Origin of the sequence: Sphingomonas sanguinis (assembly GCF_019297835.1) — a bacterium.
Classification (GTDB): domain Bacteria; phylum Pseudomonadota; class Alphaproteobacteria; order Sphingomonadales; family Sphingomonadaceae; genus Sphingomonas; species Sphingomonas sanguinis_D.
Genome location: NZ_CP079203.1, coordinates 1,589,516 through 1,644,031, shown reverse-complemented (window position 1 = coordinate 1,644,031; position 54,516 = coordinate 1,589,516). Strand labels below are relative to the sequence as shown.

Here is a 54,516-nt window from a genome sequence, read left to right as displayed (position 1 = left end):
AGACCAGCTCTTCCGACATGGTCGGGTGCAGCGCGACGGTCGCGTCGAATTGCGCCTTGGTTAGTCCGGCCTTCACTGCGATGGCGGCGGCCTGGAGGATTTCGGGCACGTCGGGGCCGATCATGTGCAGCCCGACCACCCGGCCGGTGTCGCCGTCGCACACCATCTTGTAGAGTGCGCGCTCCTCGCGGCCCGCCAGGACATTCTTCATCGGGCGGAAGTCGGAGGTATAGACCTGCACCGAGCCCAGCGTCTGCTTCGCCTGCGCCTCGGTCATGCCGACGCCCGCCATCGGCGGATGGCTGAACACGGCGGCCGGGATGCAGTCGTAATCGACGCGGGTCGGCTTGCCGCCGAACACAGTGTCGGCAAAGGCCTGCCCCTCGCGGATCGCCACGGGGGTCAGCTGGACGCGGTTGGTTACGTCGCCGACCGCATAGATGCTGTCGCAGGTCGAGCGATTGTCCTCGTCCACCTTGATCGCACCATGATCGTCCAGCTCGACGCCCGCCGTCTCCAGCCCCAGGCCGTGGGTGTTGGGCAGGCGGCCGGTCGCGAACATGACTAGGTCGACGATGATCGGCTCGTGGTTGGACATGGATACCTTCAGGCAGCCATCATCCATCTTCTCGATCCCCTCGAACGTCGCGTCGAAGCGGAACTCGATCCCCTTCATCATCGAAATCTGGAGCAGCCGGTCGCGGATCGTCAGGTCGTAGCCGCGAAGGATGTCCTTGCTGCGATTGATGAGCGTGACGTGCGCGCCGAACTGGTGGAACACGCCCGCGAACTCGTTGGCGATATAGCCGGCGCCCGCGATCAGGACGCGCTTGGGAATGGCATCGAGATGGAACGCCTCGTTGGAGGTGATGCCGTGCTCGTGACCGGGGCAGGAGGGGACGGCCGGATGCGCGCCGACCGCGATCAGGATACGCTCGGCGGTCTTCTCGGTCCCGTCGGCCAGGCGGACGCTGTGCGGGCCGGTAACGACGGCGCGCTGGTCGATGATCTCGACATTGTGGCTTTCCAGCGTCTTCTTGTACGCGCCGTTCAGCCGGTCGACTTCCGCCAGCACATTGTCGCGCAGGGTCGTCCACGAAAACTCGCAGTCGCTCGGCACCTGCCAGCCGAAGCGGCGGGCGTCCTTCAGATCCTCGGCAAAATGCGCGCCATAGACGAGCAGCTTCTTGGGCACACAGCCGCGAATGACGCAGGTGCCGCCGACGCGATACTCCTCGGCCACCGCCACGCGCGCACCATGTGCCGCCGCGACCCGCGAGGCCCGCGTACCGCCCGAACCAGCCCCGATGATGAACAGGTCATAGTCATAGTCAGCCATGGGATCGGTTTCTCCGGGGAAATGGGGCGTCTGGCCCGCCTAAAAGCACAACGGGGGACGCCGAGCCAAGTTCAGCGTCCCCCTGACAGTGATCGGATATATGATCCTCCCCGGTACGGGGAGGGGGACCGCCGCGAAGCGGTGGTGGAGGGGGCGTTCCACAAAGCATGTCCTATGTGGATGCCCCCCTCCGTCAGGGCTACGCCCTGCCACCTCCCCGTGCCGGGGAGGATTTTTTACGCGCCAAAGGCCCGCTTGATCAGGTCCTCGGTCGACGGATCGAACTCCTGCCCGCCCTGATCGGCCGCCTTGGCCATTTCCTTGCCCAGCTCGACGCCGAACTGGTCGAAGCTGTTGATGCCCAGCAGCACGCCGTTCACGAACACGCGATGCTCGTAAAAGGCGATCAGCGCGCCCAGCGTGCGCGGGTCGAGCGTGTCGAGCAGGATGGTCGAGGACGGACGATCGCCCGAATAGCTGCGCGCGGGGTCATCGACCTTCTTGCCCTTCATCAGCGCGGCACCCTGCGCAAAGGCGTTGAGCAGCAGCTGGCGGTGATGATCGTCGCTCAGCACATCGCCCGGCTCGATGACCGCGATGAACTCGACCGGCACCAGATGCGTGCCCTGGTGGAGCAGCTGGAACACGGCATGCTGCGCGTCGGTGCCGACCCCGCCCCAGGTGATCGCGGCGGTCGGCCGTCCGACCGGCTGGCCGTCGACGGTCACGCCCTTGCCGTTCGACTCCATCTCCAACTGCTGGAGATAGGAGGGGAGCAGGCGCAGGCGCTCGTCATAGGCGAAGGGTGCGCGCGTCTCGGCATGGCGGACCTGGGTGTAATAGAGGTCGGCAAAGGCGGCGAGCGCGGGGGCGTTCTGTGCCAGATCAGTCAGGCGGAAATGGCGGTCCATCTCGGCCGCGCCTTCCAGCAGTTCCTCGAACGCGTCCCAGCCCAGGCCGAGCGCCGCCGGGAAGCCGATCGTCGACCAGAGCGAATAACGGCCGCCGACCGATTCGGCGAACGGCAGGATGCGCGTCTCGTCCACGCCCCATTCCACGGCCTTTTCGGGATTGGCGGTCAGTGCGATGACCTTGCCATAGGGGTCCTCGACGCCGCTCTCGGTCATCCACTGCAGCGCCGAGGTGGCGTTCAGCATCGTCTCGGTGGTGGTGAAGGTCTTCGATGCAACGACCAGCAGCGTGGCGGCGGGGTCGAAGCGCTTGAACACCTCCTCCAGCGCAACGCCGTCGACGTTCGACACGATCGCCACGTCGTAACGGTCGCTGTCGCGGCCCAGCGCATCGACCAGCAGGTCGGGGCCGAGCGCCGAGCCGCCGATGCCGATGTGCAGGACATGGCGGATCGGCCCCAGCGCCTCGGCCTCGATCGCGTCGATCAGCGCGCGCATCCGGGCGTGGGACTGGCGCGCGGTGGCGACGCTTTCGGGATTGCCCTCGCCACGCTCGGCGGTGTGCTCGACCGCGCGGCCCTCGGTGACGTTGACCACCTCGCCGCCGAACAATGCGTCACGCTTGGCGGCCAGCCCCTTGGCCTTGGCGAGGTCGGCGAAGGCGGCAACCGCTTCGCGCGTCAGGTGCGTCTTGGACCAGTCGAAATGGATACCCGCCACGTCCAGGCTGAGCGACGCCAGCCGATTGGGATCATTCGCGAAAAGATCGAGAAGCGGGGTCTGCGGGAGCGATTCGATCGTCGACCAGTCGGCAGCCATGATGCCTGTTCCTTCCTTGACGTGCCCGATGGGGCTTCATGCACGGCGTTAGCCAAAGCGGACGGGCAAAGCCAAGCCTTAGATTGGTATGGTGGGACGGGATGGGGCGATGATAATGGCGGTTGCTTGATCCAGGATGGGCGTGCCACGCTTCGCCCCGGCGGTGGGAGAGCCATCGATTTGGGGAGAGGGATCAATGCGCGGTCGAACGATGGGGGCTGGCGTGGCCATGCTGGCAAGCGTTCTTGCGCCGGAAATGGCCCAGGCAGCCGAGGTACGGCTGGTGGCGCCATCGTCGAAATGGCAGGTCGACTATGCGCCGACCGAATGTCGCCTGATCCGGACCTTCGGCGAGGGCAAGGACCTGACGATCCTGCAGATCAGCCGTTATAGCCTGGTCGACAGCCTGGAGATGCTGCTGGCCGGTCCACATATTCCGGCGACCGACCAGAATGTCCCGGTGCTCGTCGCGACCTCAACCGTGGCCGAGGTGCCGGGCATCCAGGCCCAGGGTTTCGTGAGCACCGGTAAAATCCCCGCGACCCTGCGCTTCCGCCCGGACGTCGACCTGCCCAAGGCATTTCGCAGCGATGTCGCGGCGGGCAAGCCGACGGTCATGCAGGTGCGTTTCCAGCGCGGCTATAACGTTCAATTCGACATGGGATCGATGAAGGGCGCGATGGCGGCGCTCGATCAGTGTTCGGACGACCTCATCAAAAGCTGGGGACTGGACCCCGCCGCACAGCGTCAGGTGAAGCACGGGCCGATCCCGATCGGCAAGATGGCCGACTGGTTCCGGCCCGGAGACTATCCCAGTGGCGCGGCGAATATGGGCTTGGGCGGCATCGTCATCATCCGTCTTCTGGTCGGGGCGGACGGTCGTGTCCAGAATTGTGCTGTGACCAAATCGGGTGGCGACAAGGTGTTTCAAGACGCGACCTGTCAGGCGGCCACCAAGCGCGCCAGCTTCGAGCCTGCGATCGGTGCCGATGGCAAACCGATCGCCTCGGTCTGGATCCAGCGGATCAGATGGGAACCCGGCGCGCCGTTTTTCGTGGTGCGTTGACGCACAGGTGGTCCGGCCCGACTTTCTCGTCGGGCCGGTATCGAATCACCGATGCTTCACCGCCACCGGATCGCGGACAACGCCGACATCGGCGAAGCGCTTCGGTTCAGCGGGGTGGGGGGCGGGTTCGGCGAGTTCGCGCTGCCAGTAGCCGACATCGATCCAGCGGCCATGCTTGTGCCCGACCTCGCGGAAGACGCCCGCGCGGCGGAAGCCGACGGCTTCGTGCAGCTTGATCGAGCCGTCATTGGGCAGCGCGATGACACCCATCGCCTGGGTGAAGCCTTGCGCGGTCAGCGTGTCGACCAACGCCTCGTAGAGTAGTCGCCCGATCCCCGAACGCTGCGACACGTCGGCGACATAGATGGTTGTCTCCACCACCCAGCGATAGGCCTCGCGCTCGCGGAAGCGCGCGGCATAGGCATAGCCGATCACGCCTTCCTCATGGCCCTCTTCGTCGGCCAGCGTCGCGACGATCCAAGGATAGAGGCCGTCCGCCCCCTCCATCCGCGCGCGCATCGTGTCGGCGTCGGGGGCCTGGGTTTCGAAGGAGACGACGCCCGCCAGGACGTGGGGTGCATAGATGGCAGCGATGGCGGCGGCGTCATCGGGGCGGGCGGCGCGGATGGCGATCATGGGTGCAGCGTCTCCTGAAGCGATGGGTCTGGGTAGCGCGGGGATGTGCGGTTCGGAAAGGGCCGATTCCTGCGACTTGGTTCGGCATGTCACAAACCCCACCTCCGTTCGCACTGAGCGAAGTCGAAGTGCACGTCCTGTGCTTTGCGCCGAGGGAATCCCTTGGCCTTCGACTTCGCTCAGGCTGAACGGGGGTGGGGGATCAGGTCGTAGAAGATCAGCTCAGAGCCCCAACCGCGCGATCAGCAGGTCGAGCAGCCGCTCGTCGCTCGCCGTACCCACCGGACCCAGCGCGCCGCATTCCAGGCATTTCGCCTGGACCGACCCGCCCCGCGCCAGCCGCGCGACGTCGCCCAGCGCGCGCGCCGCCACCGCACGGCGCTCGGCTGCCGCGATCGCGAAGACGTCGCCGCCTTGCTGGCTGTCATCGTCGCTGTCGAACCCTTCGGCGAGCAGCGCGGCGAAGCCCGGCTTCTTCTCCAGATATTCGGGATAGACCTTGGCCGGGGCCAACTTGGCGCGGCGGGCGGCCTCGGCGATGGCGTCGGACAGATTGCCGAAGCGATCGACCAGCCCGATCTGGCGCGCGGTGCCGCCGTCCCACACCCGACCCTGTGCGATGGTGTCGACCTTTTCGGGCGTCATGTGGCGCGACTGGGCGACGCGGGTCAGGAACTGGCGATAGCCATTCTCGATCCCCGCCTGCAGGATGGTGTCGAGCATCGGCGTCGTCCCGCCGAGCACGTCGGGCTGGCCGGTCAGCGGCGTGGTCTTCACCCCGTCGGTCGTCACGCCGATCTTGGCGAGCGTATTCTCGAAGGTCGGGATAATGCCGAAAATGCCGATCGACCCGGTGATCGTGCCCGGCTCGGCAAAGATCAGGTCGGCCGGGGTCGAGACCCAGTAACCGCCCGACGCCGCCAGCCCGCCCATCGAGACGATGACGGGCAGCTTCTGCCGCTTGGCCTCCAGGATCGCCTGGCGGATCTGCTCCGAGGCCAGCACCGACCCACCCGGCGAGTCGACGCGCACGACCAGCGCCTTCAGGTTCTTCTTGGCGAGGCCGTCGAGCAGCGCCTTGGACACCGTCTCACCCGCCGCGGTGCCGGGACCGGCCTCGCCATCGACGATATTGCCCGCGATGGTCAGCACGCCGATCGCATCGCCCTTGGTCGGCAACGGATTGGCGCGCACCCAGGAAGCGTAGGAGATGGTGCGGAACGAGCCTGCGGGCTTGTTCGCCTCGGCGCCTGCAATCTGCGCGACGCGCTTGCCGAAGGCCAGCTTGTCGCCCAGCTTGTCGACCAGCCCCGCCTTCAGATTGGCGTCGGCGATGCTGCCGTTGGACGCCAGCACGGCGCGGTCGGGCTGGGTCAGGAAGGCGTCGATCTGCGCCTTGGGACGCGCCTTGGCGACCGCTTCGCGCCACTGGGCGAACAGTGTGCCGTACAGCGCCTGCGACGCGGCGCGGGCATCGGGGCTCTGGTCGCTGCGGATATAGGGCTCGACGAAGGATTTGAACTTGCCGACGCGGTAGACATGGGTGGTGACGCCCAGCTTGTCGATCAGGCCCTTGTAATAGAGCTGGTTGCCGCCCGGTCCGGTGAACAGCGTGCCGCCCAGCGGATTGACCCAGACCTCGCTGGCGTTGGCGGCCAGGCGATAGGCGCCGTCGGTATAGGCGGTGGCATAGGCCAGCACCGGCTTGCCGCCCTTGCGGAAACGCTGGATCGCTTCGCCGACCTCCTGAAGGGTCGCGGGATAGGCCCCACCGAACGCGTCCAGATCGAGGACCAGCACCTTGACCCGGCCATCGTCCTTGGCGGTGTCGATCGCACGGACCAGATCGCGCAGGCGATATTCGTGCGGCACGCTGCGCCCCGACAGCATCGCAAGCGGGGCGACCGTTTCGGGCTGTTCGACGATCGGGCCGTCTAGCTTCAGCAGCAGCGCGCCGTCGGTGATCGCCTTGGTCCCCGGCCGGGCGTTGAGCGCGGCGAAGATCAGGCCGAAGAACAGCAGCATCGCGGCCAGTACCAGGAAATCCTTGATGCCGACCAGCAGTCGCCAGGCGCCGCGTACCAGCCGCCAGCCGCTGCGCCGTCCGGGCTTGCGCCCCGGTCGGCTGAAATCCTGGTCGAGCGGGGAGGCGGGCGGAAGCGCGTCGGCGCGGGCGTCGGTCATCCCCTATCGCTAGCCCAGCCGTGAAAGCTCGGCAATGGTCCGTGTTACCGTGCCAATACGCGCGCCGGGGCGCCCGGATTTTGTTCCCGGCTTTGCCCCGGTCCGTCGAAATTTTTTGGTGGTAGGCGTTGACGCCCTGAATGGCCGTTCACATATCCGGTCGCGTTGGCACTCGCATGGCTCGAGTGCCAGAAAAGTGTAACACGCCAGATTAAAGGGACATGGCAATGAACTTTCGTCCGTTGCACGACCGCGTTCTCGTCCGTCGCGTCGAGGCCGAAGAAAAGACGGCTGGCGGGATCATCATCCCGGATACCGCCAAGGAAAAGCCCCAGGAGGGCGAGGTCGTCGCTGCCGGCACCGGTGCCAAGGCCGAAGACGGCAAGGTCACGCCGCTGGACGTGAAGGCGGGCGACCGCATTCTGTTCGGCAAGTGGTCGGGCACCGAGGTCAAGGTGAACGGTGAAGACCTGCTCATCATGAAGGAATCGGACATCCTCGGCATCATCGGCTGAGACAGATACTTCTCCCGTTTTTCTGACAATTCCAGATTGAAAGGGTAGCCAACATGGCAGCCAAGGAAGTCAAGTTTTCGCGCGACGCGCGTGAGCGCATCATGAAGGGCGTCGACATCCTCGCCGATGCCGTCAAGGTCACGCTGGGGCCGAAGGGCCGCAACGTCGTGATCGACAAGTCGTTCGGTGCCCCGCGCATCACCAAGGACGGCGTTTCGGTCGCCAAGGAAATCGAACTCAAGGACAAGTTCGAGAACATGGGCGCCCAGATGGTGCGCGAAGTGGCGTCGAAGACCAACGACATCGCCGGTGACGGCACCACCACCGCGACCGTCCTGGCCCAGGCGATCGTCCGCGAGGGTATGAAGTCGGTCGCGGCCGGCATGAACCCGATGGACCTGAAGCGCGGCATCGACATCGCCGTCGCCAAGGTGACTGAGGACATCAAGTCGCGCTCGAAGCCCGTGTCGGGTTCGTCGGAAGTGGCGCAGGTCGGCATCATCTCGGCCAATGGCGACCGTGAAGTCGGCGAGAAGATTGCCGAAGCCATGGAGAAGGTCGGCAAGGAAGGCGTGATCACCGTCGAGGAAGCGAAGGGTCTCGATTTCGAGCTCGACGTCGTCGAGGGCATGCAGTTTGACCGCGGCTACCTCTCGCCCTACTTCATCACCAACCCGGAAAAGATGACGGTCGAACTGAACGACCCGTACATCCTGATCCATGAGAAGAAGCTGTCGAACCTGCAGGCGATGCTCCCGATCCTGGAAGCCGTCGTCCAGTCGGGCCGTCCGCTTCTGATCATCGCCGAGGACATCGAGGGCGAGGCTCTGGCCACGCTCGTCGTCAACAAGCTGCGCGGCGGCCTGAAGGTCGCAGCGGTCAAGGCACCGGGCTTCGGCGATCGTCGCAAGGCGATGCTGGAAGACATCGCCATCCTGACCGCAGGCGAGCTGATCTCGGAAGACCTGGGCATCAAGCTCGAGACCGTCACCGTCGGCATGCTGGGCACCGCCAAGCGCGTCACGATCGACAAGGACAACACCACCATCGTCGATGGTGCGGGTGAAGCCGACGCGATCAAGGGCCGCACCGAGGCGATCCGTGCGCAGATCGAGAACACCACCAGCGATTACGACCGCGAGAAGCTCCAGGAGCGTCTGGCCAAGCTCGCTGGCGGCGTGGCCGTCATCAAGGTCGGCGGTGCGACCGAGGTCGAGGTCAAGGAGCGCAAGGACCGCGTCGACGACGCGCTGCACGCGACCCGCGCGGCCGTCGAAGAGGGCATCGTCCCGGGCGGTGGTACGGCGCTGCTGTACGCGACCAAGGCGCTGGACGGCGTCAAGGGCGTCAACGACGACCAGACCCGTGGTATCGACATCGTTCGCAAGTCGCTGACCGCGCTGGTTCGCCAGATCGCTCAGAACGCCGGTCATGACGGTGCGGTCGTGTCGGGCAAGCTGCTCGACCAGGACGACACCTCGTTCGGCTTCAACGCGTCGACCGACACCTATGAGAACCTGGTGGCCGCTGGCGTCATCGACCCGACCAAGGTCGTCCGCACCGCGCTCCAGAACGCGGCGTCGGTCGCGGGCCTGCTGATCACCACGGAAGCCACCGTGGCCGAGCTGCCCGAAGACAAGCCCGCCATGCCCGCCGGTGGCGGCATGGGCGGCATGGGCGGCATGGACTTCTAAGTCGGATCGGGGACCGGCGGGGCTTGCCCGCCGGGAACCGGACCGGCCTGTCCTTGCGGCAATGCCAAAGAGAGGCTCGGGGAGCGATCCCCGGGCCTTTTTTGCGTCTTCGCCTTCTCAACGCCCGTTCAGCCTGAGCGTAGTCGAAGGCTATGGGACTCGCTTGGGGTGAGAGCGGGGCGTGCACTTCGACTTCGCTCAGTGCGAACGGAGGTGGGGTGGGGGGCTATGGAAACTCCCGTACCCCGGCGGAGGCCGGGGGCCAGTTTCGATGCGCCCGAAGGAGCATTGAACATGGCGTGGGAGGCCCAACGACCCGCTTCGTCATTGCTTCCCCCGCATCCGCACTGCGCGCCATCGGCCACATGGAAGCTGGGCCCCGGCCTCCGCCGGGGTGCATAAGCGACCAAGGCATAGAAAAAGGCGGCCGGACCATCGCCCGACCGCCTTTCCCGTAATCCGAAAGTCCGACCCGCTTACGCGCCCGCGTTCTTCAGCGCCGCCTGCACGTCCGGCCAGCTGATCGCGCCCTTCAGCGGCTTTCCATTCAGCAGGAAGGTCGGCGTGCCCGTCACGGTGCCGTCGGCGCCGCGATCCTGGGTCTGCTTGGTCAGACGGTCGATCTCCTTCATGTCGCCCAGGCACTGACGCGCCTTGGCTTCGGGGATGCCGCGCTGCTTGACGAAGTTGATGAGGTCCATCTGGTCGGCCAGCGCCTTGATGACGTCGACCGGCTTGGCGGTCTGCAGCGCCTTCTGCTGATCGGGGCTCATCGCCTGGAGCTTGTCGTTGAAGCCCTGCTGCGACTGGTACATCTGTTCCAGCACCGGGAAGAAGGTCGCCTCGCCCGCGCAGATGCCGAGCAGCGCCGGGGGCAGGTCGGGCGCGCCGTGGATCAGGAATTCGCGGAATTCCCAGCTGACCTTGCCCGACTTCACGAAATTGTTGACCAGCGGCTCATAGCCCTCACGCGCGAAGGCGCCGCAGGCCGGGCACAGGCGCGAACCATATTCGACCAGCTTGATGGGCGCGTTGGGGTTGCCCATCACATAGCCCTCGGCGGTCTTGTTCACCACCTGGGTCCAGTCCTGGCCCGCCGGGGCGGGGACTGCGGGCAGCGGGGAGGCTGCGGGCGCGCTGCTGTTGGCGTCACCATTGCCACCACCGCAGGCGGCCAGCGCGAGCGGAAGGGCGAGGAGGAGAAGACGAGACTTCATCGACATATGCTCCGAAGGAAAAAGAAGAATTTAGCGGGCGCCCGCCGCGCGCAACAGCGGCTGAAGCTTTTCCCAGGTGAAGACGCCCATGGCCTGTTTGCCGTTGATGAAGAAGCCGGGCGTGCCCTCGAACGATTCGGGTGCCGAGCTCGTCATCGCGACGATACGGTCGGTGGCGGCGCGGTCCGCCAGACAGGTAGCGATCTGCGCATCGGTCAGCCCGGCGCTCTTGCCGATCGCGGTCAGCCCGGCCCCGTCGGCGACCGCGCGCATTTGCGCGGCGGGCGGGTACATGCCGATACGCTGACCATTGGCCTGTTCGAACTCCATGGCGCGCGCGGCCCAGCTCTTCTGCTGGGCGAACAGCGTCTCGGTCAGCCCGACGAACTTGCCCGCGCCGCCGCACCGCGCGATGAGCGAGGCGGCCAGGTCGATCCGGTTGAGCAGGTAATGGCGGATTTCGACGCTGGTCGACCCCGACCGGACCATCTGCCTCTTCAGCACGGGCGTCGCGCTGTTGATGAACGCTGCGCAGTGCGGGCAGGTATAGCTGACATATTCGACCAGCTTCACCCGCGCGGCCGGATTGCCGATGACATAGGCCCCGGCCGGGGTCTGGGTGATATGGGTGGTCCAGTCGACCTTGGCTCGCGCCTGGGCGGCATCGGCCGGAACGGCGGACAGCGACAGGCCGAGCGCGGCCAGCGACAGGAAAAGGCGCATCACGAAACCTTGGGTAGGCCGCGCGTCGCAGCGACGCCTGCGGCAAGCGACTCGAGCACGGCGCGAAGCTCCGGGTCCGCGATCTGGCGCAGCCCTTCGCCCATTTCCGGCGGCACCGGCTGGGGCGGGGGGGCGGGCGCGCGACGCGGGGCGGCCATCGGCAGCTCGCCCTGCCGGATCTGGAGCCGGGCGACCGCCGGATAGCCGAAGAAGCGGTTCACCCGCTCGATGATCTCGGGCGCGATATGCTGCATCATCGGTGCGTGGGCGCCGCGCACGACCAGGGTCAGCACGCCGTTCTGCTTCTCGCCCTGCGGAAAGCGAATCGATTCGGGGGCGCTGGCGGTCGACAGGCGCGGGCCGACGATATCGGGCCAGCGGCTGACGATCGCGCTCTGGACGAAACCGAAGCGGCGAAAGGCCGCGCCGCCGATGGCGGGCAGCAATTCGGACACCGCGCGGGGGCGGTTGGAACGGGGGGGCGGCTCCTGGGGGGCGCGGACGCGCTTGCTCATATCCGTCCCCATGCCATAGCGGGCGGGTGGACGCCAAGCATTCATCATCGCCCGATACGCCCGCCACCCGGCTGCTCGCCTGGTACGACCGGCATGCCCGCGACCTGCCTTGGCGCAGCAAACCGGGGGAGGTGCCCGATCCCTACCGCGTCTGGTTGTCCGAGGTGATGCTGCAACAGACGACGGTGGCGGCGGTCACGCCCCGCTTCACCGCCTGGGTGGCGCGCTGGCCTGATGTCGTCAGCTTGGCGGCGGCGTCGGACGAGGACATCATGGCCGCCTGGGCGGGGCTGGGCTATTATGCCCGTGCCCGCAATCTGGTGAAGGCCGCGCGGGCTGTGGTCGCCGAGCATGGCGGGCGCTTTCCGACGACCGAGGCGGGGTTGCGGGCGCTACCGGGGCTGGGGGCCTATACGGCGGCGGCGGTCGCGGCGATCGCGTTCGGCGAGCGCGCGGTGGTGGTCGATGCCAATGTCGAGCGCGTCGTCGCCCGGCTGTTTGCCATCACGACCCCGCTGCCCGCCGCGCGGCCCGCGATCCGCGAGGCCACCGACCGGATTACGCCCGACACGCGCGCGGGTGATTTTGCGCAGGCGATGATGGATTTGGGCTCCTCCATCTGCACGGTGAAGAAGCCGCAATGCCTGCTCTGCCCGATCGCGGTGGATTGCAGGGCGAGGGCGGAGGGGGGCGCCGAGACGCTGCCCGCAAAGGCGCCCAAAAAGGCGCGGCCCTATCGTCACGGCACCGTCTTCTGGATCGAGCAAAAGGGGCGCGTCTGGCTGGTCCGCCGCCCGGACAAGGGGATGCTGGGCGGTATGCGCGCGCTGCCGACCGGACCCTGGGTCGATGAGCGGCCCGGGCTGGCCGATGCGCCGGGGCAGGGGCCGTGGACGATGCTGAACGAGACGGTCGTGCATGGCTTCACCCATTTCGAGCTGGAACTGGCATTGGCGCGGACCGAGGGCGAGCCGGACGATAGGAGCGTGGGGGAGTGGTGGCCGATAGGGGACCTTGGAACCGCAGGGCTGCCCACCTTGTTCGCGCGGGCAGCCGATCTGTTGAAAAGGGCCTGATAGTGATGAAGCGTCGAGTGATGATGACGGGCGGGGCGATGCTGGCCTTGCTGGGTGCCGCCGCCCCCGCGCAGGTGGCGCAGGCCCCGCAGACAAGGGGCGCAAGCGCGCTGCCCGCCACCCAGGCGCTGTTCGACGGCTATGTGAAGTCGGGCAAGATGCCGGGTATCGTCGCCGCGATCGGGCTGCAGGGACGACCGCCGATGTTCGTCGCCGCCGGGCGGACGGGGATCGAGCCGAATGCACCCGCCGCCACCCCCGACAGCCTGTGGCGGGTCTATTCGATGACCAAGCCGATCACCGCCATGGCCGCGATGATCCTGATCGAGGAGGGTAAGCTGAAGCTCGATCAGCCGCTGTCCGACATCTATCCAGCGTACAAGCAGATGCGGGTGCTGACCAATCCGCAGGCGTCGCTCGACAGCCGCCCGGCGACCAACCCGATCACGATCCGCGAGTTGATGACCCACACGGCCGGGCTGGGATACAGCTTCACCGCGAAAGGCCCGCTGCTCAAGGAATATGAGCGGCTGGGGCTGGTGCCCTTCGCCGCCAATGCGCAGGTCGAGGCGAAGGTCCGCCCGACCCGCCCCGCCACGCTCCAGCAATTCGCCGAGCGTGCCGCCCGTGTTCCACTGGTCGCCGAGCCGGGGACGCGGTGGAGCTATTCGATGGGCCTCGACGTGCTGGCGGCGGTGGTCGAAAAGGTATCGGGCATGCCGTTCGAACGCTTCGTCCAGACGCGGCTGTTCACGCCGTTGAAGATGACGTCGAGCTTTTGGCAGGTGCCCGCATCGGCGGCCAAGCGGCTGGTCAGCAACTATACCTTCTTGGGCGACACGTTGATCCCGGTCGATCCGGCGGCCGGGTCGGTCTTTCGCCAAGCGCCCAGCTTTCCCTATGGCGGCGCGGGGCTGGTAATGTCGGCGCGCGATTATGACCGCTTCCTCCAGATGCTCCAGAATGAAGGGCAGGTGGACGGGGTGCGGGTGATGAAGCCGGGGACGGTGAAGCTCGCCATGTCCAACCTGTTACCGCCGGGCGTGACCTTCGGCGGTGTCGGGGGGGCGACCGGCGGCGCGTCGGGCGAGGCGGCGATGGGCTTTGGTGCGGGCGGATCGGTGACACTGGCCGATATGCCGGGCGGGCCGGGCAAGGGCACCTATGGCTGGGGCGGCGCGGCGGGCACCATCGCCTATGTCGATCCGACCCGGCATGTGCGCGGGGTCGTGATGGTCAATTATTTTCCCGCCGACCGCTATCCGCTGCGTCAGGATCTGGCGAAGGCGCTGTATCCGGATCTGGGACGGATGGCGAAGTGACGGTGATCGGTTTTACCGGCGGGCGGCTGGACCGCGCCGATCCGCTGCGACACGATGCGGCGGGGTTCGCGGCGGCGCTGGCCGATCCGGCGGCGCGATTGCTGGTCCTGAACGACTATCAGCCGGTCATGGAGGGCGGGCAGCTGGGCTGGACCGCCGTTGGACCCTCGGCATCTCTGACCGAGCATGTTCTGCTCGGCATCGAGGACGGCGTGCCGCATTTCGCCCGGTTGACCGGCGAACCGGCGGTGGGTCGCTCTGTCGAGATGATCGCTGCGCTTCACGCGCTGGAGGCGGGCGAGGCGGCGACCTATGCGGCGGCGCGCTCGGTGCTCGACTGGCATGCGCGGCACGGTTTCTGCGCGAAGTGTGGTGCCGCGACCGAACCGTTCCGTGCGGGCTGGGGGCGGCATTGCCCCTCTTGCGGCACCGAGCATTTCCCGCGCGTCGATCCGGTAGTCATCATGATCGCCGAGCATCAGGGCCGCGCGCTGCTGGGCCGCCAGCCCGCCTTTCCGCCGGGGCGTTATTCGGCGCTGGCAGGCTTTCTGGAACCGGGCGAATCGATCGAGGAAGCCGTCGCGCGCGAGCTGTTCGAGGAAGCGGGCGTGCGGGTGAACAATGTCCGCTACATCGCCAGCCAGCCCTGGCCCTTCCCGTCGTCGCTGATGATCGCCTGCGTGGCGGAGGCGGTGGACGATCGGCTGACCATCGACACGACCGAGCTGGAGGACGCAATCTGGGTTTCGCGCGACGAGGTACGCGCGGCGCTGGCCGGGGACGGATCGCGTTTCGGCGTGCCGCCGTCCTATGCGATCGCGCATACGCTGCTGGAGGCGTGGGCAAAGTAAATCCTCCCCGGTACGGGGAGGGGGACCAGCGAAGCTGGTGGAGGGGGCGTGCCTCAGGGGACGCCCTTTGTGGAAGCCCCCCTCCGTCAGGCCTGCGGCCTGCCACCCCCCCGTGCCGGGGAGGAATAGGTCATCCCCGTTGCCGCGCCTGGGCGTACGTTCCCAGCATCCGCACCCATTTGCTGTGGAAGCCCAGTTCCTCGATCGCGCGGTCGAACGCCGCTTCGCCCGGCCGCCCGACCACGTCGCAATAGAATTCCGTCGCGGCAAAGCTGCCGCCGCGCTGATAGCTTTCCAGCTTGGTCATGTTGACGCCGTTGGTCGCGAAGCCGCCCATCGCCTTGTAGAGCGCGGCGGGGATGTTCTTCACCTCGAAGATCAGGCTGGTCATCCACGGGCCGTCGCCGACCGGCGGCTGGCCGCCACGCGCCAGCACGACGAAGCGGGTCATGTTGCTGTCGGCGTCCGAAATATCCTCGGCCAGCAGGTTCAGGCCATAGAGTTCGGCGGCGCGCGGCGGGGCGAGCGCGGCGACGCGCGGGTCGGCCATCTCCGCCACCCGCGCCGCCGCGCCTGCCGTATCGGCATAGGCGATCGGGCGGATGCCATGTGCGCGCAGCCAGTGGCGGCACTGGCCCAGCGCCTGCGGATGGCTCATCGCCTCGACCAGCCCGTCGCGCCCGCCCGTAGCCATCAGCGCGTGGCGGATCGACAGGAAATGCTCACCCACGATGACCAGCCCGGATTCGGGCAGCAGGAAATGGATGTCGGCCACCCGCCCGTGCAGAGAATTCTCGATGGGAATGATCGCGCGGTCGGCCTTGCCGCTCTTCACCGCGTCCAGCGCGTCGGCGAAGTCGAAACAGGGGAGCGGCAGGCCGTCCGGAAACACCTCCGTCGCGGCGACATGGCTGTTGGCGCCCGGCGCGCCCTGAAAGGCGACGGCGCGGGCCGGCTCGGCCAGGGCGGCGGCGGTCATGCCCGCGACGATGGGGCGGGCGGGGGCGGCGTAATTCTCCATGGGCCAGCGGCGTAGAGCGGGCACGCGGCACGATCAAGGCAGGCGACAAGGGAAGCAGAACTTGCCGTTCGCGAAAGCCGCACCTAAGGTCCGCGTTCAGGAGAGATATTGGCGGGGCAGCGAAACGCGATGGACCTAAAGACCAATACGATCGCGGGATGGGTGCTGGGTGCGGCAGGCACGGCATTGGGCCTTTCGATCGTCGGCGGCATGATCTTCCACGAAGAACGCCCCGAAAAAATGGGCTATGCGATCGAGGGCGTAGAGGCCGAAGGTGCGGGCGGCGGTGCCGCCGAAGTGCCGATCGCCTCGTTGCTGCCGGCCGCCGACGCGGCCAAGGGCGCCGAAGTCTTCAAGAAATGTGCCGCGTGCCACACCATCAATCAGGGTGGCGCGAACGGCATCGGACCCAATCTCTATGCCACCATGGGCGAAGCGATTGCGCAGGGTAAGGCGGGCTTCGCCTTTTCCGACGCGCTGAAGGCAGTCGGCGGCAAATGGGACTGGGACAAGATGAACGCGTGGCTGACGTCGCCGCGCAAATTCGCCCCTGGCACCAAGATGACCTTTGCCGGGCTTTCCAATCCGCAGGACCGCGCCAACGTGATCCTGTACCTCAACCAGCAGGGATCGAACCTGCCGCTCCCGGCAGCTCCGGCGGCCAAGGCGGAACCGGCGGCGGGCGATGCGCCTGCGAACGGCGCTGACGCGGCGGTCAACAAGGTCGAGGAAGACCCCCGCGCCGACACCGGATCGATCGCCAATACCGGCACGCCCGCCAAGGGCGCGCCCTCGGTCGATCCGCAAGCCGCCGTCGAGGGGGCCAAGGCCCCGCGCTGATGGGCGTGTTGGCGGGTCTGAACCTCGATCTGCCTATCTTGCAAGCGCCGATGGCGGGGGTGTCGACTCCCGCCATGGCGGCGGCGGTGAATGCGGCCGGTGGCCTGGGCGCGATCGCGCTGGGCGCGAGCGACCCGTCCAGCGCCGCGCGGATGATCGCCGAAACGCGTGAGCGAACCGATCGGCCGTTCAACGTCAATCTCTTCGTCCATGCGCCGCCCAAGCCCGATCCGGTGCGGGAAGCGGCGTGGTGCGAGGCGCTTCGCCTCGCTTTCGCTGCGTTCGACGCCGAGCCGCCAGCGACGTTGCGGGCGATCTATCCCAGCTTTGCGCAGGACGATGCGATGCTGGCGCTGCTGGTCGAGGTGAAACCAGCGGTGGTCAGCTTTCACTTCGGCTTGCCGGATCAGGCCCGCATCGCGACCCTGAAACAGGCGGGATGCCTGTTGCTGGCCAGCGTCACCTCGCTGGCCGAGGCGCAGGCCGCCGAGCGTGCCGGGATCGATATGCTGGTCGCACAAGGCTATGAGGCGGGCGGGCATCGCGGGGTATTCGATCCCGATGCGACCGACGACCGGTTGGGGACGCTGGCGCTGACCCGATTGCTGGTGATGCGCACGCGGCTGCCGGTGATCGCGGCGGGCGGGGTGATGGACGGGGCGGGGGTGTCGGCTGTCATCGCGCTGGGCGCGGTCGCGGCGCAACTGGGGACGGCCTTCATCGCCTGTCCCGAGAGCGCGGCTGATACGGCGTACCGCGCGGCGCTGATGGGCGAGGCGGCGGCGCATACGGTGATGACCCGTGCGATCTCAGGGCGTCCGGCGCGGTGCTTGGCCAATCGCTTTACCGCGTTGGGGGAGGGGCTGACGGCGGCGGTACCCGATTATCCGATCGCTTACGATGCGGGGAAGGCGCTCCATGCCGCTGCCATGGCGCGGGGTGAGGGTGGATATGGCGCGCAATGGGCGGGGCAGGGGGCGCCCTTGGCTCGTGTCATGCCTGCCGGGGAGCTGGTTCGGACGATTGCGGGAGAGATGCGGGGATAGGGCGGGGCGTGGGCTTCGACTTCGCTCAGCCTGAACTAAGCGAGGGAATAGCCTCCGTTCAGCCTGAGCCCTTCGGCTGGCTGGCAAGCCAGCCGCTCAGGATAAACTTCGGCGCTTTGCGCCGAAGTCGAAGGCCAAGGGAAACGGGATGCACCTCCGCCCTCACTCCGCTAAACCACCGGAATGACCACCAAGCCCCCCATCGGTCGCGATACGCGGCTATGCATGTCGCTATCGGCCCGGCCCGGCAATTTCGGATCGCGCTTCCACAACCGGCTCTACGAGCTGACCGGGCTGGATTATGTCTACAAGTCGTTCAGCACGACCGATCTGGCCGGAGCGGTGGGCGGTATCCGGGCGCTCAACATTCGCGGTTGCGCCATTTCGATGCCGTTCAAGGAGGCGGTCATCCCGTTGCTCGACGGGCTGGCCGGATCGGCGGCGGCGATCGACAGCGTGAACACCATCGTCAACGATGACGGGCGATTGACCGGCTACAACACCGACTATGCCGCCGTGGTCGAACTGATCGCGGATATCGATCCTGCCACGCCCTTCGTCCTGCGCGGATCGGGCGGCATGGCCAAGGCCGTCGCGGCGGCGTTGCGCGATGCAGGGTTTGCCAACGGCACCATCGTTGCGCGGAACGAGGCGCTGGGACGTGAACTGGCCGCGCTCTATGGCTTCGGCTGGTCGTCGGAACTGGACGAGGGCGCGCCGCTGCTCATCAACGTCACGCCGATCGGCATGACCGGGGGCAATGAGGACCAGCTCGCCTTCCCGGAGGTGATGATCGAACGCGCCGACATCGCCTTCGACGTGGTGCAATATCCGCCCGAAACGCGCTTCCTGGCGGCGGCGCGGGGCATGGGCAAGCGGGTAATTACCGGCACCCAGGTCGCGACGATCCAGGCGCTGGAGCAGTTCGTGCTTTACACCGGCGTCCGTCCGACGCCCGAACAGGTGCGCGACGCGGCGGATTACGCCTATCGCATGGGCTGACGACTTACAGTCCCGCCATCGCCATCAGCACGGCCCATTCGGCCTCGCCCACCGGCGATACGGACAGTCGCGACTGACGCAGCATCGACAGGGCGGCGAGCTTTCCTTCCGCCTTCATCGCCGCCAGCGTGACGGGGCGGGGGAGCGGGCGGTCGGGTGCGATCTCCACCGAGACCCAGCGTCCGTCATCGCCATCGGGTTTCGCGGTGCGGGTGATGGTCGCGATGCCGACCGCCGCCTTGTCCTTGCCGCTATGATAGAAAAGCGCCGAGTCGCCCGGCTGCATCGCCCGCAAATGCCCGGCGGCGGCGGCATTGCGCACGCCGTCCCATTCGGTCCGCCCGTCGCGGACCAGATCGTCCCAGCCATAGCTGTCCGCCTCCGACTTGAGCAGCCAATAGGCCATGTCCGCCTTTCCTCCTGAACCACGGCTAAACGCCACATTCCGTGTCCATTCAGCCCCATAGTGGCAGGGAAGGCAACACGGGCGCCGCCTGCGCGTTTTGCGATCAGCGGACCGGGCGTATTAGTATCGGAGGTTCGGTATGAACGGAGTTTGGAAGAAGCTGGGATTGGGCCTGGCCCTGGGGGCCACCGCGCTGACGGCTGCGGCTCCGGCCGAGGCACAGCGTTGGGGCCGTGGCTGGGGCGGTGGCTATGGCGGCTATTACCACCGCGATCGGGGCGGCGATGCCGTCGCGGGCGCGCTGCTGGGCGGCATCGTCGGCCTGGGTGTCGGCGCGGCCATCGCGAGCAGCAACCGGCCGCGCTATGTCGATCGCGGCTATTATTACGACCGTGGCTATGACCCCTATTATGCACCGCCGCCCCCGCCGCCGGTGGTGACCTACGAGTATCGCAGCTATGCGCCGCGCTGCTGGCAGGATTGGCGCTGGGATCCCTATTGGGGCCGCAGCGTGCCGGTGCGGGTCTGTAACTGACCGGACGAGCGGCGTCGGGAGCGATCCCGGCGCCGTTTTTCTTGTGCCCCCTGCTTGGCAGCGCCCCCGAGTCGGCGTTAAGGCCCAAGGCTATGACCGATACCGTTCCCGATCGCCTGTCCACCAACCCGGACAGCCCCTATTTCGACCAGGACCTCCTCTCGCGTGGGGTCGGCATCCGCTTCAAGGGCAATGAACGCCGCGACGTCGAGGAATATTGCATTTCCGAAGGCTGGATCCGCGTCGCGCTGGGCAAAAAGGTCGACCGCCATGGCCGCCCGCTGACCCTGAAGCTCAATGGCGAGGTCGAGGCCTGGATCGAGAATCCGGCCGATGGTGCCGAAGAGGGTTCGGAAGAAGCCGAAGCCTGATTGCCTGGCGTACCCCGGCGAAGGCCGGGGTCCAGTAGCGGGGCGCTTTCGAGGGGGCGAGGCTGTCGCCTCCCACGCGCCGGAGAGCGCGCCACCGGCTTGGTGGCAGCTGGGCCCCGGCCTTCGCCGGGGTACAGGCCAGCGTTATTGGCCCTTGGCCCCAGACCCCCGTTCAGGCTGAGCGAAGTCGAAGCCCAAGGGAATCCCTCACCGCACTTCGACTTCGCTTAGCGAGACACGGGGTTACGCCGCCTCCATCGCCTCCCCGGCTTCCATCCAGCGCGTTTCCGCCTCGGCCAGCTTGTCGACCACTTCGGCCCGGCGCTTGTTCAGCTCGCCCATCGACAGCTTGGCATGGCGCGGTTCGGCGGAGGCCGGATCGTTCATCGCCTTGTCCAGCGCGTCGCGCTCGCGGGTCAGCTTGGCCATCTCGTCCTCAATGCCGCGCAGCGTCTTCTTCATCGCATTGAAGCGTTCGCGCTGCTCGGCCGAGGCCTTTTTGTTTGCCGCCCGGTCCGCCTTGGACGCGGCGTCGCCCTGGCCCGCATCGCCCTTCAGCACGAAGGCGATATAATCGTCGAGCGACCCGTCGAATTCCTTCGCGGTGCCATTGTCGACCAGCACCAGCCGGTCCGCCGTCATCTCCAGCATGTGGCGATCGTGGCTGACCAGAACGACAGTGCCCTTGTACATGTTGAGAGCCTGGACCAGCGCCTCGCGTGCGTCCACGTCCAGGTGGTTGGTCGGCTCGTCGAGGATCAGCATGTGCGGCGCGTCGCGGGTGATCAGCGCCAGCGCAAGGCGCGCTCGCTCGCCGCCCGACAGCTTGCCGACCTTGGTCGTCGCCTTGTCGCCCGAAAAGCCGAAACGGCCCAACTGCGCGCGCACCGCCGCCGGGCTCGCGCCGCGCATGATGCGGGTCATATGCTCCAAGGCTGTGTCGTCGGTGTCGAGCTCCTCGACCTGATACTGGGTGAAATAGCCGACCCGCATCTTTCCGCTCGAATTCATGTCGCCTTCCATCGGCGTCAATTGCGCCGCGAGCAGGCGGGCGAGCGTCGTCTTGCCGTTGCCGTTGCGGCCCAAGAGCGCGATCCGGTCATCCGGGTCGATGCGCAGGTTCAGCCGCTTCAGGATCGGCGTCTCGGCATAGCCCACGCTCGCCAGGTCCAGCGTGATGAGCGGCGGGCGAAGCTGGTCGGGATCGGGGAAGTCGAAGGACAGCGACGGATCGTTCGCCATCTCGGCGATCGGCTGCATCTTGGACAGCATCTTGGCGCGGCTCTGCGCCTGCTTGGCGGTCGAGGCGCGGGCCGAGTTGCGGGCGATATAATCCTGCAGCTTGGCGCGCTGCGCGTCCTGATTCGCCTTGGCGGCGGCAAGCTGCGCCATCCGCTCGGCACGTTGGCGCTCGAACGAGTCGTATCCGCCCGGATAGAGCGTCACCTTGCCGCCCTGCAGGTGCAGGATGTGGTCGACGACATTGTTCAGGAAGTCGCGTTCATGGCTGACCAACAGGATCGTCGCGCGATAGGATTTGAGGAAATCCTCCAGCCACATCACCGCTTCGAGGTCGAGGTGGTTCGACGGTTCGTCGAGCAGCAGCACGTCGGGGGCGGAGAACAGCAGCGCGGCGAGCGCGACGCGCATCTTCCACCCGCCCGAATAGCTGGACAGCGGGCGTCCCTGCATCGCCTCGTCGAAGCCCAGGCCCTGAAGGATGCTGGAGGCACGCGCGGGCGCGGTATAGGCGTCGATCGCGATCAGCCGCTCATAGATATCGCCCAGCTTTTCCGGGTCGCTCTCGGTCTCGCTGCGCTCCATCAGTTCGGCGCGCTCGATGTCGGCGGCTAGCACCGTTTCGAACGGGGTCGCGGTGCCGTCGGGGGCTTCCTGCGCGATATAACCGAGCTTGGCGCCCTTGGGCATTTCGCACGCGCCGTCATCGGCTTCCAGCTGGCCCGCGATCACGCGGACGAGCGTCGACTTGCCCGCGCCGTTACGACCGATCAGGCCGACGCGGCTGCCGGGAGGGAGTGCGGCGGATGCACCGTCGAGGATCGTGCGGCCGCCCAGGCGCACGGTGATGCCATTCAGATTGAGCATGGGGGCGCGCCTAGCAAATTATGGCGCGGATGGGGAGGGGGGCTTTATTGAAGCAAAATCCTCCCCTGCAAGGGGAGGGGGACCATCCGAAGGATGGTGGAGGGGTGTAGCCGGTAGCGAAGTTGGTTTTACCTCACCGACCGCGACACCCCTCCGTCAGGCCTGCGGCCTGCCACCTCCCCTTACAGGGGAGGAGTGGTGGTCAGCGCGCCGCCAGGCTGGTTGCGCCGGCGGGCGGCCAGTTCTGGATGCCGCACTTCTTGACGACCCATTCCGCCTTCTTGTTCCAGCACAGCGCATCTAGGCGCGGCATGGTGGCGGCGAAATGCTCGCGGCCGATATAGCGGGGGAAACGCTGTTCGCCGTACGGGACCAGGCTGTTGCGCAGTTCGCGCATCCGGTCGACCGCCAGCTCGCCCAGATGGCCGCGCGGGGTGAACACCGCCTGATGCAGGATCGACGCCGCCGTGGTGCAGAAGCCCAGCTGCCCCGACACCGACGAGAAGCTGGCATAGGTGCGCGTGCCATATTGGTCGAGCGCGTCCTGCCCGGCCTTCACCGTCTTGTTCTGCCGCTTGAAATAGGCGCCGAGCGTGTCGAACGCGCCCTTCAGCTCGGCCTCGTGGTCCTTCAGCGTGGCGTTGTAGTTGGAGACGGTCGTCAGCATCGGTTCGAACTGACACTGCAAAGCGGCGACGTTTAGCGCCGCGCGCATGTTCCATAACAGACCCGCGCGCAATTCCGCCGGGGTCGCGCCGGGCAGCGGCTGGCCGATGCCGGGTTCGTCGCCCTGAACGGGCTTTCCCTGGAAATTATAGGGCTGCAGGAAGAATTGCGCCGATGCGGGTGCAGCGGCACCCATCCCCCAAAACGCCACGCCAGCTACCAGCGCGGTACGCACCACTTTCATTGTGTTCCGATCCTTCCCCCGTAGGGCCTTCGAGCGTCCCGAAACATAACGCTTTTCGGCTTTTTTCCCAAACGGAATTACGCCCGCACGGCCATCGAATTAACCGTGTCGGTCGTTACGGAAAGGTAGTGAAATCCGGGCTTTGTCCGCCGGGCAAAGCAGGGCGATAGTGTTCGCGGCAGCCCATGAAAAAGGGGCCGCCCGGTCGCCCGGACGGCCCCTCTCGTCGGGGATGACCCCAACGATGATTACATCGCGTTGGTCGCGTTGGTCGTCATCGTGTCGTTGGCCATCATCATGTCGTTCGACATGGTGTCGTTGGCCATCATGCCACCGTTCATGGTGCCGTCGACGGCGGTCATGTTGTCGGTGGCGGTGTCCATGCCTTCCGAAGCGTTCATTTCGGTGGTCATGTTCGCGTCGGTGGTGTTCTCGGTCTTCGAGCCGCAAGCCGAAACCGCGAGCGCCGCGCCGGCGATGATCGAGCCCGTCAGGACCTTGGAGATGATTGCACGCATTGGAAGCTCCCTTGATATTATGGATTTGGAACGGCTTGCTGGCCCTATTACCCAAATCGGGGTGGACATTAATCGGATACCGCCTGGTCCTCAAGCCTCGTTTTGTCAGTCCGATGCAAGGGTCTTGAGGAAAGCCGAAAAGCTGAACGCAAGCGCCTCGTCAAAGGTTTCCAACGACTTGACGCCGTTTAACGCAAAAAGGCTGGTCACCGGGAACTCGGGCAGGCCGCAGGGAACGATCCCGCCGAAATGCGAAAGGTCCGGCGCGACGTTGATCGCAAAGCCGTGCAGCGTCACCCAGCGGCGCACCCGGACGCCGATTGCGCCCACTTTCGCCTCGGTCCCGCCGTCGCGGGTCCAGATGCCGACGCGGCCCTCGGCACGGAACGCATTGACGCCCAATCGCCCGAGCGCGGCGATCAGCCAGTCCTCCAGCGTATGGACGAAATGCCGCACGTCGCGCCCGCGCTTGCCCAGGTCGAGGATCAGATAGCCGGTGCGCTGGCCGGGGCCGTGATAGGTATATTTGCCGCCGCGCCCGGTCTGGAACACGGGGAAGCGCGGGTCGACCAGCTCGACCGGATCGGCGCTGGTCCCGGCGGTATAGACGGGCGGATGTTCGAGCAGCCAGACAAGCTCGCGCGCCTCCCCCGCCGCGACCGCGGCGGCGCGCGCCTCCATTTCGGCGAGCGACTGGTCATAGGGGGTCAGGCCCGGACTGATCCGCCATTCGATATCGGGCCATTCTATATGGGACATGTCGGGAATATGGGTCACGATGCGCCGTACTTGCGCCCGCCACGACGCCGATGCAAGCCGCGCTCTCCGACAAGCCGCCGCGATGGCTTTGCACCCGGCAATCGGTTAGGCAGGCCGGGAAAGGCGGACGGGGTGGGCCGCCAAGGGAGGTAGCATGACCGTCAGGATTGGAACGGTGTGGGACAGCACGCAACAGGTGCTGGCGGGAAGGGCCGGGATGTTGGCCCCCTTCGCCGCGATCGGCTTCGTCCTGCCGAGCGTTCTGCAGATGCTGATCGCGCCGCCGGTGCCTGGCCAGGCGGTCGGTCCGGCGGCGCTGGCGATGACGATCCTGTCCGTCGTGCTGGGTATCTGGGGGCAGCTGGCCGTCATGGCGCTCGCCACCCATCCGGCGACGACCAGCGCGGAGGCCTCGCGCGCGGGGTTTCGACGCTTCCTGCCGGTGCTGGGCGTCGCGCTCGCGATCGGCTTCGTCTTCGCGCTGGTCGTGCTGGTCGGTTTCGTCGTGCTGGGGCTTTCCCATTACAACTTCGCCGCCGCGATGGCGGCCAATGGCGATCCGTCCAAGATGCCGCCGATGAGCGGCGGCGCGGCGCTGTTCCTGGTGCTTTATGTCCTGACGGTCATGGTGGTGTCGCTGTGGTGCGTCGCGCGGCTGATGCTGGTCTATGCGGTCGCCCTGAACGAGCGGCGCGGGCTGGGCGCGATCCGTCGCTCGGTCGCGCTGACGCGGGGGCTGACCTGGCGGCTGATTGGCGTGTTCGTGCTGTTCCTGATCGTCGCGGGCGTCGCGACGCTGGCGGTCCAGGGCGTGACCGGCGCGGCCTTCCGGCTGGTGCTGGGGGCGGATCAGGCGCTGACCGCCGTTCGGCTGGCGGCGCTGCTGGGATCGCTGGTCAGCGCGGGCTTCATGACCTTGGCCTATGTCTTCATCGCGCGGCTCTATGTCGCGACGGCGGGCGCGCAGGCGCATCGTGAAGAGGTCGGTTCGCCGTCGCTGTGATGGGGCTGGATGTCGTCGCCACCCTGCGGGACGCCTGGGGTCTGTTCCGGCGCGACCGCGCGCTGCTGATCCGGCTGGCCGCGCCCTTCATGTTCTGGCCCGCCTTGGCGTTGGGACTGCTCGTCCCGTCGCCGCCGCTGCCGGAGACGGAGGGCGGAGAGGCGACTGCGCGGGCCATGGCCTGGATCGATTCGGTCAGCGCCTGGGCAGGGCATTATGGCGGCTGGTATTTCGCCAGCTATGCGGTCGGCATGATCGGGACGGCGGCGATCCTGGCGCTGCAACTCAGCGGGCCGGTGACGGTCGGCGAGGCGCTGGGCCGCGCGCTGAGGATGGCGCCGCGTTTCCTGCTGGCGATGATCCTGGTCGCCCTGCCGGTGGGGGCGGGGATGCTGCTCTATATATTGCCGGGACTATATGTTTCTGGTCGGCTGCTGCTCGTCGGGCCGGTGCTGTTCGGCGAGCGGCGCATGCCCGCCATGGCCGCGCTCGCCCGCTCGGTCGGGCTGACGCGCGGGGCGGGACTGTCGATGGCGGCGCTGGCGTCGTGCACCACGCTGGGCGGCATGATCGCGGCCCAGCCCTTCCTCGCGCTGTTGGATGTGGTGCAGGGCGACGGGCCGGGCAATCCGGTCGCGGTCGCGCTGCTCCAGGCTGGATCGGCGGCGGTGGCGATGGCGGCGGGGCTGGCCCAGGCACTGGTCGCGGTCGCGGCCTATCGCCGACTGGTCAGTCGCGGGGGCTGAGCCGGGGGATTTGCGGCGCGGCGTCCTCGGGCAGGACGCCCAGCGCGCGCGGATCGAGGAAGGTCTCGACCGCGCGCGACACGGCCACGAAGCCCTGCTTGCGGTAGAAGTTGAGCGCGGAGGGATGGTCGAGCGTGCAGGTATGCACCCACACCCGCTCGACACGCGCGGTCCAGGCGCGCATCAGCGCCTGCGCCATCAGCCAGCGGCCATGGCCTTGCCCCGCCAGCTCGGGGATCAGCCCGAAATAGCCGATCTCGCATTCCCCCGCCTTGCGATGATCGAGTTCGAGCAGCCCGACTTCGATCCCCATCCGGTCGACCACCGCGAAGACGGAGACGGCGGGATCGTGGATGATCGCGGTCAGCGTCGCGTCGTCCATCACCAGCCGGGAGAACCACAGCCAGGGCTGGCCGACCCGCTTGAACAGCGTGCGGTATTTCACCGGATCGGGCTTGCCCCAGGCGACCAGTTGCAGCGGCGCGGCGGGCAGGGGACGCGGGCGGGGCCGCTCGCGCATCTCCAGCGTGGTGACGATGGTGGCGATCTCGGCGGGATCGACGGGGATCAGCGCCATCGGCCTACTCCCAGGTCGCCAGCGGCGGCAGGCTCATCAGGATCGCGTCGATATTGCCGCCGGTCTTCAGCCCGAACAGCGTGCCCCGATCATAGACCAGGTTGAACTCGGCATAGCGCCCGCGCCACGCGAGCATCTGCGCCCGGTCGGCCTCGGTGAAGGGCAGGCCCATGCGTCGCCGGACGATGCGCGGGAAGATGTCGAGGAACGCCTCGCCGACATCGCGGGTGAAGGCGAAATGGCGGTCGAAATCGCCCTCCAGATGGTCGTAGAAGATGCCGCCGACGCCGCGATGCACCTTTCGGTGGGGGATATAGAAATACTCGTCGGCCCAGGTCTTGAAGCGCGGATAGTGATCCGGGTCATGCGCGTCGCATGCGGCCTTCAACCGCGCGTGGAAATCCGCCGTGTCTTCCTCGATGGGCAGCGGCGGATTGAGGTCCGCACCGCCGCCGAACCAGCGCTTGGTCGTGGTCAGGAAGCGGGTGTTCATGTGGACGGCGGGCACATGCGGGTTGGCCATATGCGCGACCAGGCTGATCCCGGTCGCCACGAAGCGCGGATCTTCGCCAGCACCGTGGATGGTCTTGGCGAACGGTCCCTCGAAGGTGCCGCCGACGGTCGAGACGTTGACGCCGACCTTCTCGAAGACGCGGCCTTTCATCACCCCGCGCACCCCGCCGCCGCCGGGCTCGCCACTCGGATCGGCGCGGTCCCAGGCGGTATACTGAAACGCGGCGTCCGACCCCGCCTCACGTTCGATCGCCTCGAACTCGGCGCAGATCCGGTCGCGCAGGGACTCGAACCAGAGGCGGGCGGCGTCCTGCTCGGCGTCGAGCGTGATGTCGGGGGTACGGCTGTTCATCGCTGCGCGTTCTGGGCGGGGGCGAGGGCCAGGGTCAACCCGGCATTTGGTCCCAGCCGGTCTGGCGGCGTGCCTCGGCCAGCAAAATGCCGCCGGTTATCGCGACGTTGAGCGAGCGCACCCCGGTGCGCATCGGCACCCGCACGCGCATATCGACGGCGTTATGGACCGCCTCCGGCACGCCCGCCCCTTCGGAGCCGAGCAGGATTACGTCGTCGGGCCGGAACGCCATCTCGGGCAGCGGCACCGCGCCCAGCGTCGTCGCGAGCACGATCCGCCCGCGCGTCGCGGCGCGGAAGGCGTCCCAATCGGCATGGCGCACCACCTCGGCCATGGCGGCATAGTCCATCGCCGAGCGGGCCAGCGCGCGGTCAGAATAGGGAAAGCCCATCGGCTCGATCAGGTCGACCGCGACGCCGAAACAGGTCGCGGTGCGGATCAGCGTGCCGACATTACCCGCGATGTCGGGTTCGTGCAGCGCCAGGCGCATCAGTGGCCGGGAAAGGACAGCAGCGAGTCGACCGCGATGTCTTCCTTGCGGAGCGCATCGGCCCCGCCGAGATCGGGCAGATCGACCAGGAATTGCGCCTGCTCGACCACGCCGCCTGCCTTGCGGATCAGCCGAACGGCGGCGCGCGCGGTGCCGCCGGTGGCGATCAGGTCGTCGACCAGCAGCACGCGGGCGCCGGGGACCAGCGCATCCTCATGGATGGCGATCCGGTCCTGTCCGTACTCCAGCGCATAATCCTCGGCGATGGTCGCGCCGGGCAGCTTGCCGTCCTTGCGGATCAGCAGCACGCCGGCCTTCAGCGGCACCGCGAGCGCGGCGGCGAAGATGAAGCCGCGCGCCTCGATCCCGGCGACGAGATCGACCTTTCCTCGCGCCGCGGCGGCCATCCGCTCGATCGTCTGCGCGAACCCCTTGGGGTCGAGCAGCAGGGTGGTGATGTCGCGGAACTGGATGCCGGGCTTGGGAAAATCCGGAATGGTGCGGATCAGGGCTTTCAGGTCGTCATTGGCGGTCATGGGGGCGTCATGGGCCTGTGGGGCGCGGGGGTAAAGGGACAAGCGACCCATTCCCACCTCCGTTCAGCCTGAGCGAAGTCGAAGGCCAAGGGAATCCCGTTGCCAGGCAAGATGGAGAGGGCAGGGCGTGGGCTTCGACTTCGCTCAGCCTGAACGGAGGTAGGGGAAGGGGAGCCGTGCCTCCCCAATAAAAAGGGCGGCTCCCTCGTCGGAAACCGCCCCAGTTCTCTCACATCGGGCCAGCCCGATCTCAGTGTTTCACGTCGCGCCAGACATTCTGATACGCGCCCCAGGCCAGGAAGCAGAAGATCAGGATGAAGACGAACGCCCCGATTCCGGCCGCGTGACGCGATTCCAGCTTGGGCTCGGCGGTCCAGGTCAGGAAGGCGGCGACGTCCTTGGCCATCTGGTCGCGGGTCGCCAGCGTGCCGTCGGTATATTGGACCTGACCGTCCTGGGTCAGCGGCGGCGGCATCGCGATGTTCAGATTCGCGAAATAAGGGTTGTAGTGCAGGCCGGTCGGCGTCTTGGCGTCCGGGAACTTGCGCAGCAGCTCGGCGGGTTGCTGGCGATAGCCGTCGGGGCCGATCAGCGAATAGATGTAGTTGCCGCCGTCATGCCGCGCCTTGGTCATCAGCGACAGGTCGGGCGGCAGCGCGTTGTTGTTGGCTGCGCGCGCCGCGACTTCGTTGGCGAAGGGCGAGGGGAAGCGGTCGGCGGGCACGTTCTTGCGCGTCGTCGCCTCGCCCGTCTCCGGGTTGATGCTCGGCTGCTCGATCACCCACTGGTTGGCGATCGCCTTCACCTCGGCCTCGTTATAACCCAGCTCCTTCAGGTCGCGAAACGCCACCAGCCGCAGCGAGTGGCAGGCTGCGCAGACCTCCTTATAGACCTGGAAACCGCGCTGGAGCTGGCGGCGGTCGAAGCGGCCGAAAATGCCGTCCGACGCCAGATGCGCCTGCTTGGGGTGAAGGTGGAATTCCTCCTCGGCGGTGGGGACGGGCGGCTCGGAGACGAGTCCCGAGATGCTGCCCCACAACGCGATGGCGAGGACGAAGGTGAAGGCCGCCCCGACCAGGAATGCGATGCCACGAACCATGTTCTTTTATCCTCTCTCGGTTCGCGTCAGGCCGAGGCCGAAGGGGTGAGGGCCGACTTGGTGGGGGCCGTGCCGCCATGCTTGGACAGCACGGCTTCGGTGATCGAGTTGGGCAGCGGCGCGGGGCGCTCCGTCCGGGCGATCCAGGGCAGGATCACCAGGAAGTGGAGGAAATAATAGGCTGCGGTCAGCTGGCTGAGGATGATGAAGAAGGGCGTCGCGGGCGAGCCCCCGCACCAACCGAGCAGCAGCACGTCGACCACCAGCACCCAGAAGGCCACCCGCGCCTTGGGCCGGAAATTGTTCGACCGCACCGGCGAGCTGTCCAGCCAGGGGAGGAAGAACAGCAGCAGGATCGACCCGAACATCGCCAGCACGCCCCACAGCTTGGCGGGCAGAATGAAGTCAGCGGTGAAGGCGCGCAGGATCGCGTAGAAGGGCCAGAAATACCATTCGGGCACGATATGCGCGGGCGTTGAGAGCGGATTGGCCGGGATGTAATTGTCCGGGTGGCCCAGATAATTGGGGAAGAAGAACAGCAGGCTGGCGAAGACCAGCAGGAACACGCCCAGGCCCACCGCATCCTTGGCGGTGTAATAGGGGTGGAAGGGCACGGTATCCTGCTCGCCCTTCACGTCCACGCCGGTCGGGTTGTTCGACCCCGGAATGTGCAGCGCCCAGATGTGCAGGATGATGACGCCTGCGATCACGAAGGGCAGCAGATAGTGGAGCGAGAAGAAGCGGTTCAGCGCGGCATTGTCCGGCGCGAACCCGCCGAGCAGCCAGATGCGGATGGTGTCGCCGACCAGCGGGATCGCCGAGAAGAAGCCGGTGATGACCTGCGCGCCCCAGAAGCTCATCTGCCCCCAGGGGAGCACATAGCCCATGAAGGCGGTCGCCATCATGAGGAGGAAGATGACCACGCCGAGCAGCCACACCATTTCGCGCGGGGCCTTGTACGATCCGTAATAGAGGCCGCGGAAGATATGGGTGTAGACGACGATGAAGAACATCGACGCGCCGTTGGCGTGGGCATAGCGCAGGAACCAGCCCGCATTGACGTCGCGCATGATGCTTTCGACCGAGTCGAAGGCGACGCCCGCATTGGCGGCATAATGCATCGCCAGCACGACGCCGGTGATGATCTGGATGGCGAGGGCGGCCCCCGCCAGCACGCCGAAATTCCAGAAATAATTCAGGTTGCGCGGCACCGGATAACCGGCGCCCACCGCGTTGTAGACGAGGCGCGGCAGCGGCAGTTTCTCGTCCAGCCAGCGCATGACCGGCTGCTTAGGCTGATAGTGTTTGGCCCAGGGAAAGCTCATCTCTCGGGTCTCCCTTATGCGGCCACGCCGACCGTGACGGTCGTGTCGGTGTCGAATTTGTAATCGGGCACGAACAGGTTCTTCGGTGCCGGACCCTTTCGGATGCGCGCGGCGGTGTCATAGGCCGAGCCGTGGCAGGGGCAGAAATAGCCGCCATAGGGGCCCTTGTTCTCGCCCTCGCCCGCACCCAGCGGCACGCAGCCCAGATGGGTGCAGACGCCCAGCGTAATCAGCCAGTTCGTCTTGCCCGGCTTGGTCCGCTCCGCCAGCGTCTGCGGATCGCGCAGTTCGGACAGCGGCACGGCGTTGGCCTCGGCGATTTCCTTGGGCGTCAGGTTGCGCACGAACAGCGGCTGCTTGCGGAAGCTGGCCTTGATCGCCTGTCCCGGTGCGATCTTGGACAGGTCGATCTCGGTGGTGGACTGGGCGAGAACGTCGGCCGACGGATTCATCTGGTTTATGAGCGGCAGGACGATCGCCAATGCGCCCACGCCCGCAAAGGATACGGCGGCGACGTTGATGAAGTCGCGGCGGCGGGGATCATGGACCTCTTCGTGGAATGGCTCCGGCGCCTCGCCGGGGGGTACGGTGTTCTCCGTCATCGCCATTCGTCCTGTCCCTCCACCTTCGCTCGCGTTCGATACGATACGCTTTCGACGGTCGTGCCGGATTGTCCCCGGTCATGCGCCGCCTGTCTCGGCCCGTCCTTGATGAACGGTGCGTCAGGTTAGCCTTGCTTGACCGGCTTTGCCAATCCCCTTTGCGGGCGATGCTTTTCGGCCGTTCAGCGCGGATGCAGGGGGGATGGCGCAGGAACCAGCATTCGCGCTGCGGGGTTGACCGCTGATCGACACGGATGACGGACCCCTGCCGCACCCGCTCGGCCAGGATCAGGGGCATGGAGAGTAGGATGACCCTGAAAAACATGGGTTGGGCGACGGCGATCGCGGCCGGTCTGCTGGCGCTGGGCGGATGTACCGACGGCTATGGCTATAGCGGCGTGTCGGTGGGCGCGGGCTATGGCGGCGGTTACGCACCGGGCTATTACGGTGGCTATGGCGGCTATGGTTATGCGCCGTCCTATTTCGGCTGGTATGACGATTTCTATTATCCGGGCACCGGCGTCTACGTCTACGACCGGTATCGCCGTCCGTTCCGCTGGAACGACGGCCAGCGCGCCTATTGGGAAGGGCGGCGCGATGCTTGGCGCGGCGGTGCGATCCGGGATCAGTGGCGCGGATGGGGCCGGGGTGGATGGCGCGGGCCCGTGCCCGGCGCAGCCCCTGCGCCCGGTACGACACCCGGCTGGCGCGGCAACCCCGGTGGCTGGCGTGGCAATCCCGGCGGGTGGAGAGGGCAGCAAGGCGTGCGGCCGACGCCCTCCGCACCGCGTCCCGGCGGCTGGCGCGGCGGCCGACCGGGCGGACGCGGCGGCGGGCGTGGCCCGCGTTAACCGGCCTTGGGGCGGGTACGGACCATGACGGTGGGGCGCATCGTCATGACCGGCACATCGTCCTGGTTGAAGACGGTCCACCGGCTGATGACGAAGCCCATCTCCGGACGGCTGGCCGACGCCCGCGTCTCCAGCACCTCCGCTTCGCAATGAAGCGTGTCGCCGGGATAGACGGGCTTCGTCCAGCGCAGTTCGTCGACACCGGGCGAGCCGATGCTCTGAAAGCCGGTGTCGCGAAAATGCTCGACGATCATCGCCATCGCCATCGACGCGGTATGCCATCCGCTGGCCGACAGCCGCCCGAAATGGGTGGCGGCGGCGGCCTCGTCGGACAGGTGGAAAGGCTGGGGATCGTAACGCTGGGCAAAGGCGATGACCTCGTCCCGCTCCACCTTGTACGCGCCGAACCGCGACACGTCGCCGACCGCGATATCCTCCAGCCAGATCATCCTGTTGTCTCCTTAACGTCGGAACGCGCGGCGGAACGGTGCGTCGTTGCCGTCCAGCCCCTGGCCCGGCGGCAGGCCGATCAGGTCGCGCAGCAAGGGGGCAACGTCGACATTGGCGAATGGTGCCAGCCGGACGCCCGGCCGGAACGCCGGACCATTGGCGACGAACAGCGCCTCCATCGTCGGATCGGCATTGTCATAGCCATGCATCCCCCCGGCGAAGGGCTCGTCCGGCGCCTTTGCCTCGATCATCCACCCGGCATCGGCCAAGCAGAAATAAGGGGCGATGCGAGGATTGCGGCCGTAATGGAAACGCGTCGGAATCTCGCTCTTGCGCCAGCAGGTCATATGGCCGCGCCGACCCAGCAGGCGCGCCTCCAGCGCGGCCTCGCGTCCCGGCTTGGCGGTGATCGAGGCGAAGGGGCCGTCGTCGCTCAACTCGTAATCGGCCGGGTCCAGAAGCTGGTCGAGCGCGATCACCCGGTCGCTGGAGGTCGGCGCCATTCCGTGATCGGCGACGACCAGCAGGTTGGCGGGCTGGTGCAGGTCCGCCAGCCCCGCGACCAGCATGCCGATCGCCTGATCCGCCTTGGCGATGGCGGTGTTGATATACGGCGCATCGGGGCCGACCTCGTGCCCGGCGATGTCCACCTCGTCGATATAGAGAGTCAGGAAGCGCGGTCGGGCTGCCACCGGACGCCGCAGCCAGTCGATCAGCGCATCGACCCGCTGCCGGTCGGACACGGCGGAGCTATAGGCCTGCCAGTCATGCGGACGGATGCCGCCGGTGATGCTGTGGTGGATGTCGTTGTGCTGCACCCCGCCCCAGGCGACGGTGGAGCCGGGCCAGAACATGGTGGCGGTCGGGATGCCCGCCTTTTCGGCCGTCACCCAGACCGGCTCGGCGGCGTTCCACCAATAGGGCTGCTCCGACGCCATGGTGAAGCGCTCGCCCGGATGCGTCGGATCGGTGAAGCTGTTGGCGACGATGCCGTGGCGATCGGGGACCATGCCCGTCACGAGCGTCCAGTGATTGGGGAAGGTCTTGGACGGAAAGGACGGCCGCATGACCGCGCTCACGCCGCCCGCCGCCAGCCGCGACAGATTGGGGGTGATGCCGCGCTTCAGATAGTCGGCGCGGAAGCCGTCGATCGACACCAGGATCGTGACGGGCGCGCGTTCCTCGCCTATCGGGGCGACCGGCGTGGCGCTTGCGGTCGCGGGGGCGGCCTGCGTCACCGGTGGCAGGGCAGGCGGACTATAGGGATAGGCGCATCCGCCCAGCAGAGCGAGGGCAAGGGCGGCAAGGGGAAGTAGGATCACGGGAGAGGCTGTCCTTTCGGATCAGCCCGATAGCGCCGCAATATGACACTGGCGAGCGGAAGCTACCGCCCCGCGACGGTCAGTCGACCGGAAAGAACTGGCGGATGGTCGGGTCAGCGTTGCGCAGCAGCAGGCGAAGGCGCTCGGCGGCCTGCTCGGCATGGTCGCCGGGCAGTCCGGCCATCGCCCATTCCCCGAATTCGGGAGCGTCCGTCATGCGGTCGTCCAGGATACGGATGTCCGTATGACGGGGATCGCGCATGATGCGCGACAGCGTTTCACGAACGCTGTCCACCGGCCCTTCGAGCAGCTGGCAATACTCGCCGCCACCGATCCACAACAGGCCGGAGATGCCGTCCATGCCGTTGTTACGGCGCGAGGCGGACAGAATGGCCTGGTGGTCGGCGCGTTCGTCATCGCCGACGGCGCGGCTGGTGTAGATGACACGGCGAAACGCACTAACATGGATCATGTTCTTTGCGTAGCGGGCCAAGCCGCTTCTGCAAAGTGACAATAAGCGGGACAGGACGCCGGTCGAGCGAACCCGACCGGCGCCGTTGGGATCAGACGTTGAACCGGAACAGCATCACGTCGCCGTCCTGGACGACATATTCCTTGCCTTCCGCGCGCAGCTTGCCCGCATCGCGGGCACCGGCTTCGCCCTTGAAGGCGATATAGTCGGGATAGGCGATCGTCTCGGCGCGGATAAAGCCGCGCTCGAAATCGCTGTGGATTTCGCCCGCCGCGTTCGGGGCCTTGGCGCCGCGATGGACGGTCCAGGCGCGCGCTTCCTTCGGGCCGACGGTGAAGAAGGTCAGCAGGTCGAGCAGCGCATAACCCGCACGGATCACACGGGCGAGGCCGGTTTCCGACAGGCCCAGCTCCGACAGGAACTCGCCGCGGTCTTCGGCGGGCATGGTGGCGATCTCGGCCTCGATGGCGGCAGAGACGACGACGGCCTGCGCGCCTTCCGCGGCGGCCTTCTCGAACACGCGCGCCGAATGCGCATTGCCGTTCGCCGCGTTCGATTCCTCGACGTTGCAGACATAGAGGACGGGCTTGGCGGTCAGCAGCTGCGCCTGCGAAAAGACGCGGGCTTCCTCTTCGTCCTTGGGCACGGTCAGCCGCGCAGGTCTACCGTCGCGCAGCAGCTCGAGCGTCTGGCCCAGCACCGAGGCGGCGATCTTGGCTTCCTTGTCGCCCTGCTGGCCCTTCTTGATGAAGGCGGGGACGCGCTTTTCGAGGCTTTCGAGGTCGGAGAGCATCAGTTCGGTCTCGACCGTCTCGGCATCGGCGATGGGATCGACCTTGCCCTCGACGTGCGTGACGTCACCATCCTCGAAGCAGCGCAGGACATGGACGATCGCGTCCACCTCACGGATGTTGCCCAGGAACTGGTTGCCCAGCCCCTCGCCCTTGGACGCGCCGCGCACCAGGCCTGCGATGTCGACGAACGCCAGTTGCGTCTCGATGATCTTGGCGGAGCCCGCGACCTCGGCGAGCTGGTACAGGCGCGGATCGGGGACCGCGACGTTGCCGACGTTCGGCTCGATCGTGCAGAACGGATAATTGGCGGCCTGCGCCGCCGCCGTTTCGGTCAGCGCGTTGAAAAGGGTGGACTTGCCGACATTCGGCAGGCCGACGATGCCGCAGCGGAAACCCATGCGTCGCTTATCCTGTGGATCAAGGGGAAAGCGCCCCTCTAGCGACGATGGCGGAATTTCTCAACCGATGGTGGTTGAAGGGAGGGCGAAGCCACCCCAACCCCCGTTCACTCACCATACCCCGTTCAGCCTGAGCGAAGTCGAAGGCCAAGGGAATCCGTCCAGACAAATTGCCCCGTGGCGAAGGTCAGCCGTTGCCTTCGACTTCGCTCAGGCTGAACGGAGCGTGGGGAGGGGGCGGGGATTGCCCGCCCGTCAGGCACTCACCGCCAGCGCGGCGGCATAGCCGAGCAGCATGACGCCCATCGCGCCCGAAAAGCCCATCAGCACCAGACCCATGTAGCGCAGGATCGGCGGATTGGCGCGCTGCGCCTTCTTGTTCCGGCCCAGGCCCGACAGCACGAAGCTGGCCAACATACCAAAGGTGAAGACAGCGAATTCGAGCATCGGGTGTACGTCCGGGATAGGGGTGCGATCGCCTTTCCCTTACCCAATACAGGTTAACGGCACGATATCGCCGCGACCAAATGCCCTCCACGCACGACCAATGGAGGGAACTTTTCATCTGATCGCGGGTGCGGCGCATATCGTCGCCCCCGTTCCGGTCGGATCAGCGATAATTGAAGCTGACGCTGATCCGTTCGCCCTTGGCGCCGTTGGGCACGACCTCATGCCGCAGCCAGCTTTCCCAGAGCAGCACCGTGCCCGGCTCGGGCGTGGCGGTGGCGAAGGTCGCCAGGTCGTCGGGCGCATCGGGGCGGCGCGGCGGCGCCGCCATCAGCATCGGCAGGCGCGGGTCCTCCAGCTTCAGCGCGCCCGAGCCTTTCGGCATCGCGACATAAAGCGTGCCCGAGACGACCGAATGCGGGTGGATATGCGCCGAGTGATGCCCGCCCGGCTTCAGGACGTTGACCCAGAGGCTGTCGAGCTTCAGCTTGCGCCCGCCCAGATCGAAGGCACATTCCTCGGCAAAGCGCGCGACATGGCGGTCGAGCTTCTTCTTCAGATCGGCGAAGACCGGATCGCGGATCGGCAGGTCGTTGAGCGAGGCATAGCTGGTATAGCCGCGATAGCCATGCTCCTTGCTCCAGCGCCGCCCGGCCCGGTCGTCCTCGGCCAGCGCCCAGCAACTCTGTTCGATGTCCGCCAGCAGATCGGCATCGTCCAGCTGCCCCTCATAAAGCAGCGAGGCGAAGAGGCGCCGCACGCTCATGCCGCATCTCCCAGCCGCAGCGCGATGTCGTTGACGAAACGCACGTCGTCGCCCTCCGCCAGCCAATGCGCCTCCGCCGCCAGTGCGCCGAGCAGGTCGGACAGCGGCTCGATCTCGGCCTTGGCGTAATTGCCCAGCACATGGCCGGTCACCCGGTCCTTATGCCCCGGATGGCCGATGCCCAGCCGCACGCGGCGAAAGTCCGGCCCCAGATGCTGGTCGATCGAGCGCAGGCCGTTATGCCCCGCCGTGCCGCCGCCGGTCTTCACCTTCACCCGGAAGGGCGCAATGTCGAGCTCATCGTGGAAAACGGTCAGCGCCTCGATGCCCAGCTTGTAGAAGCGCAGCGCGTCGCCGACGCTGCGGCCGCTCTCGTTCATGAAGGTGGCGGGTTTCAGCAGCAGGATCTTCTGCCCGCCGATCCGGCCCTCCTGGGTCCAGCCCTGGAATTGCTTCTTCACGGGGCCGAAATCATGCACCTCGGCAATCGCGTCCATCGCCATGAAGCCGACATTGTGGCGGTGCATCGCATATTGCGCGCCCGGATTGCCCAGCCCGGTCCAGACCTGCATGTGGTGTTCCTCATTCGTGATCGGAACGGCCCCTAGCATCGGGGGGCGGGGGTTTCCAATGTCGGGCTTTGGGGGCGTGGGCTTCGACTTCGCTCAGCCTGAACGGCTGTTGAAAAGCTGGGCCATTCTTCCTCGCTCCGTTCAGCCTGAGCGAAGTCGAAGGCCAAGGGCATCCCCCTCAAATCAACCCCTGCGCCCGCAGGCTGACATGCCCCGAGGTGCCGATGATGATATGGTCATGCACCGTGATGCCCAGCCTCTTTCCCGCCTCGGCGATGGCGCGGGTGACGTCGATATCGGCGCGGCTGGGGGAGGGGTCGCCGCTGGGGTGGTTGTGGACCAGGATCAGCGCGGCCGAGCCGAAGTCGATCGCGCGCCGGATCACCTCGCGGACATAGACGGGCGCCTGGTCGATCGAACCCTGTCCCATCAGCTCGTCGCGGATCAGCATGTTGCGGGTATTGAGATGCAGGACCCGCACCCGCTCGACGCCGTGATGCGCCATATCGGCATGAAGATAGTCGAGCAGCGCCTGCCAGTTGGAGAGGACGGGGCGCTTCATCGCCTCCGCCTGGACCAGCCGCAGCGCACAAGCCTGGGCGATCTTGATCGTCGCCGCCGCCGTCTCGCCGATCCCGTCGACCCGCTGGAGCGCGATCGGGTCGGCGGTCAGGACGCCGCCGATATCGTGGAACTCGCGTAGCAGCGCTTTGGCAACCGGCTTGGTGTCGCGGCGGGGAATCGCCGTCGTCAGCAAATATTCCAGCAGTTCATGATCGAGCAATCCGCCACCGCCCAGCAATCGGTCGCGCAACCGCGCGCGATGCCCGGCATGATCGTTGGCGTCTGTTTCGCTGGCGTCGCGCATGTCCCGTCCCCCGTTGCGGGGCATCATAAAGCGGGCGGCGGGAACTGTCGCCGGGCTTCGCGCGATTGCTTGGGCGCGATTGCGTGGCGCGGGAACCGGCGGCTATGACGTGGGTCAAGAGTGAGGGAGTGGCATCGGGGTGGAGGGCGCGAGCGAGGATATCGAGACGCGCGTGACCCCGGTCGCGAGCTCCCGCCGGCGTTTCCGCCGCCTGCAATTCACCCTGATCGCCATCGCGCTCGTCATCCTCATCGCGCTGATCGCACTGTGGATCGAGCGCAAGCCGCTCGCCGGGCATGTGCTCGACCGCGAACTGGCGAAGCGCGGCGTGCCTGCGCGCTACAGGATTTCCGATCTGGGTTTCGGTCGGCAGCGGCTGACCAATGTGGTGATGGGCGATCCGCGCCATCCCGACCTTGTCGCCGACTGGCTGGAGACGCGGACCCGCATGACCCTGTCGGGGCCGGAAGTGACGGGGGTGCGCGCCGGACGCGTGCGCCTGCACGGGCGGCTGATCGATGGAAAGATCAGCCTGGGCACGCTCGACAAGCTGATGGGATCGTCCGGTGCGTCGGGCAAGCCGTTCCAACTGCCCGCGCTCGATGTGGTGGTGCAGCATGGCGGCATCCGGCTCGACACGCCGCACGGGCCCATCGGGCTGAGCGTCTCGGGGCAGGGGGTGTTGCGCGACGGCTTTACCGGGCGGCTGGCGGCGGTGGCGCCCCGGCTGGTGATGGGCGATTGCGTCGCCACCGGGCTGGCCGCGCCGTTGCGTGTCCGGGTGGTGCGCGAACAGCCGACGCTGACCGGGCCGCTGCGGCTGGGCAATCTGCGCTGCGGCGAAGTGGCGGTCGCCGATCTGGCGGCGCGGGTCGACGTGACCTTCGGCGCGACGCTCGATCGTTGGCAGGGGCGGGCGTCGGTCGGCAGCGGCGCGATCCGCCATCCGGTGATGGCTGCCGCCGCGATCGACGGACAGATCGACTTTTCGGGCACGGCCAAGGGCACGCAAGGCCGGATGCAGGTCGCGGCGCGCAACGTCGCGGCGCGCTTCGGACGGGCAGAGCGGGCGATGGTCGCGGGCCGCTATCTGGTCGGCGCCGCGACCCGTTTCGATGGGCAGGCGCAACTCAGCGGCGCACAGGCATCGGCCGCCACGCTGGCCCCTATGCTGAAGGCGAGCGAGGCGGCGGCGGGCACACCGGTCGGGCCGGTGCTGCGCGCCATGGCGCAGGCGGCAGCGCGGGCCGGTCGCCGCTTTGCCGCCGATATGGCGCTGGCGATCGACAGCGATCGCGGGTCGCGCGGCCCCGGCTTTGCGGTGCGGGTGCCGCGCCTGACGGTCGCGTCGGCCAGCGGCGGGCGGCTGGCCTTCGCAGGGAGCTATGGGCTGGCTTATGATGCGCGGGGGCTGCGCGTGGATACGCGGGCCGCGATGGGCGGCGGCGGCCTGCCGAGCCTGCGTGCGACGCTGCAACAGGATGGTCCGAAGCAGCCGATGCGCGGCACCGCCGAGCTGGCGCGTTACGAGGCAGGCGGGGCGGCCCTGGCCTTCGACCGGATGATGTTCCGCTCCGCCGCCAATGGCGAGACCCAGGTGACGACCCGCGTCGCGCTGTCCGGGCCGATCAGCGGCGGGCGGATCGACGGGCTGGTCCTGCCGATCGCGGCGCGCTGGGATGGCGGGCGGCGCTTGCTGGTCAATCCTGTGTGCCAGCCGCTGGCGATCGACCGGCTGGCGCTGTCGGGCCTGAGGCTGGCGCGGGTGGCCACGCGGCTCTGTCCGCTCGACGGCGCGCTGGTTCGGCTGGACGGTACGCGCCTGAGCGGTGGTGTGCAGCTGGGGCCGACGAAGCTGGTCGGGCAGATCGGCAGCAGCCCGCTGACCCTGGCGGCGGCGGCCACCCGCTTCGCGCTGGTGGACCGCAGCTTCACCCTGACCGGCGTACAGACCAGCATCGGCCGCCCCGAATCGCCGACCCGGATCGACGCGGCCGAGCTGAACGGCCGGATCACGCCGGAAGGGATCGCGGGCCAGTTCACCGGCGGCGCCGGGCAAGTGGGGCAGGTGCCGCTGCTGCTCGGCGAGGCGGGCGGCGACTGGCGGTTGGCGGGCGGCGTGCTGACGCTGAACGGCGCGCTTCAGGTCCGCGATGCGCGCGCCGATTCGCCGCGCTTCCTGCCGATGGCGGCGCGCGACGTCACGCTGACGCTGGCGGGTAGTCGGATCGACGCCAAGGGTACGCTGTTCGAGCCGACAAAGAATGTGAAGGTCGCCGACGTCACCATCACCCATGCGCTCGACAAGGGCGCGGGCGAGGCGGACCTGAGTGTCCCCGGCATCACCTTCACCAAGGACTTCCAGCCCGAATTGCTGACCCCGGTGACGAAGGGTGTGATCGAGGATGTGCGCGGACCGATCAACGGACGCGGCCATATTGCCTGGGACGCCAGTGGCGTACGCTCGACCGGGCGGTTCGGCACCGACGGTATCGACCTGGCCGCCGCGCTCGGCCCGGTCAGCGGCATAGCGGGCACGATCGACTTCACCGACCTGCTGGCGCTGGAAAGCGCGCCGGGACAGGTGGCGACGGTCAAGACGATCAATCCGGGCATCCAGGTGACGAACGGCGTCATCCGCTATCAGACGCTGTCGGGCGCGCGGGTGAAGGTGGAGAGCGGCCGCTGGCCGTTCGCAGGCGGTACGCTGACCCTCGACCCGACGCTGCTCGACTTCTCGCAGCCGGTCGAGCGGCGCATGACCTTCCATGTCGAGGGGGCCGCGGCAGACCAGTTCCTGCTTCAGTTCGACTTCCAGAATCTGAACGCCACCGGCATCTTCGACGGCACCCTGCCGATGATCTTCGACGAGCGCGGCGGGCGGATAGAGGGCGGGCGGCTGGTCGTGCGACCTGGTGGCGGGAGCATCGCCTATCTGGGTGAGATCAGCCAGAAAGACCTCGGCTTCTGGGGCAACCTGGCGTTCGGGGCGCTGCGCTCGCTCAACTATCGGTCGCTCCGCATCGATATGAACGGGCCGCTGGCGGGCGAGATGGTGACGGACGTGCGCTTCGCCGGGATCAGCCAGGGCAAGGGCGCCAAGTCCAACTTCATCATCCGGCGGCTGCAAAGCCTGCCCTTCGTGTTCAACGTGCGGATCAAGGCGCCCTTCCGCGGACTGCTCGATTCGGCGCAGTCCTTCTACGACCCGCGCCGCCTGATCCAGCGCAACCTGCCGGCCCTGCTGGAAGAACAGAACAAGCGCGCCGCGCCGCCCGCATCGACCCCTCCCGTTCCCATTCAGCCTTCGGCAAGCGAGACCGTGCCATGACCGTAACAGGATTGAAAATGCAGGACAGAATGCCGATCTTGATGATGACACGATGGATGCCGGTCGCGCTGACCCTGCTCGGCGGAGGATGCGTCAACATCTCCGCGCCGGAAAAGCCGATCGAGATCAATCTGAACATCAATGTGACGCAGGAAGTGGTATATCGCCTGGATGGCGAGGCCAAATCGCTGATCCAGCAGAATCCGGGGATATTCTGAGATGAAGACGAAGACGGTGATCCTGGCGCTCGGCGCGGTGGCGCTGCTGGGCGTGTCGGGCATGGCGATGGCGCAGCGCGATCCGGCCTATGCCGCCGCGCGCGCCGAGGGTCTCGTGGGCGAACAGCCCGACGGCTATCTGGGCATCGTCGGCGCGGCGACGCCCGCCCTGCGCACGCTGGTCAACAGCATCAACATCCAGCGCAAGGCCGCCTATACCCAGAAGGCGCAGGCCAGCGGCGCGACCGTCGAGCAGATGGCCTTCACCAGCGGCTGCAACCTGATCGCGCAAACGGCGTCGGGTGAGAAATACAAGACGCCCGAAGGCGTGTGGAAGACGCGCACCGGTGCGGCACCGGAACGCGCACCTGCCTGCGTGTAATTCCTTCTAACTCCCCTCCCGCAGGCGGGAGGGGTTGGGGGAGGGGAGTCCGGTGGCGATGGGGCGAGCGGGCGTGAGGCGCGCCTGATCCCTCCACATTCGACGGCATCGCGCGCGGACAGCGTCAGCCCTCCCCCGCCCCCTCCCGCCTGCGGGAGGGGAGAAGAAAGAAGGCCCGGCGAGGGGGAGTAGAAAAGAGGGCGGAGGGCCGGTTTCCTGTCACTCCCCGGCAACAATGCTTAACACATCTGTCACAAGCCTACCCCCAGGCGGTTGACTTGGGGGGAGGGGCTTTCTAAACGGGCCTCGCCTTGGCGGGGTCGCTCGCCGTTCGCGCGCATTCTCCCCTTCGGTGACGAAATCAGGTGAGGGTGGCTGCGTGGCGGAGAAGGAACCCGGACAGGACTTTGGCGATGCGGACGATCCGCGTCTGGCCGCGCTGGATCAGCGACTGGCTAAGGCGAAAGCGGAAGGCGCAGCGCGGCAGGGGGTGAAGGTGGATGCCGACAGGGGATATTCCCAGGGCAGCCGTGTGATCTCCGCGCTGATCGGAAGTCTTGTCGGCAGTGCGTTGATCGGCTGGCTCTTCGACCGCTGGTTCGGCACCGCACCCTGGGCCCTGATCGTGATGCTGTTCCTGGGGATCGGCGTGGCGTTCAGGCAGATCATTCGGATTTCTGGCGAACGCCCGGAGTAACCGGGCGTTCGTCATATGTGGGAACGAAGCAGCGTGGCGGCAGAATCGGGCGGCAAGATTGATCCGATGCACCAGTTCCTGATCGAGCCGGTGCTCGGTCAGCACTGGGTGGTCGGCGGCTACGACCTTTCCTTCACCAATTCCGCTCTGTGGATGGTGGCGACGCTGGTCGCGCTGTGGGTTTTCATGATCGGCGGCATGAAGCGCGATCTGGTCCCCGGACGCTGGCAGGCGGCGGTCGAGGGGTTCACCGGCTTCGTCAATTCGATGCTGACGTCGAATATCGGGCCGGAGGGCAAGCGCTTCCTGCCTTACGTCTTCTCGCTGTTCATGTTCATCCTGTTCGCCAACGTGCTGGGCCTGCTGCCCTTCGGCGTGGTGCCTGGTGTCCACCCCTTCACCGTGACCAGCCATGTGACCGTGACCGGCGTGCTCGCGCTGATCTCGTTCGCGATCGTGCTGATCGTCGGCTTTGGCCGCCACGGCTTCCACTTCTTTGCGCTGTTCGTGCCGCACGGTACGCCCAAGCTGATGATTCCGCTGATCTTCGTGGTCGAGTTGATGAGCTTCCTGGTGCGCCCCTTCTCGCTGGGTCTGCGACTGTTCGTCGCGATGACCGCGGGGCATATCCTGCTGAAGGTTCTCGCTGCCTTCGTCATCAACGGCATCAACATGGGTCCCGGTTACGCCGCGCTCATCACCCTGCCGAGCTTCCTGCTGATGATCGGCATCACGCTTCTCGAACTGCTGGTCGCCGCGATCCAGGCCTATGTCTTCGCGCTGCTGACCTCGGTCTATCTGAACGACGCCGTCAACCTGCACTGATCCGGTAACGCCGGATCGGGCGGGCGGACGCGCCGCCGACTTGAATACCCAAACGACCCTTTTTGAACTGGAGTGATTGAAATGGACGCAGAAGCCGCGAAGCTGATCGGTGCCGGTCTGGCCGCTATCGGCATGGGCATCGCCTCGCTCGGCGTAGGCAACGTGTTCGCCAAGTTCCTCGAAGGCGCGCTGCGCAATCCGGGTGCGGCGGACAGCCAGCAGGGCCGCCTCTTCATCGGTTTCGCCGGTGCCGAGCTTCTGGGCCTGCTTGCCTTCGTGACGATGATCATCCTGGTGTTCGTCGCCTAATCATTCGGATCGGCCGGGCGTGTCGCTGACGATGCGCCCGGTTGATATGGCAACGAGGACTCCATGCCCCAGATAGCACAGATCAGTGCGACCTATGCGTCGCAGATCTTCTGGCTCCTGATCACTTTCGGCCTGCTGTATTTCGTGGTCGGTCGTGGGATGGTGCCCAAGATTCAGGCGACCGTCGACGCTCGCGAAGGCCGTATCGCCGGCGATCTGGCGGCAGCCGAGGCCGCGCGTGCCGAGGCCGACCGGGTCGAGGCGGCATGGCGGGCCGAAATGGACGCCGCCCGTGTCGCCGCGATGGCCGAAACCAACGCTGCCAAGGCGCGGGCCACCCACGCTTTCGAGGCGCAGGTGAAGGCGGCCGATGCCGACTTGGCCGAGCGTCTGGGTCATCATGACCTGGCGATCGCCAATGCCAAGGTCGAGGCGATGGCCAATCTTCAGACCGTGGCGGCCGAGGCCGCGCGCGATCTCGTCGCCAAGCTGTCCGGCGTCCAGGTGGGCGAGGATGCGGCGGCCGACGCGGTGCGAAAGGTGAGCGCGCATGGCTAATCATTCCGCAAGCGGTGCAGCGGCCAATGCCGATGCGCTGGTCGCGCAGAACCTGGCCGACGCGGCATCGGCCGAAGGTATGACGCAGAAGCCGATCCGCGAGGGCGATGGTCTGACCGGCAACACGGTCGCAGCCGCCGAGACCGAGCATCACGCCGCCAGCCCGACCGCGCTGGGTTTCGATTCGACCGGCTGGGTGGCGCTTGCCGCTCTGGTCGTGCTGATTGGGATGCTGGTGAAGAAGGTCCCGTCGATGATCGGTCGTTCGCTCGATCAGAAGATCGCCGGTATCCGCGCCCAGCTCGACGAAGCCAATAAGCTGCGTCAGGAAGCCGAAGCGCTCAAGGCCGAATATGAGGCCAAGGCGAAGGCCGCCCATGCCGATGCCGAGGCGATGCGTGCCCAGGCCCAGCATGAAGCGGGTCAGCTGCTGAGCAAGGCCAAGGCCGATGCCGAGGCGCTGATGGAGCGTCGCGCCAAGATGGCCGAGGACAAGATCGCCGCTGCCGAGCGCGCCGCGTTGGCCGAGGTCCGCGCCCGTGCCGCCGAGGCCGCCGCGAAGGCCGCCGGTCTGCTGATCGCCGAGCATCACTCGGCGGATGCGGATCGCGCGATGATCGACCGCACCATTTCGGGGCTCGGTCGCCCGAACTGATCGGCTTTCGGGCCGGAGACAGGACCGCGCTTCGGGAAGCCGAGGCGCGGTTCGGTCGTTTTGGAAAGCCAAAAGACCACCACCTCCGTTCAGGCTGAGCGAAGTCGAAGCCTAAGGGAATCCCTCTCCTCTGCTTGGGGATAGGGCAGGGCGTGGGCTTCGACTTCGCTCAGCCTGAACGGAGGGTGGGGAAAGCCCATTCCTCCCCGAGCTCGGCTTGGGGGGGGGGGGCGCCGGGCAAAGCCCGGTGGTGGAGGGGCAGAGCCCCAAATCACATAACCCCGTCACTACGGGGCCGCATCGCCGTCTCTTTCGGGTTTCCGGCGACGATGCCCATATCCCCGAGCCCGTGACAAAGGAGACGCTCCGATGGCATGGGTCATTCTGGGCATTGCCGTAATTACCGAGATTTGCTGGGCGCTCAGCCTGAAATGGGCCGCGACCGTCGCCACCTGGCAGGCGTCGAGCGTGCCGATCATCCTCAGCTTCGTGAACATGGGTCTGTTGGCGCTGGCGATGCGCGGGCTTCCGGCGGGCACCGCCTATGCGGTGTGGACGGGCTTGGGCGCGGTGGGCGTCGTGATCGGCGGGGCCATCGTGTTCGGCGACAAGATCGCGCCGATCCAGGCGGGCTTCATGGTCCTGACCGTGATCGGCGTAATGGGGACCAAGCTCTTCGCGCAGGGTTGAGATATCTTTCCTCCCCTGGAAGGGGAGGTGGCAGTCCGCAGGACTGACGGAGGGGTGTCACGGCCAGCGGGGACACCCCTCCACCAGCTTCGCTGGTCCCCCTCCCCTTACAGGGGAGGAATCGCCTTTGTGTCCTCTGCGCGAACAAAAAACCTTCGCGTCTTCGCGTCTTCGCGTCTTCGCGTCTTCGCGTGAACCAAAGCCATCGCACAGGGTAGCGATCCGCCCCCCGCGCTCCTAAATCGCACCCGATGTCCGAGCCTCCCGTCGACCGCTTCAACGAAGAGAAATCCACCTTCACCCTGCGCGGGGCCGATGCGCCCGATCTGAAGGCGGGGGTGGCGGCGATCCGCAACGTGCTGGCGACGCTGCCGCTGCGGCCGGGCGTGTACCGGATGCAGGATGCGCGCGGCGACGTGCTGTATATCGGCAAGGCCCGCGCGCTGAAGAACCGCGTCGCCAACTATACGCAGGTCGACCGCCTACCCAAGCGCCTGCAACGCATGGTGTCACAGACCCGGTCGATGACGATCGTCACGACCAACAACGAAGCCGAGGCGCTGCTGCTCGAGGCGCAGCTCATCAAGCGCTATCGCCCCGCCTTCAACGTCCTGCTCCGCGACGACAAGAGCTTCCCCTTCATTCTGCTGCGCAACGACCATGACTTCCCGCGCATCCAGAAGCATCGCGGCGCGCGGCGTGCGGTCGGCAATTATTACGGCCCCTTCGCCAGCGCGGGCAGCGTCAACAACACGCTGAACGCGCTGCAGAAGCTGTTCCTGCTCCGCTCCTGCACCGACAGCTTCTTCAAGGGGCGCGACCGGCCGTGCCTGCTCTATCAGATCAAGCGCTGCTCGGCGCCCTGCGTCGGCCGGATCGACGAGGCCGCCTATGCCGAGCTGGTCGCCGACGCCAAGAACTTCCTGGGCGGCAAGTCGACCCAGGTCCAGGCCAAGCTGGGCACCCAGATGCAGGCGGCGGCCGAGGCGATGGACTTCGAGCTGGCCGCGATCCTGCGCGACCGGCTGAAGGCGCTAACCTTCATCCAGGGTACGCAGGCGATCAACGCGGAAGGGTTGGGCGACGCCGACATTTTCGCGCTGGCCAATCGCGAGGGGGTGATGGGCATCCAGGCCTTCTTCATCCGCGGCGGCCAGAATTGGGGGCATCGCAGCTTCTTCCCCGCACACACCAATGACGTGCCCGAGGAGGAAGTGCTGACCAGCTTCCTCACCCAATTCTACGAGGAAGTGCCGCCCGCCAAGACGATCCTGCTCGACCGCGAACTGCCCGAGGGTGAATTGCTGACCGAGGCGCTGGGCGAGCGCGCCGGGTACAAGGTACAACTCACCGTGCCGCAGCGCGGCGACCGCCGCCGGCTGCTCGACCAGGCCAAGCGCAACGCGGTCGAGGCGCTCGACCGGCGGCTGGCCGAGTCGACCACCCAGGCCAGGCTGCTGCGCGAAGTGGCCGACTTCTTCGACCTGTCCGAACCGCCACAGCGGATCGAGGTCTACGACAACAGCCATATCCAGGGCACCAATGCGCTGGGCGCCATGGTCGTGGCGGGGCCGGAGGGTTTCCAGAAAGGCCAGTATCGCAAGTTCAACATCAAGGGGAATGAGGCGGCGACCAACGACGATTTCGGCATGATGCGCGAAGTCTTCCGCCGCCGCTTCGCCCGCCAGCTGGAGGAAAACCCCGACCGCGACGATGCGACCTGGCCCGACCTGGTGCTGATCGACGGCGGCCGCGGCCAGCTCAACGCGGCCAAGGCGGTGCTGGAAGATCTGGGCATCGAGGATGTCTGCCTGGTCGGCGTCGCCAAGGGCCCGCATCATGGCCGCGAGGGGCGCGAGGTCTTCCACATGATGGACGGCAGCGAACGGATGCTGCCTGTCAACGCGCCGCTGCTCTTCTACCTCCAGCGGTTACGCGACGAAGTCCACCGCTTCGTGATCGGCGCGCACCGCGACAAACGCGCCAAGGCGATGGGGGCCAGCCCGCTCGACGAAGTGCCCGGCATCGGCCCGGCACGGAAAAAGGCGTTGTTGATGCACTTCGGCACGGGGCGCGCGGTGCGCAACGCCAGTCTTGAGGACTTGCGGAAAGCGCCGGGAGTCAGCCAGGCGGTCGCGCAGCAGGTGTACGACTTTTACCATAGCCGGTGAAGAAAATTCACCTGAAGTTGTAATAAATAAAAGTTATCTGATAATAAATTGCGCAACGTAGGGTTAAAAGTTTGTGAAAATTTCAGTTTGTGATATTTTAAGCGGGGCTGTTGAAAATTTGGAGGCGTAAAGTTGACAAAAATTTGGCTTACATATGCTTGGAAGGACAATGAGGAGGAGGATGTAGATCATATTATTGCTGAGCTTTCCGCCAGAGGCCTGGATGTCGGATATGATCGCGTTGAACTTTTGGCTGGTCGGAGGCTTTGGGAGCAAATTGATGTTGCTATTAAAGATCCAGGCGTAGTCGCATGGGCCATATACGTCACTGAGAATAGCCTTAAAAGTGAACCATGCCAAGAAGAACTCGCATATGCGCTAGATCGTGCTCTACGTACCAGAGGGGCAAAGTTTCCCCTCATCGGCTTATTTCCGGGAAATCTAGATAGGGAAATTATTCCATCCGCAATTGCAACCCGATTATATGTTAACCTTAGAACCAATGATTGGGCGGAACAGGTTGTAAACGCGGTTAAAGGTGCGAGGCGCGGATCGCAATCCCCACCAACACCTTACGGTCACGCGTTGCACAAGCGACCAAACGGATATTGTCTAGAGGTTTGGCCAAGGACTGGCACATGGTCGCCATCCTATGGGATCGTGCCTGAAGCGGAAGCGGAAAAATTACGTGGCATGTCGACTGGACCGCGAGGCGTCCTTGATGGAATGCGTATGGTGATAGACGGTGAGGGCTACCAAAATGGCGTGTTCGGACGTGTTATCAACAATCCGGTCGATGCCGTGAATAGCCTGCAGATAAACTTGGCTGAGCTTCCCAGTTGGATTGAATTTGGACCGGCATCAGGTCAAAGGTTTCGCCTATTTTTTCAATAATGTTGGTTGGATAATGATGCGAGGAAAGTGAGCATCTAGGGTTTGGTATAAGAAAGTTCTCGATTTAAACTTATTGTATATCGCTCGGCGTTAAATCCTGTTCGGTGTATATGATCTATATAGGTAGTTGGAATGGTGGTATAAATCGAAGCAATTTATGCCCGCCATGCACCCATTTTGTCTTCGAGTGGTCGTGGTCTAACGCCTTGCCCTTGGATGGATGAACATCATAGCATCCCACCCCATTCCCCCCTACATCCTCACCCATGCACCGGATCGCCCCCGCCATAATCCTGTCGGTCCGGCCGCATGGCGAGCATGGGGCGATCGTGCGGGCTTTGACCCGCGGTGACGGGGTGCAGCCCGGTTATGTGCGGGGTGGGCGGTCGCGGGCGTTGCGGCCGGTGCTGCAGCCGGGCAATGCGATCCGGGGGGAGTGGCGGGCGCGGACGGCCGAGCAGCTTGCCGCGCTGACCGTCGAGCCGGGGCATAGCCGCGCGGGGTTGCACGGCGAGCCGCTGGCCGCCGCAGGGATCGAGTGGCTCTGCGCGCTGACCGCCGCCGCGCTGCCCGAGGAGCAGCCTTATCCGGTTCTCTACGACGCGCTCGACGCGGTGTTGACCGCGATCGAGTCGGCGCCGTCTGCGCGGGGCTGGGCGGGGGCGTTGGTGCGCTATGAGCTACTGGTGCTGGGGCAGCTCGGCTTCGGGCTGGATCTGGAGCAGTGTACCGTGACCGGCGCCAAGGCCGATCTGTCCTATGTCAGCCCTCGCAGCGGCGGTGCGGTGTCGATCGGTGCGGCGTCCGGTTATGAGACACGGTTGTTCGCCTTGCCGGATTTCCTGCGCGAAGGCGGGACGGCGGAATGGCCGGATATCTTCGCCGCAGGGCGGATCACCGCGCATTTCCTGGCCCGCGACGTGCTGGCCGGGCTTCGTGCCGACCCGCTCCCCGCCCGGACGCGGCTGTTCGATCGGTTCAAAAGGGCGGTTGCGTGATCCCGACCCCCAAGGCAAAGGGCTGTGAACACAGGTAACACAGGGGGCCAGCCATGGCATTGATCGCGATCCTCGCCGGTGACGGAATCGGACCGGAAGTGACGGCGGAAGCGCGGCGGGTGCTGGAGGCGCTGGACCTCGGCCTGACCTTCGAAGAGGCGAAGGTCGGCGGCGCGGCCTATGCGGCGGCGGGGCATCCGCTGCCCCCCGAAACGCTGGAGGTCGCGGGCCGCGCCGACGCGCTGCTGTTCGGCGCGGTCGGCGATCCGCGCTACGACAATCTGGAACGCGCGCATCGGCCTGAACAGGCGATCCTGGGCCTGCGCAAGGCCTTCGGCCTGTTCGCCAATCTGCGCCCCGCGCGGCTGTTCGAGGGGCTGGAGGATGCCAGTTCGCTGCGCCCCGACATCGCGCGGCGCATCGACATGGTGATCGTGCGCGAGCTGACCGGCGACGTCTATTTCGGCGCCAAGGGGCGCGGCACCACCGAGGCGGGGCTGCGCGAAGGCCATGACCTGATGCGCTATGACGAGGAAGAGGTCGCGCGGATCGCCCGTGTCGGCTTCGAAACCGCGATGCGCCGCCGCCGCCGCCTGTTGTCGGTGGACAAGGCCAATGTGCTGGAAACCTCGCAGCTGTGGCGCGACGTGGTGATCGAAGTGGCGCAGGAATATCCGGACGTCGCGCTCGATCACATGTATGTCGACAATTGCGCGATGCAGTTGGTGCGCGATCCGGGCCAGTTCGACGTCATCCTGACCGGCAATCTGTTCGGCGACATCCTGTCGGATCAGGCGTCGATGTGCGCCGGGTCGATCGGGATGCTGCCCTCCGCCGCCTTGGGGGCGACGGGCAAGGGGCTGTACGAGCCGATCCATGGCTCGGCCCCCGACATCGCCGGGCAGGGCAAGGCCAATCCGTGCGCCGCGATCCTGTCGTCGGCGATGATGCTGCGCCACTCGCTGGGGCTGGGCGAGGCGGCCGACCGCATCGACGCCGCGGTGGCGGGCGCGATCCGCGAAGGCGCGCGCACGGCCGATCTGGGCGGCACCCTGTCCACCCGCGCGATGGCCGACGCCATCGTGTTGCGGCTCTGACGCCGGTGAGCGCGCTCCTCGAACTCGCCGTCGTCATCCCGACCTTCAACGAGCGCGCCAATGTGCCCGTGCTGGTCGCCAAGCTGGACCAGGCGTTGGCCGGGCGGCGCTGGGAAGCGATCTTTGTCGACGACAACAGCCCCGACGGCACGGCGGATGCCGCGCGCGAGCTGGCGCGGGTCGACCCGCGCGTTCGCGTGATCCAGCGGATCGGGCGGCGCGGCCTGTCCTCGGCCTGTATCGAGGGGATGTGCGCCACCGGCGCGCCGATGGTCGCGGTGATCGACGGCGACCTTCAGCATGACGAGACGCTGCTGCCGGCGATGCTCGACCGGTTGCAGGCGGAGCCGGACCTCGACATCGTCGTCGGCTCGCGCTTCGTCGATGGCGGCGGCACGGGTGACTGGGACCGCGACCGCGTCGCCAAGTCGGCCTTTGCGACCAAGCTGTCGCAGCGGGTGCTGAACGTGAACCTGTCCGATCCGATGAGCGGCTTCTTCATGGTCCGCACCCAGGTCGCGCGCGACACCGTGCCGCATCTGTCGGGCATCGGTTTCAAGATCCTGCTCGACATCATGAGCGCCTCGCCGCGCCCGCTTCGCGCGGCCGAGATGCCCTATGTCTTCCGCCTGCGGACCGAGGGCGAGTCGAAGCTCGACCATGTCGTCGCGATGGAATATCTGATCGCGCTGTACGACCGGCGGTTCGGCAAGGTCATTCCGGTGCGCTTCGCCATGTTCTCGGCGATCGGCGTGCTGGGCGTGGGCGTGCATATGGCGGTGCTCAGCCTGTTCTTCATCCTGCTGGGGGCAAGTTTCCTGGCCAGCCAGATCGTCGCGGTGACGGCGGCGATGACGTTCAACTTCTTCCTGAACAACGCGCTGACCTATCGCGACCGGCGCCTGCGCGGGTTCAAGCCGCTGCTCGACGGCTGGGTATCCTTCTGCCTGGTCTGCTCGGTGGGGGCGATCGCCAATGTCGGCGTTGCGGCCTTCCTGCACGATGCGCGCGCGAACGAGTGGGCGCTGTCGGCGCTGATCGGCGTGCTGATCGGGGCGGTGTGGAATTACGCGCTCTCGTCGCGGTTCGTGTGGGGGCGGTATTGAGTTTGGGGTGAGGGCAGGGCGTGGGCTTCGACTACGCTCAGCCTGAACGGAGATCAGGGCAAACCCGCCGTTCAGCCTGAGCGAAGTCGAAGGCCAAGGCCAAGGCCAAGGGAATCCCTCACCGCCAATCCATAAACCACGCATATCGGGCGAAGGACTTCGGCCCCGCCAGCGCCCCCGCCGTCAGGATCGGATAGAAATAGACGAACAGGCACGCGACCGCGACCAGATAGGCCTCGTCCCAATCGCGTAAGGCGGCCCGCCACCGATCGATCGCCACCGCCAGCGCCACCGACAGCCAGATCGCGGGCAGGATGTAATAATAGTAAAAGCCCAGCGACTTGGGGATGATCGCCCAGACCGCAAAGCCGCCGATCCACAGCGCCGCCGCGACCCCCAGCCGCACCTCGCGCGTCCGCAGCCAGCCGAGCGCGCACGCTGTCACCGCGACCAGCCCGCCCCACATCACCGCCGGATTGCCCAGCAGGAAAATGCCCCGCTGCGCCCCATCGGCCATTTCGTAGAAATACCAGATCGGTCGCCCGATCACGGGCCAGCTCCACCAGGTCGACTGGTAATGATGCGGCGGCAGGACCTGCGTCTGGCGCGCATACATTTCCAGCTGGAAGGGCAGCAGTTCCGCCAGCGTCATGGGCTCGCGTATGTAGAAAAAAGCGGGCGCGAAGGTCGCCGCATAGGCCAACCCCGCGCCCAACCCGAGCAACGCCCAAGCCGACCACCAGCGCAGGCCCGGCCAGCGGCTCGGGTCCTGGCGCTTCATCAGGACGAAACCGATCGCGGCATAGCCCAGATAGGGCACCGCCGCCCATTTCACTCCGACCGCCAGCCCCAGTAGCACCGCGCCCATCGTCCACCGCCAGCGGCTCTGCACTGGGCTGCTACGCATAGCCCAGCCCATCGCCGCGACCGCCAGCACGACGAACGCCGCCATGAACCCGTCGAGCATCGCGATCCGCGCCTGCACCAGCACCATGAAGTTCAACATGGTCAGCAGCGCCCCGATCGCCGCCGCGCGGGTCCGCCGGGTCATCAGCCAGACGATGCCGAAGATACCTCCGACAGTGGCGGTCCCCGCCACCGTCGACAGCGCGCGCCAGCCTAGCGGATCGTCCCCGAACAGCAGCATCCCGGCCGCGATCAATGTCTTGCCGAGCAGCGGATGCTCGATATTCACCGGCCCTTCCAGCGCCATCAGCGTGCGGGCGGCGGGGACGTAATGGATTTCGTCGAAGACCAGCGCGTGCGGCACGGTCAGCCGCCAGCAGAATAGTGCCTGCGCCGCGACCAGCAGGGCCAGCAGCGCCGGGACCGGACGATGAAACGGGGCGAGCAGGCGACGCATGGCCCCGGTCATGGCCGGGCGGGGCGAGGGGGACAAATGGTTTTTCCGCTATGCCGTTATGGAAGCGCCCCTAACCCATCCTTCAGACTTATTCGCTAGGCCAGCGGGTCATGAGCGGAATCGGTGTTCGGCGACCGAACCGATGCTGGCAATTGACGGATGGGTGCGATGGGGTTGTTCGGCAAGAAGGATGTAAGCCTAGGGGACCGGTTGGCACTGGCGGTGTTCCAGTATTCGCCCGATGCAATGCTGCTTTTGTCCGACGGCAAGTTCATCGCAGGCAACGCCGCCGTCGAGCGGATCTATCATCGCCGTCTGTCGGAGGTGCTGGGCCACAACCCGTTGGATTTCTCCGCCTCCTGTCAGGCGGATGGCCGCCCGACCGATGTGCATATCGGTGAGCGCGTGGGTCAGGCGCTGCGGGATGGCTTTGCCCGGTTCGAATGGCTCAACCAAGCCCCCAATGGGCAGGTGGAGCGCCTTCTCGTCACCTTGATCCCTGCGCATGTCGTGACGCCGCAGGATGTGCTGGTGCTGATCCAGGACATGGGCGAGACGATGGACATGGTGAACCAGCTCGGCGACGGGCTGTCGCGCATCTCCAACGGCGATCTGTCGCACCGTATCACCAAGCCCTTCCGCGACGATTACGAACCG

General features: G+C 66.6%; 58 protein-coding genes (2 of these 58 only partly in view). 29 read left to right on the top strand and 29 right to left on the bottom strand.

Annotated features, from left to right (window positions below):
• Together gor and pgi are read right to left on the bottom strand one after the other, a co-directional pair.
• On the bottom strand, window positions 1-1,339 hold the 5' portion of the coding sequence (gene gor / locus KV697_RS07560) for a glutathione-disulfide reductase (protein WP_219020770.1). The gene continues 11 nt to the left of window position 1, outside the view; only the first 1,339 of its 1,350 coding nucleotides appear in the window; it begins with the start codon at window positions 1,337-1,339; its stop codon lies beyond the left edge, outside the window.
• Between the two features lie 236 nt (window positions 1,340-1,575).
• Window positions 1,576-3,069, bottom strand: coding sequence for a glucose-6-phosphate isomerase (gene pgi / locus KV697_RS07555; protein ID WP_219020769.1), 1,494 nt, complete (start codon window positions 3,067-3,069; stop codon window positions 1,576-1,578).
• Window positions 3,070-3,298: 229 nt separating this feature from the next.
• Between pgi and KV697_RS07550 the strand changes: the two genes are divergently transcribed.
• Window positions 3,299-4,135: an energy transducer TonB gene (locus KV697_RS07550; RefSeq protein WP_219020768.1), complete on the top strand. Its 837-nt coding sequence runs from the start codon at window positions 3,299-3,301 to the stop codon at window positions 4,133-4,135.
• Window positions 4,136-4,180: 45 nt separating this feature from the next.
• Here the strand turns inward: KV697_RS07550 and KV697_RS07545 are convergent, their stop codons facing one another.
• Together KV697_RS07545 and sppA are read right to left on the bottom strand one after the other, a co-directional pair.
• Complete coding sequence (locus KV697_RS07545; protein WP_219020767.1) at window positions 4,181-4,771, bottom strand: GNAT family N-acetyltransferase; 591 nt, start codon at window positions 4,769-4,771, stop codon at window positions 4,181-4,183.
• Window positions 4,772-4,993: 222 nt separating this feature from the next.
• Window positions 4,994-6,955: a signal peptide peptidase SppA gene (gene sppA, locus KV697_RS07540; protein WP_219020766.1), complete on the bottom strand. Its 1,962-nt coding sequence runs from the start codon at window positions 6,953-6,955 to the stop codon at window positions 4,994-4,996.
• Window positions 6,956-7,182: 227 nt separating this feature from the next.
• Here sppA and groES point away from each other — a divergent pair, with 227 nt between their 5' ends.
• Window positions 7,183-7,470, top strand: a complete 288-nt coding sequence (groES, locus tag KV697_RS07535) for a co-chaperone GroES (RefSeq protein WP_007405746.1) — start codon at window positions 7,183-7,185, stop codon at window positions 7,468-7,470.
• A gap of 53 nt (window positions 7,471-7,523) precedes the next feature.
• Entirely contained in the window at window positions 7,524-9,164 is a 1,641-nt protein-coding gene (gene groL, locus KV697_RS07530; RefSeq protein WP_058717392.1) for a chaperonin GroEL, read from the top strand.
• Window positions 9,165-9,640: 476 nt separating this feature from the next.
• Here the strand turns inward: groL and KV697_RS07525 are convergent, their stop codons facing one another.
• From KV697_RS07525 to KV697_RS07515, 3 genes are read right to left on the bottom strand one after another with little or no spacing between them, the layout of a single operon-like run.
• On the bottom strand, window positions 9,641-10,381 hold the full coding sequence (locus KV697_RS07525; RefSeq protein ID WP_219020765.1) for a DsbA family protein: 741 nt from the start codon (window positions 10,379-10,381) through the stop codon (window positions 9,641-9,643).
• A gap of 30 nt (window positions 10,382-10,411) precedes the next feature.
• Window positions 10,412-11,104 (bottom strand): DsbA family protein, encoded by a 693-nt coding sequence (locus KV697_RS07520; RefSeq protein ID WP_257575840.1) that lies wholly within the window; start codon window positions 11,102-11,104, stop codon window positions 10,412-10,414.
• A complete protein-coding gene (locus KV697_RS07515; protein ID WP_219020763.1) occupies window positions 11,104-11,619 on the bottom strand; it encodes a DUF721 domain-containing protein in 516 nt (171 codons plus the stop codon). The genes KV697_RS07520 and KV697_RS07515 overlap by 1 nt, the downstream gene beginning before the upstream one ends.
• Window positions 11,620-11,645: 26 nt before the next feature.
• Between KV697_RS07515 and KV697_RS07510 the strand changes: the two genes are divergently transcribed.
• Genes KV697_RS07510 through nudC form a run of 3 tightly spaced genes read left to right on the top strand, consistent with a single transcriptional unit; the run spans window position 11,646 to window position 14,868 of the window.
• Window positions 11,646-12,695 (top strand): A/G-specific adenine glycosylase, encoded by a 1,050-nt coding sequence (locus tag KV697_RS07510; RefSeq protein WP_219020762.1) that lies wholly within the window; start codon window positions 11,646-11,648, stop codon window positions 12,693-12,695.
• A 5-nt stretch (window positions 12,696-12,700) separates the two neighbouring features.
• Window positions 12,701-14,017, top strand: coding sequence for a serine hydrolase domain-containing protein (locus KV697_RS07505; protein WP_219021291.1), 1,317 nt, complete (start codon window positions 12,701-12,703; stop codon window positions 14,015-14,017).
• Complete coding sequence (nudC, locus tag KV697_RS07500; protein ID WP_219020761.1) at window positions 14,014-14,868, top strand: NAD(+) diphosphatase; 855 nt, start codon at window positions 14,014-14,016, stop codon at window positions 14,866-14,868. Before KV697_RS07505 ends, nudC begins: the two co-directional genes overlap by 4 nt.
• Window positions 14,869-14,998: 130 nt before the next feature.
• On the opposite strand, the gene KV697_RS07495 is transcribed toward nudC, so the two are convergent.
• Window positions 14,999-15,889, bottom strand: coding sequence for a prephenate dehydratase (locus KV697_RS07495; protein WP_219021290.1), 891 nt, complete (start codon window positions 15,887-15,889; stop codon window positions 14,999-15,001).
• Between the two features lie 129 nt (window positions 15,890-16,018).
• On the opposite strand from KV697_RS07495, the gene KV697_RS07490 reads away from it, so the two are divergent.
• From KV697_RS07490 to KV697_RS07480, 3 genes are all read left to right on the top strand, one after another.
• On the top strand, window positions 16,019-16,729 hold the full coding sequence (locus KV697_RS07490; protein ID WP_219021289.1) for a c-type cytochrome: 711 nt from the start codon (window positions 16,019-16,021) through the stop codon (window positions 16,727-16,729).
• Entirely contained in the window at window positions 16,729-17,775 is a 1,047-nt protein-coding gene (locus tag KV697_RS07485; protein WP_219020760.1) for an NAD(P)H-dependent flavin oxidoreductase, read from the top strand. Before KV697_RS07490 ends, KV697_RS07485 begins: the two co-directional genes overlap by 1 nt.
• Window positions 17,776-17,958: 183 nt before the next feature.
• The gene (locus KV697_RS07480; RefSeq protein WP_219020759.1) at window positions 17,959-18,777 is read left to right on the top strand and encodes a shikimate 5-dehydrogenase; all 819 of its coding nucleotides are present in this window, start codon (window positions 17,959-17,961) and stop codon (window positions 18,775-18,777) included.
• A gap of 4 nt (window positions 18,778-18,781) precedes the next feature.
• Here the strand turns inward: KV697_RS07480 and KV697_RS07475 are convergent, their stop codons facing one another.
• A complete protein-coding gene (locus KV697_RS07475; protein ID WP_219020758.1) occupies window positions 18,782-19,183 on the bottom strand; it encodes an EVE domain-containing protein in 402 nt (133 codons plus the stop codon).
• A gap of 139 nt (window positions 19,184-19,322) precedes the next feature.
• On the opposite strand from KV697_RS07475, the gene KV697_RS07470 reads away from it, so the two are divergent.
• Together KV697_RS07470 and KV697_RS07465 are read left to right on the top strand one after the other, a co-directional pair.
• Window positions 19,323-19,718 carry a hypothetical protein gene (locus tag KV697_RS07470; RefSeq protein ID WP_219020757.1) on the top strand — a complete coding sequence of 132 codons (396 nt, stop codon included), beginning with the start codon at window positions 19,323-19,325 and terminating at the stop codon, window positions 19,716-19,718.
• Between the two features lie 92 nt (window positions 19,719-19,810).
• Entirely contained in the window at window positions 19,811-20,089 is a 279-nt protein-coding gene (locus tag KV697_RS07465) for a DUF3297 family protein (RefSeq protein WP_219020756.1), read from the top strand.
• Between the two features lie 243 nt (window positions 20,090-20,332).
• Here KV697_RS07465 and KV697_RS07460 read toward each other — a convergent pair whose 3' ends face one another.
• From KV697_RS07460 to lipB, 4 genes are all read right to left on the bottom strand, one after another.
• Window positions 20,333-22,195 (bottom strand): ABC-F family ATP-binding cassette domain-containing protein, encoded by a 1,863-nt coding sequence (locus tag KV697_RS07460; RefSeq protein WP_219020755.1) that lies wholly within the window; start codon window positions 22,193-22,195, stop codon window positions 20,333-20,335.
• 202 nt (window positions 22,196-22,397) lie between these two features.
• Window positions 22,398-23,105, bottom strand: coding sequence for a hypothetical protein (locus KV697_RS07455; protein WP_219020754.1), 708 nt, complete (start codon window positions 23,103-23,105; stop codon window positions 22,398-22,400).
• 248 nt (window positions 23,106-23,353) lie between these two features.
• Window positions 23,354-23,623: a hypothetical protein gene (locus KV697_RS07450; RefSeq protein WP_175311538.1), complete on the bottom strand. Its 270-nt coding sequence runs from the start codon at window positions 23,621-23,623 to the stop codon at window positions 23,354-23,356.
• Window positions 23,624-23,728: 105 nt separating this feature from the next.
• Window positions 23,729-24,382, bottom strand: a complete 654-nt coding sequence (gene lipB, locus KV697_RS07445; RefSeq protein WP_219020753.1) for a lipoyl(octanoyl) transferase LipB — start codon at window positions 24,380-24,382, stop codon at window positions 23,729-23,731.
• Between the two features lie 154 nt (window positions 24,383-24,536).
• On the opposite strand from lipB, the gene KV697_RS07440 reads away from it, so the two are divergent.
• Both KV697_RS07440 and KV697_RS07435 read left to right on the top strand, forming a co-directional pair.
• A complete protein-coding gene (locus tag KV697_RS07440) occupies window positions 24,537-25,385 on the top strand; it encodes a hypothetical protein (RefSeq protein WP_219020752.1) in 849 nt (282 codons plus the stop codon).
• Window positions 25,385-26,131, top strand: coding sequence for a hypothetical protein (locus tag KV697_RS07435; protein ID WP_219020751.1), 747 nt, complete (start codon window positions 25,385-25,387; stop codon window positions 26,129-26,131). Before KV697_RS07440 ends, KV697_RS07435 begins: the two co-directional genes overlap by 1 nt.
• Here the strand turns inward: KV697_RS07435 and KV697_RS07430 are convergent.
• From KV697_RS07430 to petA, 7 genes are all read right to left on the bottom strand, one after another.
• Window positions 26,115-26,708, bottom strand: a complete 594-nt coding sequence (locus KV697_RS07430) for a GNAT family N-acetyltransferase (RefSeq protein WP_219020750.1) — start codon at window positions 26,706-26,708, stop codon at window positions 26,115-26,117. The two genes, KV697_RS07435 and KV697_RS07430, sit on opposite strands and share 17 nt — an antisense overlap.
• A gap of 4 nt (window positions 26,709-26,712) precedes the next feature.
• Window positions 26,713-27,573 (bottom strand): oxygen-dependent coproporphyrinogen oxidase, encoded by an 861-nt coding sequence (gene hemF / locus KV697_RS07425; protein ID WP_219020749.1) that lies wholly within the window; start codon window positions 27,571-27,573, stop codon window positions 26,713-26,715.
• A gap of 34 nt (window positions 27,574-27,607) precedes the next feature.
• Window positions 27,608-28,063 (bottom strand): tRNA (cytidine(34)-2'-O)-methyltransferase, encoded by a 456-nt coding sequence (locus tag KV697_RS07420; RefSeq protein WP_219020748.1) that lies wholly within the window; start codon window positions 28,061-28,063, stop codon window positions 27,608-27,610.
• On the bottom strand, window positions 28,063-28,599 hold the full coding sequence (locus tag KV697_RS07415) for an adenine phosphoribosyltransferase (RefSeq protein ID WP_219020747.1): 537 nt from the start codon (window positions 28,597-28,599) through the stop codon (window positions 28,063-28,065). The genes KV697_RS07420 and KV697_RS07415 overlap by 1 nt, the downstream gene beginning before the upstream one ends.
• A 250-nt stretch (window positions 28,600-28,849) precedes the next feature.
• Window positions 28,850-29,698 carry a cytochrome c1 gene (locus tag KV697_RS07410; RefSeq protein ID WP_219020746.1) on the bottom strand — a complete coding sequence of 283 codons (849 nt, stop codon included), beginning with the start codon at window positions 29,696-29,698 and terminating at the stop codon, window positions 28,850-28,852.
• Between the two features lie 26 nt (window positions 29,699-29,724).
• The gene (locus KV697_RS07405) at window positions 29,725-31,023 is read right to left on the bottom strand and encodes a cytochrome b (protein WP_219020745.1); all 1,299 of its coding nucleotides are present in this window, start codon (window positions 31,021-31,023) and stop codon (window positions 29,725-29,727) included.
• A 14-nt stretch (window positions 31,024-31,037) separates the two neighbouring features.
• On the bottom strand, window positions 31,038-31,631 hold the full coding sequence (gene petA, locus KV697_RS07400; RefSeq protein WP_219020744.1) for a ubiquinol-cytochrome c reductase iron-sulfur subunit: 594 nt from the start codon (window positions 31,629-31,631) through the stop codon (window positions 31,038-31,040).
• 302 nt (window positions 31,632-31,933) lie between these two features.
• On the opposite strand from petA, the gene KV697_RS07395 reads away from it, so the two are divergent.
• Window positions 31,934-32,476 carry a hypothetical protein gene (locus KV697_RS07395; RefSeq protein WP_219020743.1) on the top strand — a complete coding sequence of 181 codons (543 nt, stop codon included), beginning with the start codon at window positions 31,934-31,936 and terminating at the stop codon, window positions 32,474-32,476.
• On the opposite strand, the gene KV697_RS07390 is transcribed toward KV697_RS07395, so the two are convergent.
• The 8 genes from KV697_RS07390 to radC form a co-directional block, all read right to left on the bottom strand.
• Window positions 32,473-32,925 carry a MaoC family dehydratase gene (locus KV697_RS07390; RefSeq protein ID WP_219020742.1) on the bottom strand — a complete coding sequence of 151 codons (453 nt, stop codon included), beginning with the start codon at window positions 32,923-32,925 and terminating at the stop codon, window positions 32,473-32,475. The two genes, KV697_RS07395 and KV697_RS07390, sit on opposite strands and share 4 nt — an antisense overlap.
• A 12-nt stretch (window positions 32,926-32,937) precedes the next feature.
• A complete protein-coding gene (locus KV697_RS07385) occupies window positions 32,938-34,248 on the bottom strand; it encodes an alkaline phosphatase family protein (RefSeq protein WP_219020741.1) in 1,311 nt (436 codons plus the stop codon).
• Between the two features lie 79 nt (window positions 34,249-34,327).
• Window positions 34,328-34,720: a BLUF domain-containing protein gene (locus KV697_RS07380; RefSeq protein WP_219020740.1), complete on the bottom strand. Its 393-nt coding sequence runs from the start codon at window positions 34,718-34,720 to the stop codon at window positions 34,328-34,330.
• A 91-nt stretch (window positions 34,721-34,811) separates the two neighbouring features.
• A complete protein-coding gene (ychF, locus tag KV697_RS07375) occupies window positions 34,812-35,912 on the bottom strand; it encodes a redox-regulated ATPase YchF (RefSeq protein WP_219020739.1) in 1,101 nt (366 codons plus the stop codon).
• A gap of 255 nt (window positions 35,913-36,167) precedes the next feature.
• A complete protein-coding gene (locus KV697_RS07370) occupies window positions 36,168-36,359 on the bottom strand; it encodes a hypothetical protein (protein ID WP_219020738.1) in 192 nt (63 codons plus the stop codon).
• 163 nt (window positions 36,360-36,522) lie between these two features.
• Complete coding sequence (locus KV697_RS07365; protein ID WP_058745799.1) at window positions 36,523-37,125, bottom strand: TIGR02466 family protein; 603 nt, start codon at window positions 37,123-37,125, stop codon at window positions 36,523-36,525.
• On the bottom strand, window positions 37,122-37,697 hold the full coding sequence (gene pth, locus KV697_RS07360) for an aminoacyl-tRNA hydrolase (RefSeq protein WP_219020737.1): 576 nt from the start codon (window positions 37,695-37,697) through the stop codon (window positions 37,122-37,124). The genes KV697_RS07365 and pth overlap by 4 nt, the downstream gene beginning before the upstream one ends.
• A gap of 178 nt (window positions 37,698-37,875) precedes the next feature.
• The gene (gene radC / locus KV697_RS07355; protein ID WP_219020736.1) at window positions 37,876-38,565 is read right to left on the bottom strand and encodes a RadC family protein; all 690 of its coding nucleotides are present in this window, start codon (window positions 38,563-38,565) and stop codon (window positions 37,876-37,878) included.
• A 172-nt stretch (window positions 38,566-38,737) separates the two neighbouring features.
• Here radC and KV697_RS07350 point away from each other — a divergent pair, with 172 nt between their 5' ends.
• From KV697_RS07350 to KV697_RS07285, 14 genes are all read left to right on the top strand, one after another.
• Window positions 38,738-41,896, top strand: coding sequence for a YdbH domain-containing protein (locus KV697_RS07350; RefSeq protein WP_257575692.1), 3,159 nt, complete (start codon window positions 38,738-38,740; stop codon window positions 41,894-41,896).
• A gap of 29 nt (window positions 41,897-41,925) precedes the next feature.
• On the top strand, window positions 41,926-42,114 hold the full coding sequence (locus KV697_RS07345) for a YnbE family lipoprotein (protein ID WP_257575691.1): 189 nt from the start codon (window positions 41,926-41,928) through the stop codon (window positions 42,112-42,114).
• Window position 42,115: 1 nt separating this feature from the next.
• The gene (locus tag KV697_RS07340) at window positions 42,116-42,496 is read left to right on the top strand and encodes a YdbL family protein (protein ID WP_219020734.1); all 381 of its coding nucleotides are present in this window, start codon (window positions 42,116-42,118) and stop codon (window positions 42,494-42,496) included.
• A gap of 379 nt (window positions 42,497-42,875) precedes the next feature.
• Window positions 42,876-43,193 carry an AtpZ/AtpI family protein gene (locus tag KV697_RS07335; protein WP_175311518.1) on the top strand — a complete coding sequence of 106 codons (318 nt, stop codon included), beginning with the start codon at window positions 42,876-42,878 and terminating at the stop codon, window positions 43,191-43,193.
• 33 nt (window positions 43,194-43,226) lie between these two features.
• On the top strand, window positions 43,227-44,018 hold the full coding sequence (locus tag KV697_RS07330; RefSeq protein ID WP_056431901.1) for a F0F1 ATP synthase subunit A: 792 nt from the start codon (window positions 43,227-43,229) through the stop codon (window positions 44,016-44,018).
• An 81-nt stretch (window positions 44,019-44,099) separates the two neighbouring features.
• The gene (locus KV697_RS07325) at window positions 44,100-44,327 is read left to right on the top strand and encodes a F0F1 ATP synthase subunit C (RefSeq protein ID WP_007406947.1); all 228 of its coding nucleotides are present in this window, start codon (window positions 44,100-44,102) and stop codon (window positions 44,325-44,327) included.
• A gap of 63 nt (window positions 44,328-44,390) precedes the next feature.
• Complete coding sequence (locus KV697_RS07320) at window positions 44,391-44,885, top strand: F0F1 ATP synthase subunit B family protein (protein WP_042484280.1); 495 nt, start codon at window positions 44,391-44,393, stop codon at window positions 44,883-44,885.
• Complete coding sequence (locus KV697_RS07315) at window positions 44,878-45,540, top strand: F0F1 ATP synthase subunit B family protein (RefSeq protein ID WP_219020733.1); 663 nt, start codon at window positions 44,878-44,880, stop codon at window positions 45,538-45,540. Before KV697_RS07320 ends, KV697_RS07315 begins: the two co-directional genes overlap by 8 nt.
• A gap of 369 nt (window positions 45,541-45,909) precedes the next feature.
• On the top strand, window positions 45,910-46,230 hold the full coding sequence (locus tag KV697_RS07310) for a DMT family transporter (RefSeq protein ID WP_042484285.1): 321 nt from the start codon (window positions 45,910-45,912) through the stop codon (window positions 46,228-46,230).
• 251 nt (window positions 46,231-46,481) lie between these two features.
• A complete protein-coding gene (gene uvrC / locus KV697_RS07305; RefSeq protein ID WP_219020732.1) occupies window positions 46,482-48,401 on the top strand; it encodes an excinuclease ABC subunit UvrC in 1,920 nt (639 codons plus the stop codon).
• Window positions 48,402-48,533: 132 nt separating this feature from the next.
• Complete coding sequence (locus tag KV697_RS07300; RefSeq protein WP_219020731.1) at window positions 48,534-49,295, top strand: toll/interleukin-1 receptor domain-containing protein; 762 nt, start codon at window positions 48,534-48,536, stop codon at window positions 49,293-49,295.
• 266 nt (window positions 49,296-49,561) lie between these two features.
• Entirely contained in the window at window positions 49,562-50,293 is a 732-nt protein-coding gene (gene recO, locus KV697_RS07295) for a DNA repair protein RecO (RefSeq protein ID WP_219020730.1), read from the top strand.
• 53 nt (window positions 50,294-50,346) lie between these two features.
• Entirely contained in the window at window positions 50,347-51,390 is a 1,044-nt protein-coding gene (gene leuB / locus KV697_RS07290; protein ID WP_219020729.1) for a 3-isopropylmalate dehydrogenase, read from the top strand.
• A 5-nt stretch (window positions 51,391-51,395) separates the two neighbouring features.
• Window positions 51,396-52,496 carry a glycosyltransferase family 2 protein gene (locus KV697_RS07285; protein ID WP_219020728.1) on the top strand — a complete coding sequence of 367 codons (1,101 nt, stop codon included), beginning with the start codon at window positions 51,396-51,398 and terminating at the stop codon, window positions 52,494-52,496.
• Between the two features lie 118 nt (window positions 52,497-52,614).
• Here KV697_RS07285 and KV697_RS07280 read toward each other — a convergent pair whose 3' ends face one another.
• The gene (locus KV697_RS07280) at window positions 52,615-53,871 is read right to left on the bottom strand and encodes a phospholipid carrier-dependent glycosyltransferase (RefSeq protein WP_257575690.1); all 1,257 of its coding nucleotides are present in this window, start codon (window positions 53,869-53,871) and stop codon (window positions 52,615-52,617) included.
• Between the two features lie 234 nt (window positions 53,872-54,105).
• Here KV697_RS07280 and KV697_RS07275 point away from each other — a divergent pair, with 234 nt between their 5' ends.
• A protein-coding gene (locus tag KV697_RS07275; RefSeq protein ID WP_257575688.1) for a methyl-accepting chemotaxis protein crosses the window boundary here: on the top strand, window positions 54,106-54,516 show its beginning. Its footprint extends 846 nt past the window's final position; the window shows 411 of its 1,257 coding nt (coding positions 1-411); it begins with the start codon at window positions 54,106-54,108; its stop codon lies beyond the right edge, outside the window.

What these genes read in the sequence shown, in the direction of transcription:
- pgi (WP_219020769.1), bottom strand. Translation starts at nt 3,069, where the DNA reads ATGGCTGCCGACTGGTCGACGATCGAATCGCTCCCGCAGACCCCGCTT.
- KV697_RS07550 (WP_219020768.1), top strand. Translation starts at nt 3,299, where the DNA reads ATGCTGGCAAGCGTTCTTGCGCCGGAAATGGCCCAGGCAGCCGAGGTA.
- KV697_RS07545 (WP_219020767.1), bottom strand. Translation starts at nt 4,771, where the DNA reads ATGATCGCCATCCGCGCCGCCCGCCCCGATGACGCCGCCGCCATCGCT.
- sppA (WP_219020766.1), bottom strand. Translation starts at nt 6,955, where the DNA reads ATGACCGACGCCCGCGCCGACGCGCTTCCGCCCGCCTCCCCGCTCGAC.
- groES (WP_007405746.1), top strand. Translation starts at nt 7,183, where the DNA reads ATGAACTTTCGTCCGTTGCACGACCGCGTTCTCGTCCGTCGCGTCGAG.
- groL (WP_058717392.1), top strand. Translation starts at nt 7,524, where the DNA reads ATGGCAGCCAAGGAAGTCAAGTTTTCGCGCGACGCGCGTGAGCGCATC.
- KV697_RS07525 (WP_219020765.1), bottom strand. Translation starts at nt 10,381, where the DNA reads ATGAAGTCTCGTCTTCTCCTCCTCGCCCTTCCGCTCGCGCTGGCCGCC.
- KV697_RS07520 (WP_257575840.1), bottom strand. Translation starts at nt 11,104, where the DNA reads ATGCGCCTTTTCCTGTCGCTGGCCGCGCTCGGCCTGTCGCTGTCCGCC.
- KV697_RS07515 (WP_219020763.1), bottom strand. Translation starts at nt 11,619, where the DNA reads ATGAGCAAGCGCGTCCGCGCCCCCCAGGAGCCGCCCCCCCGTTCCAAC.
- KV697_RS07505 (WP_219021291.1), top strand. Translation starts at nt 12,701, where the DNA reads ATGAAGCGTCGAGTGATGATGACGGGCGGGGCGATGCTGGCCTTGCTG.
- KV697_RS07495 (WP_219021290.1), bottom strand. Translation starts at nt 15,889, where the DNA reads ATGGAGAATTACGCCGCCCCCGCCCGCCCCATCGTCGCGGGCATGACC.
- KV697_RS07490 (WP_219021289.1), top strand. Translation starts at nt 16,019, where the DNA reads ATGGACCTAAAGACCAATACGATCGCGGGATGGGTGCTGGGTGCGGCA.
- KV697_RS07485 (WP_219020760.1), top strand. Translation starts at nt 16,729, where the DNA reads ATGGGCGTGTTGGCGGGTCTGAACCTCGATCTGCCTATCTTGCAAGCG.
- KV697_RS07480 (WP_219020759.1), top strand. Translation starts at nt 17,959, where the DNA reads ATGACCACCAAGCCCCCCATCGGTCGCGATACGCGGCTATGCATGTCG.
- KV697_RS07475 (WP_219020758.1), bottom strand. Translation starts at nt 19,183, where the DNA reads ATGGCCTATTGGCTGCTCAAGTCGGAGGCGGACAGCTATGGCTGGGAC.
- KV697_RS07470 (WP_219020757.1), top strand. Translation starts at nt 19,323, where the DNA reads ATGAACGGAGTTTGGAAGAAGCTGGGATTGGGCCTGGCCCTGGGGGCC.
- KV697_RS07465 (WP_219020756.1), top strand. Translation starts at nt 19,811, where the DNA reads ATGACCGATACCGTTCCCGATCGCCTGTCCACCAACCCGGACAGCCCC.
- KV697_RS07460 (WP_219020755.1), bottom strand. Translation starts at nt 22,195, where the DNA reads ATGCTCAATCTGAATGGCATCACCGTGCGCCTGGGCGGCCGCACGATC.
- KV697_RS07455 (WP_219020754.1), bottom strand. Translation starts at nt 23,105, where the DNA reads ATGAAAGTGGTGCGTACCGCGCTGGTAGCTGGCGTGGCGTTTTGGGGG.
- KV697_RS07450 (WP_175311538.1), bottom strand. Translation starts at nt 23,623, where the DNA reads ATGCGTGCAATCATCTCCAAGGTCCTGACGGGCTCGATCATCGCCGGC.
- lipB (WP_219020753.1), bottom strand. Translation starts at nt 24,382, where the DNA reads ATGTCCCATATAGAATGGCCCGATATCGAATGGCGGATCAGTCCGGGC.
- KV697_RS07440 (WP_219020752.1), top strand. Translation starts at nt 24,537, where the DNA reads ATGACCGTCAGGATTGGAACGGTGTGGGACAGCACGCAACAGGTGCTG.
- KV697_RS07435 (WP_219020751.1), top strand. Translation starts at nt 25,385, where the DNA reads ATGGGGCTGGATGTCGTCGCCACCCTGCGGGACGCCTGGGGTCTGTTC.
- KV697_RS07430 (WP_219020750.1), bottom strand. Translation starts at nt 26,708, where the DNA reads ATGGCGCTGATCCCCGTCGATCCCGCCGAGATCGCCACCATCGTCACC.
- hemF (WP_219020749.1), bottom strand. Translation starts at nt 27,573, where the DNA reads ATGAACAGCCGTACCCCCGACATCACGCTCGACGCCGAGCAGGACGCC.
- KV697_RS07420 (WP_219020748.1), bottom strand. Translation starts at nt 28,063, where the DNA reads ATGCGCCTGGCGCTGCACGAACCCGACATCGCGGGTAATGTCGGCACG.
- KV697_RS07415 (WP_219020747.1), bottom strand. Translation starts at nt 28,599, where the DNA reads ATGACCGCCAATGACGACCTGAAAGCCCTGATCCGCACCATTCCGGAT.
- KV697_RS07410 (WP_219020746.1), bottom strand. Translation starts at nt 29,698, where the DNA reads ATGGTTCGTGGCATCGCATTCCTGGTCGGGGCGGCCTTCACCTTCGTC.
- KV697_RS07405 (WP_219020745.1), bottom strand. Translation starts at nt 31,023, where the DNA reads ATGAGCTTTCCCTGGGCCAAACACTATCAGCCTAAGCAGCCGGTCATG.
- petA (WP_219020744.1), bottom strand. Translation starts at nt 31,631, where the DNA reads ATGGCGATGACGGAGAACACCGTACCCCCCGGCGAGGCGCCGGAGCCA.
- KV697_RS07395 (WP_219020743.1), top strand. Translation starts at nt 31,934, where the DNA reads ATGACCCTGAAAAACATGGGTTGGGCGACGGCGATCGCGGCCGGTCTG.
- KV697_RS07390 (WP_219020742.1), bottom strand. Translation starts at nt 32,925, where the DNA reads ATGATCTGGCTGGAGGATATCGCGGTCGGCGACGTGTCGCGGTTCGGC.
- KV697_RS07380 (WP_219020740.1), bottom strand. Translation starts at nt 34,720, where the DNA reads ATGATCCATGTTAGTGCGTTTCGCCGTGTCATCTACACCAGCCGCGCC.
- ychF (WP_219020739.1), bottom strand. Translation starts at nt 35,912, where the DNA reads ATGGGTTTCCGCTGCGGCATCGTCGGCCTGCCGAATGTCGGCAAGTCC.
- KV697_RS07370 (WP_219020738.1), bottom strand. Translation starts at nt 36,359, where the DNA reads ATGCTCGAATTCGCTGTCTTCACCTTTGGTATGTTGGCCAGCTTCGTG.
- KV697_RS07365 (WP_058745799.1), bottom strand. Translation starts at nt 37,125, where the DNA reads ATGAGCGTGCGGCGCCTCTTCGCCTCGCTGCTTTATGAGGGGCAGCTG.
- pth (WP_219020737.1), bottom strand. Translation starts at nt 37,697, where the DNA reads ATGCAGGTCTGGACCGGGCTGGGCAATCCGGGCGCGCAATATGCGATG.
- radC (WP_219020736.1), bottom strand. Translation starts at nt 38,565, where the DNA reads ATGCGCGACGCCAGCGAAACAGACGCCAACGATCATGCCGGGCATCGC.
- KV697_RS07345 (WP_257575691.1), top strand. Translation starts at nt 41,926, where the DNA reads ATGCCGATCTTGATGATGACACGATGGATGCCGGTCGCGCTGACCCTG.
- KV697_RS07340 (WP_219020734.1), top strand. Translation starts at nt 42,116, where the DNA reads ATGAAGACGAAGACGGTGATCCTGGCGCTCGGCGCGGTGGCGCTGCTG.
- KV697_RS07325 (WP_007406947.1), top strand. Translation starts at nt 44,100, where the DNA reads ATGGACGCAGAAGCCGCGAAGCTGATCGGTGCCGGTCTGGCCGCTATC.
- KV697_RS07320 (WP_042484280.1), top strand. Translation starts at nt 44,391, where the DNA reads ATGCCCCAGATAGCACAGATCAGTGCGACCTATGCGTCGCAGATCTTC.
- KV697_RS07315 (WP_219020733.1), top strand. Translation starts at nt 44,878, where the DNA reads ATGGCTAATCATTCCGCAAGCGGTGCAGCGGCCAATGCCGATGCGCTG.
- KV697_RS07310 (WP_042484285.1), top strand. Translation starts at nt 45,910, where the DNA reads ATGGCATGGGTCATTCTGGGCATTGCCGTAATTACCGAGATTTGCTGG.
- uvrC (WP_219020732.1), top strand. Translation starts at nt 46,482, where the DNA reads ATGTCCGAGCCTCCCGTCGACCGCTTCAACGAAGAGAAATCCACCTTC.
- recO (WP_219020730.1), top strand. Translation starts at nt 49,562, where the DNA reads ATGCACCGGATCGCCCCCGCCATAATCCTGTCGGTCCGGCCGCATGGC.
- leuB (WP_219020729.1), top strand. Translation starts at nt 50,347, where the DNA reads ATGGCATTGATCGCGATCCTCGCCGGTGACGGAATCGGACCGGAAGTG.
- KV697_RS07280 (WP_257575690.1), bottom strand. Translation starts at nt 53,871, where the DNA reads ATGACCGGGGCCATGCGTCGCCTGCTCGCCCCGTTTCATCGTCCGGTC.